The organism is Klebsiella sp. S69 (assembly GCF_016516145.1).
Classification (GTDB): Bacteria; Pseudomonadota; Gammaproteobacteria; order Enterobacterales; family Enterobacteriaceae; genus Klebsiella; species Klebsiella oxytoca.
The window spans coordinates 1-57,671 of record NZ_JACVUU010000015.1; the positions used below are offsets into that span (position 1 = coordinate 1).

The 57,671-nt window shown below is 54.2% G+C and carries 45 protein-coding genes (1 of these 45 running past the window's edge); 16 read left to right on the top strand and 29 right to left on the bottom strand.

The window, feature by feature from the left end:
• The 3 genes from IAE27_RS15415 to IAE27_RS15425 all read right to left on the bottom strand — a co-directional run.
• Positions 1-2,192 (bottom strand): Ig-like domain-containing protein (locus tag IAE27_RS15415; protein ID WP_200092639.1); only part of this gene is annotated, 2,192 nt, incomplete at its 3' end.
• A 615-nt stretch (positions 2,193-2,807) separates the two neighbouring features.
• Positions 2,808-4,001, bottom strand: a complete 1,194-nt coding sequence (locus tag IAE27_RS15420) for an IS4 family transposase (protein ID WP_200092642.1) — start codon at positions 3,999-4,001, stop codon at positions 2,808-2,810.
• Between the two features lie 113 nt (positions 4,002-4,114).
• Positions 4,115-4,528 carry a CoA-binding protein gene (locus IAE27_RS15425; protein ID WP_004100789.1) on the bottom strand — a complete coding sequence of 138 codons (414 nt, stop codon included), beginning with the start codon at positions 4,526-4,528 and terminating at the stop codon, positions 4,115-4,117.
• Positions 4,529-4,682: 154 nt separating this feature from the next.
• Between IAE27_RS15425 and mgsA the strand changes: the two genes are divergently transcribed.
• Positions 4,683-5,141, top strand: a complete 459-nt coding sequence (gene mgsA / locus IAE27_RS15430) for a methylglyoxal synthase (RefSeq protein ID WP_017146187.1) — start codon at positions 4,683-4,685, stop codon at positions 5,139-5,141.
• A 28-nt stretch (positions 5,142-5,169) separates the two neighbouring features.
• Here the strand turns inward: mgsA and helD are convergent, their stop codons facing one another.
• Positions 5,170-7,224: a DNA helicase IV gene (helD, locus tag IAE27_RS15435; RefSeq protein ID WP_016808043.1), complete on the bottom strand. Its 2,055-nt coding sequence runs from the start codon at positions 7,222-7,224 to the stop codon at positions 5,170-5,172.
• 122 nt (positions 7,225-7,346) lie between these two features.
• Here helD and IAE27_RS15440 point away from each other — a divergent pair, with 122 nt between their 5' ends.
• Together IAE27_RS15440 and yccS are read left to right on the top strand one after the other, a co-directional pair.
• Positions 7,347-7,793, top strand: a complete 447-nt coding sequence (locus IAE27_RS15440; RefSeq protein ID WP_004100782.1) for a YccF domain-containing protein — start codon at positions 7,347-7,349, stop codon at positions 7,791-7,793.
• A gap of 17 nt (positions 7,794-7,810) precedes the next feature.
• Positions 7,811-9,946 (top strand): YccS family putative transporter, encoded by a 2,136-nt coding sequence (gene yccS, locus IAE27_RS15445; RefSeq protein ID WP_105890006.1) that lies wholly within the window; start codon positions 7,811-7,813, stop codon positions 9,944-9,946.
• On the opposite strand, the gene IAE27_RS15450 is transcribed toward yccS, so the two are convergent.
• Positions 9,934-10,557, bottom strand: coding sequence for a TfoX/Sxy family DNA transformation protein (locus IAE27_RS15450; protein ID WP_070557448.1), 624 nt, complete (start codon positions 10,555-10,557; stop codon positions 9,934-9,936). The genes yccS and IAE27_RS15450 overlap by 13 nt on opposite strands.
• 461 nt (positions 10,558-11,018) lie before the next feature.
• Here IAE27_RS15450 and sulA point away from each other — a divergent pair, with 461 nt between their 5' ends.
• Both sulA and ompA read left to right on the top strand, forming a co-directional pair.
• Positions 11,019-11,528: an SOS-induced cell division inhibitor SulA gene (gene sulA / locus IAE27_RS15455; protein WP_026055887.1), complete on the top strand. Its 510-nt coding sequence runs from the start codon at positions 11,019-11,021 to the stop codon at positions 11,526-11,528.
• 353 nt (positions 11,529-11,881) lie between these two features.
• The gene (gene ompA, locus IAE27_RS15460; RefSeq protein WP_004100770.1) at positions 11,882-12,952 is read left to right on the top strand and encodes a porin OmpA; all 1,071 of its coding nucleotides are present in this window, start codon (positions 11,882-11,884) and stop codon (positions 12,950-12,952) included.
• A gap of 110 nt (positions 12,953-13,062) precedes the next feature.
• Here the strand turns inward: ompA and matP are convergent, their stop codons facing one another.
• A complete protein-coding gene (gene matP / locus IAE27_RS15465) occupies positions 13,063-13,515 on the bottom strand; it encodes a macrodomain Ter protein MatP (RefSeq protein ID WP_004100768.1) in 453 nt (150 codons plus the stop codon).
• 185 nt (positions 13,516-13,700) lie between these two features.
• Here matP and IAE27_RS15470 point away from each other — a divergent pair, with 185 nt between their 5' ends.
• Together IAE27_RS15470 and fabA are read left to right on the top strand one after the other, a co-directional pair.
• Positions 13,701-15,458 carry an AAA family ATPase gene (locus tag IAE27_RS15470; protein WP_070557427.1) on the top strand — a complete coding sequence of 586 codons (1,758 nt, stop codon included), beginning with the start codon at positions 13,701-13,703 and terminating at the stop codon, positions 15,456-15,458.
• Positions 15,459-15,527: 69 nt separating this feature from the next.
• Positions 15,528-16,046, top strand: a complete 519-nt coding sequence (gene fabA / locus IAE27_RS15475; protein ID WP_004100765.1) for a bifunctional 3-hydroxydecanoyl-ACP dehydratase/trans-2-decenoyl-ACP isomerase — start codon at positions 15,528-15,530, stop codon at positions 16,044-16,046.
• Between the two features lie 66 nt (positions 16,047-16,112).
• On the opposite strand, the gene rmf is transcribed toward fabA, so the two are convergent.
• The 6 genes from rmf to rlmKL form a co-directional block, all read right to left on the bottom strand.
• Positions 16,113-16,280 carry a ribosome modulation factor gene (rmf, locus tag IAE27_RS15480; protein ID WP_004100764.1) on the bottom strand — a complete coding sequence of 56 codons (168 nt, stop codon included), beginning with the start codon at positions 16,278-16,280 and terminating at the stop codon, positions 16,113-16,115.
• Between the two features lie 255 nt (positions 16,281-16,535).
• Positions 16,536-17,099 carry a membrane integrity-associated transporter subunit PqiC gene (gene pqiC, locus IAE27_RS15485; RefSeq protein WP_004100758.1) on the bottom strand — a complete coding sequence of 188 codons (564 nt, stop codon included), beginning with the start codon at positions 17,097-17,099 and terminating at the stop codon, positions 16,536-16,538.
• Entirely contained in the window at positions 17,099-18,736 is a 1,638-nt protein-coding gene (gene pqiB, locus IAE27_RS15490; protein WP_105890003.1) for an intermembrane transport protein PqiB, read from the bottom strand. The genes pqiC and pqiB overlap by 1 nt, the downstream gene beginning before the upstream one ends.
• Entirely contained in the window at positions 18,726-19,994 is a 1,269-nt protein-coding gene (gene pqiA / locus IAE27_RS15495; RefSeq protein ID WP_004100751.1) for a membrane integrity-associated transporter subunit PqiA, read from the bottom strand. The genes pqiB and pqiA overlap by 11 nt, the downstream gene beginning before the upstream one ends.
• Before the next feature lie 14 nt (positions 19,995-20,008).
• Positions 20,009-21,916 (bottom strand): ABC transporter ATP-binding protein, encoded by a 1,908-nt coding sequence (locus IAE27_RS15500; RefSeq protein ID WP_004100750.1) that lies wholly within the window; start codon positions 21,914-21,916, stop codon positions 20,009-20,011.
• 12 nt (positions 21,917-21,928) lie between these two features.
• The gene (rlmKL, locus tag IAE27_RS15505) at positions 21,929-24,034 is read right to left on the bottom strand and encodes a bifunctional 23S rRNA (guanine(2069)-N(7))-methyltransferase RlmK/23S rRNA (guanine(2445)-N(2))-methyltransferase RlmL (protein WP_070557431.1); all 2,106 of its coding nucleotides are present in this window, start codon (positions 24,032-24,034) and stop codon (positions 21,929-21,931) included.
• A gap of 98 nt (positions 24,035-24,132) precedes the next feature.
• Here rlmKL and IAE27_RS15510 point away from each other — a divergent pair, with 98 nt between their 5' ends.
• Entirely contained in the window at positions 24,133-25,242 is a 1,110-nt protein-coding gene (locus IAE27_RS15510; RefSeq protein ID WP_016808052.1) for a YcbX family protein, read from the top strand.
• On the opposite strand, the gene zapC is transcribed toward IAE27_RS15510, so the two are convergent.
• Together zapC and pyrD are read right to left on the bottom strand one after the other, a co-directional pair.
• Positions 25,239-25,781 (bottom strand): cell division protein ZapC, encoded by a 543-nt coding sequence (zapC, locus tag IAE27_RS15515; protein WP_004100747.1) that lies wholly within the window; start codon positions 25,779-25,781, stop codon positions 25,239-25,241. The two genes, IAE27_RS15510 and zapC, sit on opposite strands and share 4 nt — an antisense overlap.
• 168 nt (positions 25,782-25,949) lie before the next feature.
• Complete coding sequence (gene pyrD / locus IAE27_RS15520; RefSeq protein WP_004100745.1) at positions 25,950-26,960, bottom strand: quinone-dependent dihydroorotate dehydrogenase; 1,011 nt, start codon at positions 26,958-26,960, stop codon at positions 25,950-25,952.
• A 247-nt stretch (positions 26,961-27,207) separates the two neighbouring features.
• Here pyrD and ssuE point away from each other — a divergent pair, with 247 nt between their 5' ends.
• The 3 genes from ssuE to ssuB are packed head-to-tail and all read left to right on the top strand — an operon-like array spanning position 27,208 to position 29,399.
• Positions 27,208-27,783 (top strand): NADPH-dependent FMN reductase, encoded by a 576-nt coding sequence (gene ssuE / locus IAE27_RS15525; RefSeq protein WP_004100743.1) that lies wholly within the window; start codon positions 27,208-27,210, stop codon positions 27,781-27,783.
• A gap of 54 nt (positions 27,784-27,837) precedes the next feature.
• Positions 27,838-28,629 carry an aliphatic sulfonate ABC transporter permease SsuC gene (gene ssuC, locus IAE27_RS15530; protein ID WP_004100742.1) on the top strand — a complete coding sequence of 264 codons (792 nt, stop codon included), beginning with the start codon at positions 27,838-27,840 and terminating at the stop codon, positions 28,627-28,629.
• Entirely contained in the window at positions 28,626-29,399 is a 774-nt protein-coding gene (gene ssuB / locus IAE27_RS15535; protein ID WP_070557432.1) for an aliphatic sulfonates ABC transporter ATP-binding protein, read from the top strand. The genes ssuC and ssuB overlap by 4 nt, the downstream gene beginning before the upstream one ends.
• Before the next feature lie 64 nt (positions 29,400-29,463).
• Here ssuB and pepN read toward each other — a convergent pair whose 3' ends face one another.
• Positions 29,464-32,079 carry an aminopeptidase N gene (gene pepN / locus IAE27_RS15540; RefSeq protein ID WP_070557433.1) on the bottom strand — a complete coding sequence of 872 codons (2,616 nt, stop codon included), beginning with the start codon at positions 32,077-32,079 and terminating at the stop codon, positions 29,464-29,466.
• Between the two features lie 327 nt (positions 32,080-32,406).
• Between pepN and pncB the strand changes: the two genes are divergently transcribed.
• The 4 genes from pncB (at position 32,407) to IAE27_RS15560 (ending at position 38,370) form a co-directional block, all read left to right on the top strand.
• Positions 32,407-33,609 (top strand): nicotinate phosphoribosyltransferase, encoded by a 1,203-nt coding sequence (gene pncB, locus IAE27_RS15545; RefSeq protein WP_004100738.1) that lies wholly within the window; start codon positions 32,407-32,409, stop codon positions 33,607-33,609.
• Positions 33,610-33,921: 312 nt separating this feature from the next.
• Positions 33,922-35,322 (top strand): asparagine--tRNA ligase, encoded by a 1,401-nt coding sequence (gene asnS / locus IAE27_RS15550; RefSeq protein WP_004100736.1) that lies wholly within the window; start codon positions 33,922-33,924, stop codon positions 35,320-35,322.
• A gap of 590 nt (positions 35,323-35,912) precedes the next feature.
• Positions 35,913-36,992 carry a porin gene (locus IAE27_RS15555; RefSeq protein ID WP_004100735.1) on the top strand — a complete coding sequence of 360 codons (1,080 nt, stop codon included), beginning with the start codon at positions 35,913-35,915 and terminating at the stop codon, positions 36,990-36,992.
• 187 nt (positions 36,993-37,179) lie between these two features.
• The gene (locus tag IAE27_RS15560; protein ID WP_004100734.1) at positions 37,180-38,370 is read left to right on the top strand and encodes an amino acid aminotransferase; all 1,191 of its coding nucleotides are present in this window, start codon (positions 37,180-37,182) and stop codon (positions 38,368-38,370) included.
• 66 nt (positions 38,371-38,436) lie between these two features.
• On the opposite strand, the gene IAE27_RS15565 is transcribed toward IAE27_RS15560, so the two are convergent.
• The 7 genes from IAE27_RS15565 to cmoM all read right to left on the bottom strand — a co-directional run bounded on the left by IAE27_RS15565 (position 38,437) and on the right by cmoM (position 49,166).
• The gene (locus tag IAE27_RS15565; protein ID WP_070557434.1) at positions 38,437-39,084 is read right to left on the bottom strand and encodes an MBL fold metallo-hydrolase; all 648 of its coding nucleotides are present in this window, start codon (positions 39,082-39,084) and stop codon (positions 38,437-38,439) included.
• 13 nt (positions 39,085-39,097) lie between these two features.
• Positions 39,098-39,649 (bottom strand): YcbK family protein, encoded by a 552-nt coding sequence (locus IAE27_RS15570; RefSeq protein ID WP_064345263.1) that lies wholly within the window; start codon positions 39,647-39,649, stop codon positions 39,098-39,100.
• A 301-nt stretch (positions 39,650-39,950) separates the two neighbouring features.
• Positions 39,951-41,744, bottom strand: a complete 1,794-nt coding sequence (gene ldtD / locus IAE27_RS15575; RefSeq protein ID WP_154022544.1) for a L,D-transpeptidase — start codon at positions 41,742-41,744, stop codon at positions 39,951-39,953.
• A 183-nt stretch (positions 41,745-41,927) separates the two neighbouring features.
• Positions 41,928-46,376, bottom strand: coding sequence for a chromosome partition protein MukB (gene mukB, locus IAE27_RS15580; protein ID WP_154022545.1), 4,449 nt, complete (start codon positions 46,374-46,376; stop codon positions 41,928-41,930).
• A complete protein-coding gene (gene mukE / locus IAE27_RS15585) occupies positions 46,376-47,080 on the bottom strand; it encodes a chromosome partition protein MukE (protein ID WP_200092645.1) in 705 nt (234 codons plus the stop codon). Before mukE ends, mukB begins: the two co-directional genes overlap by 1 nt.
• Entirely contained in the window at positions 47,061-48,383 is a 1,323-nt protein-coding gene (gene mukF, locus IAE27_RS15590; protein ID WP_004111885.1) for a chromosome partition protein MukF, read from the bottom strand. Before mukF ends, mukE begins: the two co-directional genes overlap by 20 nt.
• Positions 48,384-48,386: 3 nt before the next feature.
• Positions 48,387-49,166 carry a tRNA uridine 5-oxyacetic acid(34) methyltransferase CmoM gene (cmoM, locus tag IAE27_RS15595; protein ID WP_004100721.1) on the bottom strand — a complete coding sequence of 260 codons (780 nt, stop codon included), beginning with the start codon at positions 49,164-49,166 and terminating at the stop codon, positions 48,387-48,389.
• Between the two features lie 121 nt (positions 49,167-49,287).
• Here cmoM and elyC point away from each other — a divergent pair, with 121 nt between their 5' ends.
• Positions 49,288-50,067 carry an envelope biogenesis factor ElyC gene (gene elyC, locus IAE27_RS15600; RefSeq protein WP_154022546.1) on the top strand — a complete coding sequence of 260 codons (780 nt, stop codon included), beginning with the start codon at positions 49,288-49,290 and terminating at the stop codon, positions 50,065-50,067.
• Here elyC and IAE27_RS15605 read toward each other — a convergent pair.
• From IAE27_RS15605 to IAE27_RS15635, 7 genes are all read right to left on the bottom strand, one after another.
• Positions 50,044-50,937 carry a YcbJ family phosphotransferase gene (locus IAE27_RS15605; protein ID WP_154022547.1) on the bottom strand — a complete coding sequence of 298 codons (894 nt, stop codon included), beginning with the start codon at positions 50,935-50,937 and terminating at the stop codon, positions 50,044-50,046. The genes elyC and IAE27_RS15605 overlap by 24 nt on opposite strands.
• Positions 50,938-51,080: 143 nt before the next feature.
• Positions 51,081-51,827: a 3-deoxy-manno-octulosonate cytidylyltransferase gene (gene kdsB, locus IAE27_RS15610; protein WP_004100715.1), complete on the bottom strand. Its 747-nt coding sequence runs from the start codon at positions 51,825-51,827 to the stop codon at positions 51,081-51,083.
• The gene (ycaR, locus tag IAE27_RS15615; protein ID WP_004100713.1) at positions 51,824-52,006 is read right to left on the bottom strand and encodes a protein YcaR; all 183 of its coding nucleotides are present in this window, start codon (positions 52,004-52,006) and stop codon (positions 51,824-51,826) included. The genes kdsB and ycaR overlap by 4 nt, the downstream gene beginning before the upstream one ends.
• Positions 52,007-52,058: 52 nt before the next feature.
• Positions 52,059-53,288 carry a winged helix-turn-helix domain-containing protein gene (locus IAE27_RS15620; RefSeq protein WP_016808061.1) on the bottom strand — a complete coding sequence of 410 codons (1,230 nt, stop codon included), beginning with the start codon at positions 53,286-53,288 and terminating at the stop codon, positions 52,059-52,061.
• Positions 53,289-53,334: 46 nt separating this feature from the next.
• Positions 53,335-54,315 carry a tetraacyldisaccharide 4'-kinase gene (gene lpxK, locus IAE27_RS15625; RefSeq protein WP_108704000.1) on the bottom strand — a complete coding sequence of 327 codons (981 nt, stop codon included), beginning with the start codon at positions 54,313-54,315 and terminating at the stop codon, positions 53,335-53,337.
• The gene (msbA, locus tag IAE27_RS15630; protein WP_154022548.1) at positions 54,312-56,060 is read right to left on the bottom strand and encodes a lipid A ABC transporter ATP-binding protein/permease MsbA; all 1,749 of its coding nucleotides are present in this window, start codon (positions 56,058-56,060) and stop codon (positions 54,312-54,314) included. The genes lpxK and msbA overlap by 4 nt, the downstream gene beginning before the upstream one ends.
• A 36-nt stretch (positions 56,061-56,096) precedes the next feature.
• Positions 56,097-57,671 carry the 3' portion of a ComEC family protein gene (locus IAE27_RS15635; protein WP_070557439.1) on the bottom strand. 690 nt of this gene lie beyond the right edge of the window, so only the last 1,575 of its 2,265 coding nucleotides appear in the window; its start codon lies beyond the right edge, outside the window — the gene reads right to left on this strand; it ends in the stop codon at positions 56,097-56,099.

Sequence of the window (57,671 nt, forward strand, 5' to 3'; positions counted from 1 at the left end):
AGCTCAAACGCCGGGGAACGCTCGCTGACGTTCCCGGCCTTGTCGGTTACGGTGGTGCTCAGGCTGTGGCTGCCTTCATCCAGTGCATCAGGGGTGTAGCTCCAGCGTCCGTCCTCACCTGCAACCATCGTACCCAGTACCGTGTCGCCGTTATAGATCGTGACCGTGGCCCCCGCCTCGGCGGTACCGCTCAGGGTCGGTGTGGCGTCGTTGGTCAGATCGCCGCTGGTCAGCGGGCCGGTATGCCCGGCCACGTCGTCGGTCACCTCCGGCGCACTGGCAGACGGCGCGGTGGTATCAATCGTTAGCTCAAACGCCGGGGAACGCTCGCTGACGTTTCCGGCCTTGTCCGTCACCGTAGCGCTCAGGCTATGAGGACCTTCGCTAAGCTCCGGTAAAGTAAAGCTCCAGTTGCCATCCTGATCCACAACCACTGAACCCAGTACGGTATCGCCGTCATAAATCGTTATCGTGGCGCCCGCTTCTGCCGTCCCTTTGATCTCCGGCGTTGTATCATCGGTCACATCACCGGAATGAAGCACACCAGTGATGGAACCAACATTGTCATTAACCGTGATGTTCTGTGCTGCAGTGGGTGCTTCAGTATCAGAATCGCTGTCGGAATCCGAGTCACTGTCGGAATCCGAGTCGCTGTCAGAGTCAGAATCGCTGTCGGAATCCGAGTCACTGTCTGAATCCGAGTCGCTGTCAGAGTCAGAATCGCTGTCGGAATCCGAATCGCTGTCGGAATCCGAATCGCTGTCGGAATCCGAGTCACTGTCGGAGTCAGAATCGCTGTCGGAGTCAGAATCGCTGTCAGAGTCAGAATCGCTGTCGGAGTCCGAGTCACTGTCGGAATCCGAATCGCTGTCTGAATCGGAGTCGCTGTCAGAATCCGAATCGCTGTCAGAGTCAGAATCGCTGTCTGAATCTGAATCGCTGTCCGAGTCCGAATCGCTGTCTGAATCAGAATCGCTGTCGCTATCCGAGTCACTGTCAGAATCCGAGTCGCTGTCCGAATCCGAGTCACTGTCAGAATCTGAGTCGCTGTCCGAATCGGAATCGCTGTCTGAATCTGAATCGCTGTCCGAATCCGAATCGCTGTCAGAGTCAGAATCGCTGTCGCTATCCGAGTCACTGTCCGAATCGGAATCGCTGTCGGAATCCGAGTCGCTGTCAGAGTCGCTGTCCGAATCCGAGTCACTATCAGAATCGGAATCGCTGTCAGAGTCAGAATCACTGTCAGAATCCGAATCGCTGTCTGAATCCGAATCGCTGTCTGAATCCGAATCGCTGTCGCTATCCGAGTCACTGTCTGAATCGGAGTCACTGTCAGAATCCGAGTCACTGTCGGAATCCGAATCACTATCGGAGTCCGAATCGCTGTCTGAATCGGAATCGCTGTCGGAATCCGAGTCGCTGTCGGAATCCGAGTCGCTGTCGGAATCCGAATCGCTGTCGGAATCCGAATCGCTGTCAGAGTCAGAGTCGCTGTCCGAATCGGAATCGCTGTCCGAATCCGAGTCGCTGTCAGAATCCGAGTTGCTGTCAGAATCCGAGTCACTATCAGAATCCGAGTCACTATCAGAATCCGAGTCACTATCAGAATCGGAATCGCTGTCAGAGTCCGAGTCACTGTCTGAATCGGAATCGCTGTCGGAATCAGAATCGCTGTCGCTATCCGAGTCGCTATCAGCATCCGAGTCACTATCGGAGTCCGAATCACTGTCCGCATCTGAGTCAGTTTCTGAAATCGAAGAGTGGTGATCTTTATTTGAGGTACCAGCAAACATTGCCGCAATACCCAGCAAAGCCGCGCCCGCCATTACCCATCCGGCAATACTTTGCCCTGCGCCTCCGGAGGCGATGACTTCTGAGAGATCGCTAATCAGCGAATAGTGGGCCCCATCGGTACCCGCACCTTCCAGCCACCATAGTGCGCCGGTTTCATCATCCATGAGCACCAAATCACTGTGCTGTCCATGCTCATCCACAACGAAAAAGTTTTTAATAGTAACGGTATCGCCGTTGTGGAGTTTTAGAACCAGATCATTACCTTGCCGGGTATACGAACTAATATCTTCACGCTTAACGTGCAGGAGAACCACTGACTGCGTATTGAGATTAATTAGATTGCCATCAACGGTGTATTCAACACCCGTTTCTTTCACTGTCACATTTATATTTTTCATCAGGTTACACCCTTGAAATGAAGACGCAGTCTGAGGTATGAGATAATTCTTAATTAGGCATCTTATTAGATATACCAGAACTTGCAGTCCCGCAAGGAGAGGGAAAACATTCCATTCACATCCTGAAATAACACAAACCCCATATATTACATAATGTTAAAATAATGAGCTTACATTTTGAGATGTTAATAAGAGAGATAATTAAAACGGTTACTCACGGTTATTACAATAAAGATAAAGTCATGGATAATACTTTTCTAATAGCGTTAAACCGCCATTTTTATGATAATAGAAAAATATCCGTGATATCTCTCAAAAAAATCATGCAAGAAAAAGCAAAAAATAATTTAAAGTTTAAAATAAATTTTAAGCAATATCCATTATATTTATAATGGTTTACTTATAAAAATAAATTGTTTGTGAATGGGGAAATTTATAAATAAGCAAGAGGGAATTCAGAGAGAGTCTTTTAAACCCACAAAGTTAATGTGAGTTATCGGAAATTAAAGAAACGTTTCGATGTAGTTTTAATTAAAATACTACCCACAAATAATTTAATGCATATGCATAATAAAAAACCCCGGCCTGCCGCTGAGGGATCCCCATAAAACAGCGCTAATAAACCAGCACCATACTTCGGTAGGCTCTGGCGAGGTGGTTAAGAACGGTGCTCAGCACCGTTCGCCTTAATATTAGCGGGGAGTGTCGCAGGACATTCTCCGCTAACGTCAGATAAGAGATTACCCGCCGCGATTTAACACTGTTGGCCTGATACCTTACATGTAATCCTTTACTTTCTGCATGATAACCAATAAGCCACAGGACTATTGTGCTCAGCGTTGCCAGCAGGCTCAGCACCAGCATTCTTCCCGCTGAACGGCTGTAACTGGCCCGCAGACCGAACCCGAACCGTTCGCTTTTCTCATCGCGGAAGTTCTGCTCTATCTGCATTCGGCGACTGTATAACTTCATGATTTCACGTGGCTTAAAGTCGTCTGTGCTGCTGAAGATGAGCCACGGCTTTTTTGCTGAAGAGCGCCCGTCGCAAACCTGAGATTTGCGTTTTATACGACACCTTGAGTGCCGGTGTTTCCGGCCTTTTGGTTCTTTCCTGTGCAGATAAAAATGTCCCTCACACCGGGCATACTCCGCCCGTGCAAGCGTGCCTGGCCCCGGATATTCTGGTTTACTGCTGGCCTGTAATTCCTGACGTCTGAACCAGTATTCACCTTTGCTGTTCAGGCGCATCTGGATATTACCCCTGACACGGCCAATAAAATCCCATCCGAGCGACCGGATATGCCGGAACCAGGCATTCTGGAAGCCCGCATCGGTAACGATGATGACTCTGGCCGTCGGGTTCACCGCCCCGGCAAGGGCATCAAGGAAGGCCTTTTGTATCTGTCCATTCTGCTGCTTTTCTGACGGGACTATCCAGCTTAACAGCGGAAGCGAACGCCCATCGCAAAGCAGACTGGCGCGGAGCACATGATATTCCTGAGACGGATAGCCACTCCAGTCAACCGCAATAACACACAGCGATAATTTCCGTGTCAGCATGGTGATAATGCCATTGAAAATCAGAGGAATATCCTGATGGAGTGATTTATTGCCCAGTAGACGATCAACTCGTTTGATTTTGTTTTTGACCTGAGCAGCGCCGGGTAAATAACGTCCGATACTGGTCAGCGTCAGTGACGCGCCGTTGATTAAGGCAAGCGTGGCGTCAAGGAGGGCATTTTGTCGGTATTTGTGAAACGGAGCTAAAGCATCCCGGAAGAAATTCTGACATACTCGGCAGGCAGGCATAGAGGTGATCTCATTGAATTGATAGCACAATCAGTAGATCACAAAACTCTATGCCTGTCTTTTTTCACCCGCCCATTACTGGGGATTCCTCAGCGTCAAGCGGGGTTTTAGGTTTAGCGGGCTAATCCTAATCGCGGAATTTCTATCGCCGGACAGCGATCCATCACCACGTTTAGACCGGCGTCTCGGGCGAGCACTGCCGCTTGTTCATTGATGACCCCTAGCTGTAGCCACAAAGTTTTAGCACCGATAGCCACCGCTTCCTGGGCAACGCCCCAGGCTGCTTCTGAGTTGCGGAAGACATCAACCATGTCCACTTTTTCCGGCACCTCGGCCAGCGTGGCATATCCTTTTTGCCCCAGCAGCGTAGTACCCGCAACCTTAGGAGAAACCGGAATGACGTGATATCCCTGCTCCAGAAGGTACTTCATCACCCGATAGCTTGGGCGATCGGGTTTGTCGCTTGCCCCCACCAGGGCGATAGTCCGGGTCGAGGTCAGAATACCTGCGATATCGTTCTCTTTCATCATCATCCTCCTGCTATTTAGCCCAAGTGTATGCTAATCCGAATAAACCAGCATTAGTGCTAACCCGCAGATGCGTCAAATTTTTTCATCCCGATGCTTGCAGCAGCAGACACTTCCAGTAATCTGTCTGCAGGTCAAAATGTGGAATGAAATGATGGAACTAACAACACGTACACTGCCAGCACGTAAACATATTGCGCTGGTTGCTCACGATCACTGTAAAGATATGCTGATGAAATGGGTAGAGCGCCACCAGCAGCTTCTGGCACAACATACGCTATCGGCAACAGGTACAACCGGTAATCTGGTATCACGCGCAACCGGGCTGGAGGTGCACGCTATGCTGAGCGGCCCAATGGGCGGCGACCAGCAGGTAGGAGCCCTGATATCAGAAGGTAAAATTGATGTTTTGATTTTTTTCTGGGACCCGCTGAATGCGGTGCCGCATGACCCTGATGTTAAAGCGTTACTCCGTCTGGCAACCGTGTGGAATATTCCCGTTGCAACGAATGTCTCGACCGCCGACTTTATCATCCAGTCTCCCCACTTTAGCGATCCGGTCGATATTTTGATTCCTGATTACCAGCGTTATCTCGCTGAGCGTCTGAAATAAACCACGCTGGCGGCCTCGCCGCCAGTCATTACGGCTTTCTCGCAACCGGCACGTCCAGCGCCTTCAACATATCAACAAACGGTGACGGCTGCTCTTTATTAAACAACAACCAGACCCGCAGACGCGCGCGCGTAAGTGCGACATACAGCAAACGTCTCTCTTCAGCATCGGCAAAATCCTCCGGTTGTGGTAGCAGTGCCTGCTCCATAATCGACTCACGCGCCGAAGCCGGAAATGCATCATCACCGTCCTGAAGACCAAGGATAATGACGTAATCTGCTTGCTGCCCTTTGCTGGCATGAATAGTCATGAAATCGAGCTGAAGATGGGGCCAGCGTGTTGCAGCCTTTTCCAGCGCCGCTGGCTTCAAATGATGGTAACGCGCTAACAGCAAGATCCGCTGTTCCCGCTTGACGTAACCGCTCATTTTATCGAGCAGATCGTCGAGTTTATCCTCCGCTAACAACGTCACCGCTTTTTTGTCGCCTGCAATCAGACTGTTGAGTGGTTTCGTCAACTGATGCGGGTTTTGCTGGATAAATCCGTTTGCGACCTCGCCTATCCGGCTATTAAATCGGTAGGTCGTATCCAGCGCGCAACAATCCCCTTCGCCAAAATAGTGATTAAAAGCCGTCGTCAAAGAGAGTTGAGCACCGCTAAAACGATAGATAGCCTGCCAGTCATCGCCAACGGCAAACAGCGTGGTCTGCGTATTTTGTCGACGTAACGCGGCGAGTAGTGACGCCCGCTGCGGAGAGATATCCTGAAATTCATCCACCAGAATATGCTTCCACGGACTGACAAAGCGGCCTTTATCGAGAATATTTATCGCCTGATGAATCAGACCGGAGAAGTCGACGGCATTTTCATCTTTTAACGCCGTTTTCCAGGCTTTTAGTAAAGGGGCCATCAGCTTGACGCGTTTACTAAAAAGATCGCGTACCTCCTCAGGCGCCCCGGCAATCATCTCAGCCTGCGAGCCGCCATGCATGCGCATCAGGCTTACCCAGCGATCGAGGCGGCTGGCGATGCGGCGCTGCAGCTTTTTATCCTGCCAGAAATCCCCTTCAGGGATCGGCCAGCCCATTTCTTCCTCCAGCCACAGTCGCCAGCCTTTCGCCTGCGCTTTTTTCTCCTGACACTGCTGCTGCCAGCTTTCGAGCAGAAGTTTTTGCCGCGCAGCGCTGTCGTTTTCCAGCTTGCTAATCATCGGCGCTTTTTTACTGCCCTGCTGAATAATATGCAAAGCCAGAGCATGAAAAGTGCGCGCGGAGATCTCGTCGGTTCCGAGGCGTTCGCGAATGCGCTCATCCATCTCCTGCGCGGCCTGTCGACCAAAAGCCAGCAGCAAAATTTGCTCAGCTGCCGCTTCGCCCCGGGTCAATAGCCAACCTGCTCGCGCCACTAAAACAGAGGTTTTACCGCTTCCGGCCCCTGCCAGTACCAGCAATGAACGCTCGCCGTTCACCACGGCGCGCGCCTGAGCCGGATTCAGCGGCGATGATTCAACTGCAGCAAAAAATCCCCGATATTGTTCCAGCATTGATTCAGTAAATTTTTGGTTATGCTCAAGCCTGGCCTTTTCCGTATCCCCCAACCAACTCTGGCACTGCCGCCATAATTCACGGCAGTTTTCAAATCCCTCAAGGCGGCTTGTCGGCACGGGGAGCCCGCTAAGGGCATGGCGAATTTTCTGCTGAATATCGGACACCTGCTGACGCGTCAACCATTTACCCTCGGCGCTTGAACGCGCCACATCAGCCAACTGCTGGCGCAGCAGATCGGCGGAAATCTCGCTCATTTCCGCGCTCCACTGCTGCCAGAGAGCATTCAGATGATGGTAAAAACGCTGAGTTTCGGTCCATTCGGTACCATGCAATCGCACAACTTTCTCGCCCGGGAGGATAAATTCCAGCTCTCCCCACACTAGCCCACGCTTGCAATGAATAGATAATAACTGATTGAAAGGTATAAGATATTCATGGCTATCACCGGAAACCTTTACTCCGGCATTAAGAAGTTGCACCCTGTCATAAGGGTGTTGAGCCATGCGTTTGCCCAATGTTGTCGCTCTGAGTTCCATATAATGTCGAATTTCAATCAGGTTGGATGTTTTTAAGTTTAACCGCCAGCGACCGGGTGCTCCAGCGTAAAAAACGCTACAATGGCCGGACCTTATTATCTACAGAATTAAACCGAGGGTTTATGCGTACCGTTCTGAATATTTTAAACTTTATCCTTGGCGGATTCGCCACCACGCTCGGCTGGCTTCTGGCGACGCTGGTCAGCATAGTACTGATTTTTACGCTGCCTCTCACCCGCTCCTGCTGGGAGATAACAAAACTCTCTCTCCTTCCCTATGGTAATGAAGCCATTCATGTTGATGAACTCGACCCTCAGGGAAAGAATAGCCTGCTTAACGCGGGCGGAACGTTGTTGAATATTTTATGGTTTATTTTCTTCGGCTGGTGGTTGTGCCTGATGCATATCTTTTGTGGGATCGCCCAGTGTCTGACCATCATCGGCATTCCGGTAGGCATCGCCAATTTTAAAATCGCCGCGATTGCTTTGTGGCCGGTAGGCCGGCGAGTCGTTTCCGTTGAGACCGCTCGTGCTGCGCGTGAAGCCAACGCGCGTCGCCGCTTTCAGTAATTGAATGGAACAGAGAAATGCTCAGCCCCCTGCTACGCCGCTATACCTGGAACAGTGCCTGGTTATATTACATCAGGATATTCATCGCACTCTGCGGTACGACCGCATTTCCCTGGTGGCTCGGCGAAGTAAAACTCACCATCCCCTTAACGCTTGGCGTCGTGGCCGCGGCGCTGACTGACCTGGACGATCGTCTGGCAGGACGTCTGCGTAATCTGGCCATTACCCTTGTATGCTTCTTTATCGCTTCGGCCTCGGTGGAGCTTCTCTTCCCCTGGCCCTGGTTATTCGCGGCAGGATTAACCGTTTCCACTATCGGCTTTATTTTGCTTGGTGGTCTGGGACAACGCTACGCCACCATCGCGTTTGGCGCGCTATTAATTGCCATCTACACCATGTTGGGGGTAACGCTTTACAGCCAATGGTATCTCCAGCCGCTGTTTTTGCTGGCTGGCGCGGTGTGGTACAACCTGCTCACCCTCGCCGGGCATCTGATTTTCCCTATCCGTCCCCTTCAGGACAATCTGGCACGTAGCTATGAGCAGCTCGCCCGCTATCTGGAGCTTAAATCCCGGCTATTCGATCCGGATATAGAAGATGAAAGCCAGGCCCCGCTCTATGACCTGGCAATAGCCAACGGCCAGCTGGTGACTACGCTGAACCAGACCAAAGTTTCCCTGCTGACTCGTCTGCGCGGAGATCGCGGCCAGCGCGGTACTCGCCGCACGTTACAGTACTATTTCGTGGCGCAGGATATCCATGAACGTGCGAGTTCATCACATATTCAGTACCAAACGCTACGCGACCATTTTCGTTATAGCGATGTGATGTTCCGCTTTCAGCGTATGCTATCAATGCAGGCGCAGGCCTGCCAGAAACTGTCGCGTGCCATTCTGCTGCGCGAGCCCTACCTGCACGACACTCATTTTGAGCGCGCTTTTATGCATCTTGACGCAGCGCTCGATCGCGTTAAGGCCAGCGGCGCGCCAGCGGAACAGATTAAAGCGCTGGGTTTTTTGCTGAATAACTTACGGGCTATTGACGCCCAGCTGGCGACAATTGAATCGGTCCAGACCACCGAACAGTCCATTCACAGTACGGAAAACCTGTTAGCCGACGACCAGCCTAACGGATTTAGCGATATCTGGCTGCGCTTGCGCAGTAATATGTCTCCTGAGTCAGCCCTGTTTCGTCATGCGGTTCGAATGTCGATAGTCCTGTGCGCAGGTTATGCCTTTATCCAATTGACCGGGCTGAACCATGGCTACTGGATATTACTGACCAGCCTGTTTGTTTGTCAGCCAAACTATAACGCCACTCGCCATCGGCTGGCGTTAAGGATAATCGGGACCTTGATCGGTGTGGCCATCGGCCTGCCGGTACTGCTCCTCGTCCCGTCCGTTGAAGGCCAGCTGCTTTTGATTGTCCTGACCGGCGTGCTGTTCTTCGCTTTCCGTAATGTGCAGTACGCCCACGCGACAATGTTCATTACGCTCCTTGTCTTGCTCTGTTTTAACCTCCTGGGAGAAGGTTTCGAAGTTGCCCTACCGCGCATATTCGACACTCTGATTGGCTGCGCTATCGCCTGGGCCGCAGTGAGTTTTATTTGGCCGGACTGGAAATTCCGCAATCTCCCTCGAGTGCTCGAGCAAGCAATCAATGCCAACTGCCGATATTTAGATGCCATTCTTGAGCAATATCACCAGGGGCGCGACAACCGCCTGGCCTATCGTGTTGCACGCAGAGCCGCGCATAACCGGGATAGCGAACTGGCCTCTGTCGTATCGAACTTATCAACAGAACCCAAAGCGGGCTCACAAACGCGGGAAACTGCTTTTCGTTTGCTCTGCCTGAACCATACCTTTACCAGCTATATCTCTGCTCTGGGAGCCCACAGGGAAAAGCTGACAACGCCAGATATTCTGGCGCTGCTGGATGATGCCGTGTGCTATGTGGATGACGCGCTGCACCATTCGCCAGCCGATGAACTACGGGTACAGCAGGCTTTAGCAAGCCTGCAGACCCGGATCCAACATCTTGACCCTCGCGCCGACAGCAAAGAGCCTTTAGTTCTGCAGCAAATTGGACTGCTGCTGGCGCTACTGCCAGAAATTTGTCGGCTACAGCGACAGGTTGAGATTCAACCTGAGTAGGCCTCCATCTCCTGTACCTGTACCGCCGCCCACTCCTCAAGCTCCTGACGCTGTTGCGTCGGGAGCGTGGCCGCATGCACGCCCGCAATAGCTCCCTCTAATGAATAAAGGACGTTTACCGTTAGCGCTTTATTCATTTTTCGTAGTCTGAGCCAGGCTTCTTTCGCGCCAATTTTTCGCAGCGTTAATTCATCTTTGATACCTGAATTAATCAACTGGAGCTCCATGTGAAAACTAATATTTGGAAGATTCTTTAATCTTCCGGAATGTCGCTGCCGATGTTTTTCATTGCGAGCGGTCTGTAATGATAGTACTGATAAATGAAAAAGCATTTTGCTGTCACGCCAAAGCCCTTCATCTATATGATAGTACTTAAGCGCAACCAGACGACCATTCTTCTGCATCTTCAACAGCGGGTTTTTATGCGCCACGCGATACTGCGCACTCTGCTCACAAACCCGAAGATAGATCTCCCCCTCAGCCATCATGGCAAACACGGTATTATCTATCGCCAGGCTATAGCCACCAAATAAGGGCCGACAGCTTATTTTTCCTAATGGAGACAAACATGCCCGAAACTGATGGATCCTAAGACATACGAGTTTCTTCATGATTATTCCTTTGTTAATCATGTAAATAAGACATAAATTTGCTAACGGATCCGCTAATAAGAAAATAAGGGAGTTCCCTTTATGCAGCAACATGAATTATCTCTTTATTTTACTCAGCTTGTTTTTTTGCGAGCAGCTTTCCGAAAATAGCCTTTTGATGAAGTAAAAAGCAGGAAAGGTAAAATGCTTAATTAATATTAATCAACCCGGCGAACATAAAGCATGGCGTCACCCGCGATTTATAAATGGTTAACGTCATAATTTGTGGGAGGAATTTTTTAAAGAAGAAATGACCACAACGATGAATTCACATTCTGTACACCCCATCACTCAACGCTGTCAGATTGTCTTCATTGCCAAAGATGTACAAATTTCATCCAGAAAACGAGAAAATAGAGTTGATCTTTCATCCTGTCGCATATACTGTATATGCATACAGTAACCTACAGGCGGGATAGACTATGTTTACATCAGCTCACGCAAATCGTTCACCACTGACTTCTACTTCAGTACGTCGTCGCTCTCATGACGCTACCGAACAGCCAGCTAACGGGCTGATCAGTGAAATAGTCTATCGAGAAGATCAGCCCATGATGACGCAACTGCTACTGCTTCCTTTATTACAACAGCTTGGTCAGCAGTCGCGCTGGCAGCTCTGGCTGACACCACAGCAGAAGCTGAGTCGCGAATGGGTACAGTCATCCGGTTTGCCGCTATCCAAGGTGATGCAAATCAGTCAGCTCTCCCCTGCTAATACGCTCGAATCAATGGTTCGCTCACTGCGCACGGGAAACTATAGCGTGGTCATTGGCTGGCTGTCGGAAGAACTCACCGTTGAGGAACATGAACGACTGGTTGCCGCTGCAGAAGAAGGTCACGCGATGGGCTTTATCATGCGTCCGGTAAGAAATACCGCTCAGCCTGGCAGACAACATTCCGGGCTAAAAATTCACTCAAACCTGTATCATTAACTGAGTTTAGGATTAATCCTGGAATTTTTTTTGCCCGCGACTGAGATTGGCTTTCATCGCGGGCGTTTTTGTTAAAATGCTTGTCTGATGCGGGTTCGCGACTTTTTTTGCCTCGATTGAAGCCAACCCTATTTGTTAAACATAGCGTACACAACCCTTTTTTTTCATATGCCTGACGGAGTTCACACTTGTAAGTTTCTAACTAAGTTGTAGACTTTACATCGCCAGGGGTGATCGGCTTACGCTGCATGTATCAGCACAGTTAACAACAAGTCACGCCCCGGGTGAAGGATTTAACCGTGAGGTCTTCTGAACCTTCATGGCGAATTTTGGATGATAATGAGGCGCAAAAAATGAAAAAGACAGCTATCGCGATTGCAGTGGCACTGGCTGGCTTCGCTACCGTAGCGCAGGCCGCTCCGAAAGATAACACCTGGTATGCAGGTGGTAAGCTGGGCTGGTCCCAGTATCACGATACCGGTTTCTACGGTAACGGTTTCAAAGGTAACAATGGTCCAGTTCGTAACGATCAGCTGGGTGCTGGTGCGTTCGGTGGTTACCAGGTTAACCCGTACCTCGGTTTCGAAATGGGTTACGACTGGCTGGGCCGCATGGCTTATAAAGGCAGCGTAGACAACGGCGCTTTCAAAGCTCAGGGCGTTCAGCTGACTGCTAAACTGGGTTACCCAATCACTGACGATCTGGACATCTATACCCGTCTGGGCGGCATGGTTTGGCGCGCTGACTCCAAAGGTAACTACGCTTCTACCGGTGTTTCCCGTAGCGAACACGACACTGGCGTATCCCCGGTATTCGCGGGTGGCTTAGAGTGGGCTGTTACTCGTGACATCGCAACCCGTCTGGAATACCAGTGGGTTAACAACATCGGCGACGCAGGCACCGTTGGTACCCGTCCTGATAACGGCATGCTGAGTCTGGGTGTTTCCTACCGTTTCGGTCAGGAAGATGTTGCTCCGGTTGTAGCTCCGGCTCCGGCTCCGGCTCCGGAAGTGACTACCAAGCACTTCACCCTGAAGTCTGACGTTCTGTTCAACTTCAACAAATCTACTCTGAAACCAGAAGGTCAGCAGGCTCTGGATCAGCTGTACACCCAGCTGAGCAACATGGATCCGAAAGACGGTTCCGCAGTTGTTCTGGGCTACACCGACCGTATCGGTTCCGATGCCTACAACCAGCAGCTGTCTGAGAAACGTGCTCAGTCCGTTGTTGATTACCTGGTATCTAAAGGTATCCCGGCCAGCAAAATCTCCGCTCGCGGTATGGGTGAATCCAACCCGGTTACTGGCAACACCTGTGACAACGTGAAAGCACGCGCAGCTCTGATCGACTGCCTGGCGCCGGACCGTCGCGTAGAAATCGAAGTTAAAGGCTACAAAGACGTTGTAACTCAGCCGCAGGCTTAAGTTATCTCGTTAATAAAAAACCCCGCGATGCGGGGTTTTTTTTGCTTCAACTGCTGTCATCAAAGTCAAAGCTGCAGAACGTTGAGGCGCTTATACCCTCGCCCCAATTGCTATTCTTTACCTAGCAGAACCTGCAAATCATGCTTCAGGCTCGACATCTTGCTGGCATACTTCTCTTTATGCTCAGCATCCTCAATCAACTGCACAATGGTTTCCGACAGCGTTTTACCCCGTCTTTGAGCCAGACCGGCGAGGCGTTGCCAGACCATAAACTCCAGATCGATAGACTTTTTACGCGTATGCTGATGCTCCGCGTTAAAATGACGTTTGCGTCGCGCGCGGATCGTCTGCTTCATGCGGTTAACCAGCTCTGGGTTGATATGATGCTCAATCCAGGTATTCACCAGCACGGGTTCATTTTCAAGCGTCAGTAATAGATCGACCGCCGCTTGCGCAGCGCTGGCTTCAATGTAGCGGGTAATAAGCTCACCTTCCCGATGCTTTTTTACCAGATATGTCCATTTCCAGCCGCTTTCGAGATTTTCCAGTTGTTGATATTTCATTGCGATCTCAATGTGACCGTGTAACTCATTTCAGGATATCAGTTTTTTCTCGATGTGCTGAGAATAAATCATCTTTCGTGATGTTGGTAGATGGCCGATCGCCGTGACAATCGCAATCCCCCGTGTGCTCAGACGCCGCATAATGTATAATCGCGCGTTTTACATCTGACTAAAAAACAGCGACTTTGACCATTACGAAACTTACCCGAAACGACCTCGCTCCTGATACGGAAAGTTATCAGGCGCTGTTTGCACAAGCCGACTTAGCTCACGCAGAGGCATCCCTCTCAGGCGAACTGCAACCCCGTTTATTCTATGCCCTGGAGCAGCTTCTGGTCACTCCAGCCATTTCGCCATTTATGCTGGTTAAAATTCCGGAAGAGCCGGAGTACCTGCAATGGCTCGCTAACGAAACTCGTACTTTACATCAACCGCCGGAATCCCTCTGCGGAGTAAGCTATCAGATTGATGGCGGAAAAATCTCGCTCTCGCCGGCGCAAACCGCTGAAGATAATTTCGCAAGCGTCGCGCCGGTCGAAGCGGCAGATTGGGTCGAAGCGGAGCAGCTATTTGGCTGCGTGCGCCAGTTTAACGGCGAGATCGCTTTACAACCGGGTCTTGTCCATCGGGCTAATGGCGGCGTACTGATCCTCTCCTTGCGGGCCTTACTGGCTCAGCCTCTGCTATGGATGCGGCTAAAAAATATGGTGGCTCGCCAGCGTTTTGACTGGCTGTCATTTGATGAGTCTCGCCCTCTTCCGGTGAGCATTCCCTCTATGCCTTTGAGCCTGAAAGTGATCCTGGTCGGCGAGCGGGAATCTCTTGCTGATTTTCAGGAGATGGAGCCCGAGCTTTCTGCTCAGGCTATCTACAGCGAATATGAAGATAACCTGCAAATCGCTGATGCAGAGACGCTTAAGCAGTGGTGTCAATGGGTCTGGCAAAATGCCCAGCGGCTCGAACTTCCGGGGCTGTCCGCTACCGCCTGGCCGCTGTTGATTCAGGAAGGCGCTCGCTATACCGGTGACCAGGAAACCTTGCCCCTGTGCATACTGTGGATCGCCCGCCAGCTTCGCGAAGCCACCGCCTTCTGTGAAGGTGACGAGATTAGCGCCGAAGAGATGCAAACCATGCTTGAGCGTCGTCTGTGGCGCGAAGGCTATCTTGCCGAACGCATCCAGGATGAAATCCTGCAGGAGCAAATCCTGATCGAGACGGAAGGCGAATGCGTAGGGCAGATCAACGCCCTCTCAGTCATCGAGTTTCCGGGCCATCCGCGCGCGTTTGGCGAGCCTTCTCGTATCAGCTGCGTCGTGCATATTGGCGACGGTGAATTTATTGATGTTGAGCGCAAGGCGGAACTGGGTGGCAATATTCATGCGAAAGGCATGATGATTATGCAGGCATTCCTGATGTCCGAGCTGGAGCTTGAACAACAGCTCCCCTTCACCGCATCTTTGACCTTCGAGCAGTCATACAGTGAAGTGGATGGCGACAGTGCATCCATGGCCGAACTGTGCGCGCTGATCAGTTCTCTGGCCAATGTGCCGATTAATCAAAGTATCGCCATTACCGGCTCAGTCGATCAGTTTGGTCGCGTACAGCCGGTAGGCGGGCTCAATGAGAAAATTGAAGGCTTCTTTGCTATTTGTCAGCAGCGTGGGCTAACCGGTAAACAAGGCGTCATTATTCCTTCCGCCAACGTTCGTCATCTGAGCCTGGCGCAGGAGCTGCAACAGGCGGTTGCGGATGAACAGTTCTTTATCTGGGCGGTCGATGACGTAACCGAAGCGCTGCCCATTCTGACCCAGTTACTCTGGGACGGCGAAGGACAAACTTTACGGCAAACCATACAGGAGCGGATTGCGCAGGCGACACAGCAAGAGAGTCGTCATCGCTTTCCGTGGCCGCTACGCTGGTTAGGCGGTTCAGGTTCGAACTGATCGGACTTGTTCAGCTTACACGTGTTAGCTATCCTGCGTCCCGAACTCAAAATAAGGCTTACTGAAAACATGGTAGATAAACGCGAATCCTATACAAAAGAAGACCTTCTTGCCTCCGGTCGTGGTGAACTATTTGGCGCGAAAGGCCCTCAACTGCCGGCGCCAAATATGCTGATGATGGACCGCGTCATCAAAATGACCGAAACCGGTGGTAACTATGACAAAGGTTATGTCGAGGCAGAACTCGATATTAACCCGGATCTGTGGTTCTTCGGTTGCCACTTCATTGGTGACCCGGTAATGCCGGGCTGTCTGGGTCTGGATGCCATGTGGCAGCTGGTGGGCTTCTACCTGGGCTGGTTAGGTGGCGAGGGTAAAGGTCGTGCGTTAGGCGTAGGTGAAGTCAAGCTCACCGGCCAGGTACTGCCAACGGCGAAGAAAGTAACCTACCGCATTCATTTCAAACGCGTGATAAATCGTCGTTTGATTATGGGCCTGGCGGATGGTGAAGTGCTGGTTGACGATCGTCTGATCTACACCGCAACCGATCTGAAAGTGGGCCTGTTCCAGGACACTTCCTCATTCTGATATAAGCAGTCACGCTTATAGACGGCGAAGCCCCCGCGCAGCGGAGGCTTCTTTTTAAAGAGACAGTCAGGCAATTTGTACCCTGTCCTCCATGGCCTCTCGCCAGCCTCCCAGCCAATAAGACCTCTGGTTTAAGGTCTGGTAAGGACACATTTCCTTCGACCTTCCGGTAATACCGGCCTGGTACCCACGCTGATGTGCCCGTTCCAGGCGATCTCGTTTTTGTCTCTTCATGCCTCGTTTCCCTCATTCTTTGATCTGGTGGAAAAGAAAACAATGGTCACTAAATACGCAACCACGGTTAACGAATACCGCGAATCGGGGATAGCGTCAATGCGCAAAATTCACGCCATTGTCATATTTGTGAGCTACATGAAACTTCATTTGTACAAAAACTGTGAACCAGCACAAGTAACAATCTGATGAGACAAATAAAAAAGCCGCTGCGATTTTCATTTTCGCTGCGGCTTTTTTTCTTATTAATTTTACTTATGGCAAGCGGTTAATCTCGCTGGCAATCGCCGCCGCTTCCTGAGTCCAGGCCTGAGCTAGCGTTTTCACCATCGCATCGTAGCCATCTTCTTGTTGCTTGAGCTCGATATGGAATGGCCGCTTAATCAGCTGTCCCTGATGCTTCAGTAACCACTCACCGCTAACGATAACCCGACCATCGTAACGACCGTGAAAACCGCTGACGGATACGTTTAGGGTATCCTGCTCGCTACCCAGCGGTTGAGAAGCCACGACCCAGCCGGGAAGCTGATTGCTAAGGTTCGCCACCAGCGTCGTTCTTAGCTGCTGATCGAGCGGACTCGCCCACAGATTGTTATTTGCAATCACATACTGAACATCGGTGGTCTGATAGACCACCCCGTTACCGGCAAGATAATCCGGAATACTGACCTGCTCGACCCAAAGCAAATTTTTGCTCTGGTGTGCGGCGCTTTGCGCGCCGCCCTGAGCCACGGGAAGCTGGTAGTAAGTTTTACTCTCACCGCCGCTGCTGCATGCCGTCAACGCGCATACCGCCGCCGCTATTAGCCATTTCTTCATTATTTCGCTCCTTTCGGCTGCGGATCTTTTTTATCCTTCGCCTCAAATACCAGCGCATTGCTCTTATCATTAAGCGTTTTCAGTACCGGCTGCAGTTCGCGCAGCACCTGGTCAAGACGCTGCATATCCGCAACCATCTTATTGTAAGCCGCGGAGCCAGGCTGGAAGCCCTGCATACTACGATTAAGTTCACGTAGCGTACTCTGCATATCACCCGGCAGCTGCTGCATAGACTGACTTGAGGTGATCTTATTCAGACTGTCGAGCGTCGCCTGTACGTGCTGCATGGTTTTTTCACTTTGCGCCAGCGTACTGGTTGCCTGCTCCAGCAGTGGATTAATTGGCAGATTATTAATCTTATCCAGCGCATCCATCAGGCGCTGCTGGATCTGCGCCAGACCACCGCTTACGGTCGGAATAATCGGATAACCGCCAAATTCCTGGATCTTGCCGCGCGCAGGAGCTTTCGGATAGAAGTCGAGATCGATATACAGCGCGCCGGTCACCAGATTGCCGGTTTTAAGCGAACCGCGCAGCCCGCGATTCATTAGATCATCGATATGCTTACGAATGTCAGGATCGGCGCCTAACTGATTGATCAGACGTTCCGGCTCAATTCGCACTTCTACCGGGATACGGTAATCGTCGTTTATGTTCTGCTTCAGGCCTGGAATAAAGAACGGTACCTTGCCTACGGTCCCAAGACGGATACCGCGGAATTCAACCGGCGCGCCGGGCTGCAGACCGCGAATAGAATCTTTAAAGAACATCACGTAGTCAATGTGTTGAGTGAACACAGAGTCCTGAATGCTGCGTTGATCGTCAAACAGATGATATTCGGTTTTATTCGCCACCGGTTCCCCTAGCGGGAGTCCTTCAGGGATATCAAAGCTGACGCCGCCGCCAAACAGCGTCGACAGCGATCCCATCTCAACGCGCATGCCGGCCGCGGTCAGATCCACCGCAATACCGCTGTCCTTCCAGAAACGCACGTTATTAGTGACCAGCCGATCGTTAGGCGCGCTAATAAACAGCTGATAGGTGATATTGCGTTTTTGCGCATCGAAGGTGCTGGTTTCCACCGAACCTACACGATAGCCGCGGAAAAGCACCGGGTCGCCGGGTGACAGCTGACCCGCTTTGCTACTTTCCAGTAGAATACGAATGCCTTTCGCATCGGGTGAGGCCAGCGGCGGTGAATCCAGCAGCGGATACTGCGCAGGGACAGAGCCTTTGGTCCCCGGTTGCAGTTCGATATAGGCGCCGGATAATAGCGTGCCGAGGCCGCTGATACCTTCACGACCAACCTGCGGCTTAACCACCCAAAAAACCGAATCCTGATGAAGCAGTTTTTCCATGCCAGAATTCAGTCGGGCTTTAACCTCCACGTGAGTCAGGTCGTCCGTCAGCGTTGCGCTTTCAATCACGCCGACGTCAACGCTGCGGCTTTTAATGCGGGTCTTTCCCCCTTCAATGCCTTCGGCATTGGTTGTGATCAGGGTCACTTCCGGCCCCTGGTGGCTATAGTGATAAAAAAGAATCCAGGCGCCAATTAGCGCCGTCACTATCGGGAAGATCCACACCGGTGACCAGTTCTTCACCTTTTGCACCTTCGCTTCTCCGCTCTTATTTTCCATGCTGCAGTCTTTCCTCATGGCTTGAATCTGGCTCACGATCCCACAACAAACGCGGGTCAAAGGTCATGGCCGAAAACATTGTCATCACTACCACCAGCGCAAACATCACCGCCCCTATCGCCGGATAGATATTCATTAACCCACCTATGCGCACCAGAGCGGAGAGGACTGCGATGACAAACACATCAATCATTGACCAACGGCCAACAAACTCGACGACTTCATAAATCAGATGCATGCGCTCTGAGTCGCGATCTCCCCTGCCGCTGGCGTTCCAGCAGAGCCAGCCAATGGCGATCATTTTTAAGGTTGGCACCATAATACTGGCGATGAATATCACCATCGCCACTGGATAGGATCCTTCGCTCCACAGCAGGATCACCCCCGCCATAATGGTGGAAGGCATTTTATCGCCAAGCAGATCGGTAATCATGATCGGCAGAATATTGGCGGGCATATAAAGGATTAGCGAAGTCATTAACAGCGCCAGCGTCCACTGCAGGCTGTTTTTACGCCGGGCAGTCCCCTTTGTATGACAGCGCGGACAGACGGCCTCATCAATCGGCAACACCGCTGTACAGCATGAGCATGAACGCAGCCCCTGACGCAGTCCGGACACGCCAACTTTCAGCGGCTGCTTGATAGCCGGCATTGGCGCAATATCATCCCACAGCCAGCGGCGATCCACGCACTGGAACGTCCGCAGCTGTAATACGCAGAACATACACCACGGGACAAAGCTCAGGCCAACGCCAATATCGCCATAGGCCATCAGCTTAACGAAGCTGACCAGTACCCCGGCGAGAAAGATTTCCGCCATTCCCCAGGTTTTAAGATGAAACAGAATACGCGCCAGAAACGCTTTCAGCCCGGATGGCATGCGCACCCGGTTGACCAGCAGGAGTATAGTGACCAGACAAAAAGCCGGCACCAGCTGGACGAAAAGCAAAAAGAACGTGCCGAGGCTGGCATAGTCCTCGGTGAAGAGGACGTTCGGGATTTCCAGCAATTCAATTTCGCTGCTAATCCCCCCGACCTTCATATAGATGAAGGGAAACAAATTGGCCAGCAGCAACATGAACAACGCGACCAGCGCATACGCGGTAGGACGCTGCCGTGGCGCGTCCCATGACGTTGTCAATGTCGTTCCGCAGCGCGGACATGCAGCTTTCTGGCGATGCTCCAGCTGCGGCAAAGCCACCAGCAGATCACATTGTCGGCACAGAATATGCCGCGCAGCATGATGATGATCGCACATGAAAACTCCTCAGCTTATGCGCCGTTTTTTAGCCCTTCAAGATATTCCCAGCGTTCGAAGGCGGCTTCCAGCGCCTGCTCCGCTTCACTCAGCTGCGCCAGTACCTGCTGCGTATGGTCATGCGACTGACCAAAGAAAGAAGGGTCGGCAACCTGCTCCTGCAAATTCTGCAGCTGGGCTTCCAGTTCTTCCAGCTTCTGCGGCAGCTGTTCCAGCTCGCGCTGCAGGTTATAGCTTAGTTTGCTGGCAGCACGTTTGACACTTTCTGCTTTCGGTTGAGCAACTTCAACACTCTTTTTGGAAACCGGCTGCTTACGCGCGAGGTACTGCGCTTGCTGACCGCGGGCGTCATGATAGCCGCCAACGTATTGGCCAATTTGCCCTGCGCCTTCAAAGATCCAACACTCTGTTACCGTATTATCGACAAACTGACGGTCGTGGCTAACCAGCATCACGGTTCCCTGATAGCCGTCGACGAGTTCTTCCAGCAGTTCGAGGGTTTCGACATCCAGATCGTTTGTCGGTTCGTCGAGAATCAACAGGTTACTGGGCTTAAGGAACAGACGCGCCAATAGCAGACGGTTGCGCTCGCCGCCCGATAGCGCACGCACCGGCGTCATCGCGCGTTTCGGATGGAACATAAAATCCTGCAGATAGCCCAGGACGTGGCGCGGCTTGCCGTTCACCATCACTTCCTGTTTACCTTCCGCAAGGTTGTCCATCACCGTTTTATCCGGATCAAGTTCCGCGCGGTGCTGGTCGAAGTAGGCCACTTCCAGCTTGGTGCCTACATGAATACGCCCGCTATCCGCCTGCAGCTGACCGAGCATTAGCTTCAGCAGCGTAGTTTTGCCGCAGCCGTTCGGGCCAATCAGCGCAATTTTGTCGCCGCGCTGGATTTGGGCGGTGAAGTCTTTAACCAGCACCTTGCCATCAACCTGGTAGTTAACATTCTCCATTTCGAACACAATCTTGCCCGAACGCGCGGCCTCTTCAACCTGCATCTTCGCGCTGCCCATCACTTCACGACGCTCGCCGCGTTCGCGACGCATGGCCTTTAACGCCCGCACGCGTCCTTCGTTACGGGTTCGGCGCGCTTTGATCCCCTGACGGATCCACACTTCTTCCTGCGCCAGCTTGCGATCGAACTCCGCGTTCTGTAGCTCTTCTACGCGCAGCGCTTCTTCTTTATCCAGCAGATACTGATCGTAGTTACCCGGATAGGTCACCAGCTTGCCTCGATCGAGATCGACAATGCGCGTCGCCATATTGCGAATAAAAGAACGGTCATGCGAAATAAAGATGATGGTGCCTTTAAACATCTTCAGGAAACCTTCCAGCCAGTCGATGGTTTCAATATCGAGGTGGTTGGTCGGTTCATCGAGCAGCAGCACCCGCGGCCCGCTGACCAGCGCGCGACCGAGGGCCGCTTTACGCAGCCAGCCGCCGGAGAGCGATGATAGCTCGGCGTTAGGATCCAGATTCAGCTGTTCCAGCACTTCATTAATACGACTGTCGAGCTGCCACAGCCCTAAATTGTCCAACTGTTCCTGCAGACGCGCCAGCTCATTGAGATTCTTGTCGCTCGGATCGGTCATCACCAGCTGCGAAACATCGTGATAACCCTTGAGGTATGCTGCTTGCTCAGCAATCCCTTCCGCCACAAAGTCATACACGGTTCCGGTGACGTCACGCGGCGGATCTTGCTGCAAACGCGCCACAACCAGATCCAGCTCATAGATAATGCGCCCATCATCAAGACCCTGTTCGCGGTTGAGGATCTTCATCAGGGTCGATTTACCCGCGCCGTTGCGCCCCACCAGGCAGACACGTTCGTTATCTTCGATATGCAGTTCAGCATTATCCAGCAGCGGCGCATCGCTGAAAGAGAGCCAGGCGCCGTGCATACTAATTAAAGACATTCTTTATTCCTTTCAGGCTGCGGTAATCAGCCAGCAGTTGTGAATCTGACGGTTGCGGGCAAAGTCCTGAGACAGCGTTTTTTGCGTAATCTCCTGCGCCTTCAGGCCCAGCTGCGCCAGCCCGTCATGATCCATACGGAAACCGCGTTTGTTGTTTGAGAACATAATCGTGCCGCCTTTACGCAGCAGACGTTTTAAATCGGTCATCAGACGCAAATGGTCGCGCTGAACGTCAAAGGCGTCATCCATACGCTTCGAGTTGGAGAAGGTGGGCGGATCGATAAAGATCAGGTCGAATTGTTCGGTCGTCTCCCGCAGCCAGCCCAGCACATCGGCCTGCATCAGGCGATGCGCGCGACCGGTTAAACCATTGAGGCGCAGGTTACGCTCAGCCCATTCGAGGTAGGTACGCGACATATCAACCGTGGTCGTGGATCGCGCGCCGCCAAGGCCGGCGTGAACGCTGGCGCTGCCGGTATAGGAGAACAGATTGAGGAAGTCTTTACCTTTACTCATCTGCCCCAACATGCGGCGAGCGATACGGTGGTCGAGGAACAGCCCGGTATCCAGATAGTCGGTCAGATTAACCCACAGACGCGCGTTATACTCCTGCACCTCAATGAATTCACCTTTTTCGCCCATTTTCTGGTACTGATTTTTACCTTTCTGCCGCTCGCGGGTTTTCAACACCAGCTTATTCGGCGCAATCCCAAGCACGGCAATGGTGGCAGCAATAATATCGAACAGACGCTGACGGGCTTTATGCGCGTCAACGGTTTTCGGCGGCGCATACTCCTGCACCACAACCCAATCGGCGTAACGGTCAATAGCGACGTTGTATTCCGGGAGGTCGGCATCATACAGGCGATAGCATTCAATACCTTCCTGGCGCGCCCACTTCTCATGTTTTTTCAGGTTTTTACGCAGGCGGTTGGCGAAATCTTCCGCCAGCATCGCGGTTTTGCCGCCTTCGTTTTCCGCAAGGTGGTAATTCTTCTGTACACAGTCGAGCGGGCCGTTTTTCGCTTTGAACTGCTTATCGGCGCGCAGCTGCAGGCAGCTCAGCAGATCCGGCGAGGCGCTAAACAGCGACAGGTTCCAGCCGCCAAACTGGTTTTTCATAATCCGCCCCAGCAGGCTATGCAGGGCAATCAGCGCCGGCTCGCTCTCCAGACGCTCGCCGTATGGAGGGTTGCTAATCACTGTCCCGTAAGGGCCCTTCGGCAACGGGTTGCTCAGCTGGGCGACATCTTTCACTTCGAAGGTAACCAGCTCGCCAATACCGGCACGGCGGGCGTTACGCTGCGCGCGTTCGATAACCCGGGCGTCAACGTCGGAACCGTAAAAGCGCGACTCATACGCCGCCAGCCCCTGACGGGCGCGGGTTTGCGCTTCGGACTTCACCTCTTTCCAGATAGCATCATCATGCTGCGCCCAGCCGCCGAAACCCCAATGGCCGCGGTGTAAACCCGGCGCCCGATCGGTCGCCAGCATCGCCGCTTCAATCAACAGCGTACCGGAACCGCACATGGGATCGAGCAGCGGCGTACCGGTAGCCCAGCCGGAACGCATCACTATCGCCGCGGCCAGGTTTTCTTTGATTGGCGCCATACCGGTACCGTCGCGGTAGCCGCGCAGGTGCAGGCCCTCGCCGCTGAGATCCAGAGAGATATGCGCGGTCTCTTTATTCAGCCAGACGTTAATGCGCAGATCGGGGTTTTCGCGATCGACGTTGGGACGCGGCAAATTCTTACGCGTAAAGCTGTCGACGATGGCATCTTTAACCTTCAGCGCCCCATACTGGCTGTTGCGGATCTCTTCGTTCAGCCCGCTAAAATGCACGGCAAAAGTGGCATCCTGGCTGAAAATCTCCGTCCATGGAATGGCCTGCACGCCAAGATACAGATCCAGGTCGCTGTATACGCTGCACTGCCCCAGCGGCAGCATAATCCGCGAAGCCAGTCGGCTCCACATCAGGCTTTGATACAGCAGCCGCGTATCTCCCTGAAAATGGACCCCGCCCTGGACCAACTGGCAGTCCACCGCGCCCAGCCCTTCCAGTTCAGTTTTTAACAGCTCTTCCAGCCCACGAGCCGTACTGGCAAACAGAGAATTCATATCGTCACTTTTACTAAAAGAAAATTGGTGCGCATTATAGCCAATATGCGCCCCATGTCATAAAGTTAAAGGCTTATTTTTAAAGCCAGGGGCAGCGTATGGTAACCCTTTCGCGACTTTTTATTCATCCCGTCAAATCGATGCGGGGAATTGGCCTGAGCCACGCTTATGCAGACATCAGCGGGCTGGCCTTCGATCGTATATTTATGGTGACGGAAACCGATGGCACCTTTATCACCGCTCGTCAGTTCCCGCAAATGGTCAAGTTTACTCCCGCGCCGCTCCATGATGGTCTGCATCTGACCGCTCCGGACGGTAGTAGCGCGATCGTGCGCTTCAGCGATTTCTCCGTGCAGCAGGAGCCGACCGAAGTCTGGGGCAACCATTTTACCGCCCTGATTGCCCCGGCCGGGGTGAACCAGTGGCTAAGCGGTTTTTTCAACCGCAGCGTTCAGCTGCGCTGGCTGGGGCCAGAGCTTAGCCGTCGGGTAAAACGTCACGATGCCGTCCCCCTCTCCTTTGCCGACGGTTTTCCCTATCTGCTGGCCAATGAAGCTTCGCTGCGAGACCTGCAAAATCGCTGTCCGGCCAGCGTAAGCATAGAACAATTTCGCCCGAATCTGCTGGTGACCGGCGCGGCCGCTTGGGAGGAAGATACCTGGAAAGTGGTGCGTATTGGCGAGGTCGTTTTTGATGTCGCGAAACCCTGCAGCCGCTGCGTGTTGACAACCGTCAGCGCAGAACGTGGGCAAAAGCACCCTGGCGGTGAGCCATTAACCACCCTACAGGGATTCCGCACGGCGCTGGATAACGGCGATGTCGATTTTGGCCAGAACCTTATCGCGCGAAATAGCGGCACGATCCGCGTCGGCGATGAGTTAGAAGTGCTGGCCCGCGGCCCGGCGAAGGCCTACGGCGCCGGGGAAAGCGACAATTCGCTGGCGCCTGAGACTCAGCAGAACGCAACGGTGGAAATTGAGTGGCAGGGACTGAGCTTTACCGGTAATAATCAGCAGATCTTGCTGGAGCAGCTGGAACAGCAGGGAATTCGCATTCCTTACTCCTGCCGGGCAGGGATTTGCGGCAGCTGTCGCATCCGTCTGGAAGAAGGGGAAGTCAGCGCGCTGAAGAAAAATGCGGTCGCCGCCGATGGCACCATTTTGTGCTGCAGCTGCGTACCGAAAACCGCGGTAAGGCTGGCGCCTTAAACCGCCTGGCCCAGGCTGTAGCTGGCGACGGCGGTCGCTGGCTGCAGTCGGTCGTTCATAATTTTAATCACGTCCCCCAACTGCATCACTCGCCCGGCAAGCGTCAGTCCCGGCTGCGCTAGCAGGCACAGCGCAGCGTTTTCGCCGGGCTCAACCACCAGCAGATTAACCTGCTGACCGGTATCGCTCAGCCATGCGCTAGCGGCATCACCGGTACCGGGCTGCCAGCTCTGTTGATGAGTAGTGAAATGCCAGCTTTTCGGCATCTGCGGCTTAAGGAAACGAATGGCGACCAGCGCATTGAGCACTAATTCAGCGCGCTGTTCTTTGGATAATTCAAGGTCGCGGCATTTTTCTTCAAATGAAAAATAGAGTGCGGCGTCATCAACACAAAATCCGGAAGGGGCGAAGGCATCTGGCGTCAGCATCCGGCGGGGAAAACGGGATCGGAATAACATACCATTAGCCAGATCGAGCATCATGCGGTCATGCTCTTCATCGTAATACCAGCGCCAGTTATCGTCAGGTTTAATCCGCATTTCTACCCCCGTCCTCTTTCACATCCATCTGCAATAAACAGCAAAACTGCTACAGAATATTTCAAAAATTAAGAAAAGACTAAAATGTCTAAATAAGCAACAATGAAGGAATATAAAACAACCAGGGCTATAAATAAAGCCCTGGTGGAGTATCAGAAGGGGAAAAGATTAGATATGGGTAACAATTTCTTTAATCAGCGGCGGACCTTTAAAAATAAATCCGGAATAAATCTGCACCAGAGTCGCACCGGCGGCTATCTTTTCACGAGCGGCAATCACTGAGTCAATACCGCCGACGCCGATAATTGGCAGACGGCCATTTAATTCCTCAGATAGCATACGGATGATTTCGGTACTTTTCAGCTGCAGCGGACGCCCGCTAAGCCCACCGGTTTCATCGCAATGTTTCATTCCCTGCACCAGTGAACGATCCAAAGTGGTATTGGTGGCAATGACCCCATCGATATTATGTCGGACTAAACTGTCCGCAACCTGGATCAATTCCTCGACGGAAAGATCCGGAGCGATCTTTACTGCCAGCGGAACATATTTTTGATGTTTTTCCTGGAGTTCACGCTGCTTATTTTTAATACCAGAGAGCAGATCGTCGAGAGCTTCTCCGTATTGTAACGTACGCAAGCCCGGAGTATTCGGCGAGGAGATATTAATGGCGATATATCCGGCGTAAGCGTAGATTTTTTCCATACAAATCAGGTAATCATCTTTGCCTTGCTCTACCGGGGTATCTTTATTCTTACCAATATTAATCCCCAGAATGCCGTCAAAATGCGCTTTTTTTACGTTCTCTACCAGGTTATCCACGCCATGGTTATTAAAGCCCATGCGGTTGATCAAACCTTCGGCATCAACCAGGCGGAAGATCCTTGGCTTATCGTTGCCCGGCTGCGGACGAGGCGTTACGGTACCAATTTCAATGGAACCAAAGCCCATTGCGCCAAGGGCATCGATGCATTCGCCGTTTTTGTCCAGCCCGGCGGCCAGGCCCAGCGGGTTCTTGAATGTGAGTCCCATGCAGGTCACCGGCTTAGCCGGCACCTTCTGGCGAACCAACATTTCCAGCGGGGTACCCGAAACACGGCGTAATTGTTGAAAAGTGACTTCATGAGCGCGCTCAGGATCGAGCTGAAAAAGGGCTTTACGAACGAAGGGGTAGTACATGAACTCTCCTGGATTCCCGGTGTGCAAACCGGGGGCGTATTATGTGCGATCCACCCCGGAAAGGGAATTGACCTACGACAAAAAATCTTATCTCCGACGCAAACGTTTACTTTTCCCCCTTCGTTATGCGCTTTCTGACAATCCAACGCCGGATAAATCATTTAGGGAAAGATAAGCGCTCTGTCACACTGCGGCTAAATGTTATCAATTATAGATAAATGAAAATATTTGGTTATAAGGAGAGAATATGCGAGTCATAACACTTGCGGGTAGCCCGCGTTACCCTTCCCGCTCCAGCGCGCTCCTGGAATACGCCAGAGAGACCCTCTCCGCGGCGGATATCGAGGTTTGCCACTGGCACCTGCAGAATTTTGCCCCGGAAGACCTGCTCTATGCTCGCTTCGATAACCCCGCTCTTCACGCGCTTAATGAACAGCTTGCCGGCGCGGACGGGCTGATTATTGCCACGCCGGTCTATAAGGCTTCTTTTTCAGGCGCACTCAAGACGCTGCTTGATCTGCTGCCGGAACGCGCGCTGGAAGGCAAAATCGTTCTGCCGCTGGCTACCGGCGGGACCATCGCGCATATGCTGGCGGTGGATTACGCCTTAAAACCGGTACTCAATGCGCTGAAAGCTCAGGAGATCCTCCACGGCGTTTTTGCTGACGATAGCCAGGTCACGGATTATCAGCATAAACCGCAGTTTACGCCGAATCTGCAGGGTCGCCTCGACCTGGCGCTGGAAACTTTCTGGCAGGCGCTGCATCGCCCCAGCAGCCGCGCGCCGGCGCTGAAAACCTTACAGCGGGTTGAGCACGTTTAACGACCAGCGCATTGCCCTTAACAGGGCAATACGCTAGCGAATAAGGAATACTCCATGGCGACGCTTTCGCAAAAATTTCTCATCCGCATAGCTCCCTGGCTTTTACCGGTGGGCAGCGTGATTATTTGGCAATTCGCCTCCTCCATCGGCTGGCTTTCCACCCGGATTTTACCGTCGCCGGAAGGCGTGCTCAAAGCCTTCTGGACGCTCTCCGCCAGCGGCGAACTATGGCAGCATCTGGCCATTAGCTCGTGGCGGGCACTTATTGGTTTCAGTATCGGCGGCTCCATTGGTCTGGTTCTCGGGCTTATCAGCGGCCTCTCGCGCTGGGGAGAACGCCTGCTGGATACCTCTATTCAGATGCTACGTAACGTGCCGCACCTCGCCCTGATTCCACTGGTCATTTTATGGTTTGGCATTGATGAAAGCGCCAAAATTTTCCTCGTGGCGCTGGGGACGATGTTCCCGATTTATATCAACACCTGGCACGGCATCCGCAACATTGACCGAGGGCTGGTAGAGATGGCTCGCAGCTATGGCTTATCGGGCTTTGCGCTGTTCCGTCACGTGATCCTGCCCGGCGCCCTGCCCTCAATTATGGTCGGTATCCGCTTTGCGCTCGGCCTGATGTGGTTAACGCTGATTGTTGCGGAAACCATTTCTGCTAACGCCGGTATTGGCTATCTGGCAATGAACGCTCGCGAATTTCTGCAGACCGATGTCGTAGTCGTCGCCATTATTCTTTACGCTATTCTCGGCAAACTGGCCGACTTCAGCGCACAGCTCCTTGAACGCGTCTGGTTGCGCTGGAATCCGGCTTATCACCTTCAGGAGGCCAGCGCATGACAACCGCGCGTCTTAATCCCGGAATTCCGCTGCTGTTAAACGGCGTAAGCAAGCGTTACGGCAGCAAGACGATTCTGAATGAACTCGATCTGCATGTCCCCACCGGGCAATTCGTCGCGGTGGTCGGTCGCAGCGGCGGCGGTAAAAGTACGCTGCTGCGGCTGCTGGCAGGGCTGGAAAAGCCCAACGGCGGCCAGCTGCTGGCGGGCTCGACGCCGCTGGCACAAATTCAGGACGATACCCGGATGATGTTCCAGGATTCCCGCCTGCTGCCGTGGAAAACGGTGATCGACAACGTCGGACTGGGGCTGAAAGGCCAGTGGCGTGAGGCGGCGCTTAAGGCCCTGGCGAGCGTTGGCCTTGAAGACCGCGCCGGTGAATGGCCTGCAGCGCTTTCCGGCGGGCAAAAGCAGCGCGTAGCGCTGGCGCGTGCGTTAATTCATCGTCCTGGATTATTGCTGCTTGATGAGCCGCTCGGCGCACTCGACGCGCTGACTCGTCTGGAAATGCAGGATCTGATCGTTTCTCTGTGGCAGGATCATGGCTTTACCGTCCTGCTGGTCACCCACGACGTCAGCGAGGCGGTGGCGATGGCCGATCGCGTATTGCTGATAGAAGAGGGAAAAATAGGTCTGGATCTGCTGGTGGATATCCCCCGTCCGCGGCGCACCGGCTCGGCGAAGCTGGCCGAACTGGAAGCGGAAGTGCTGCATCGGGTGATGCAGCGCGGCAAGAATGAATCCTCGCCACGCTTAGTGAGTCACGGTTAACGACTGCGACGTTTCCCCGCTCGCGCAGCGCGAGCGGGGCGACAGGTTTGGACTCGTGCGGGCGTTATGCCAGCGCTTTACTGATTTTCTCGAACAGATCCCCGGAAAGATTCTCCAGACCTTTCAGCTGCTCAAGCGCCCCGCGCATCAGCGCCTGACGCTTGTTATCATAGCGTTTCAGACGAATCAGCGGTTCAATCAGACGCGACGCAACCTGTGGATTACGGCTGTTCAGTTCAGTGAGCATTTCCACCAGGAACTGATAGCCGCTGCCGTCTTCGGCATGGAACGCCGCCGGGTTGCTGCCGGCAAAAGCGCCGATTAGAGAACGGACGCGGTTCGGGTTACTCATGCTGAACGAACGATGATTCAGCAGGCCGCGAACCGTCTGCAGGACGTTATCGGCCGGGCTGGTTGACTGCAGGATAAACCATTTATCCATCACCAGTCCGTCCTGATGCCATTTATCATCATACTCCTGCATCAATGCATCACGGCACGGCAACTGGGCAGCGACTGCCGCCGCCAGCGCCGCCAGCGCGTCGGTCATGTTGTCCGCATGGTGATACTGCGCGCTAACCAGTTTATCCGCCAGCTCCGCGTCGCCAAACGCCAGATAGCGCAGGCAGGTGTTACGCAGAGAACGCTTGCCGATATCGGCATGCTCAACGCGGTAGCTGTCAAGCTTGTTGGCGTTGTAAATCACCAGGAACTCGTCTGCCAGCTCTTTCGCCAGCGTACGGGTCAGCGCTTCACGCACCGCGGCGATAGCAAGCGGATCGATAATCGCAAACAGCTCAGCAATTTCATTCGCCGAAGGCAGCGTCAGGATCTCCGCCGCCAGCGCCGGATCGATCTTCTCATCCAGCAGGATGGCGCGGAAAGCATCGGCTACGTGGATCGGCAGCGACAGCGGTTGCCCCTGCTGGTGGCGGTTAACGTTGAGTTTGATATAGGTTGCCAGCAGGCTCTGCGCCGCGTCCCAGCGGGAAAAATCATTACGCGCGTGGCGCATCAGGAAAGTCAGCTGCTGATCGCTCCATTTGTACTCCAGCTTCACCGGGGCAGAGAACTCGCATAGCAGCGCCGGTACCGGCTGGAAGTAGACATTATCGAAAACAAAAGTCTGCTCCGCCTGGGTCACGTTCAGCACGTGATGCACCGGGTGACCGCCCTTCTGCAGCGGGATGACTTTGCCTTCGTTGTCGTAGAGTTCGATATCGAACGGAATATGCAGCGGTAGCTTCTCAGCCTGCTCAGCGGTCGGCGGCGTGCGCTGGCTGATGGTCAGCGTGTACTGCTCCGTTTCTGGATTGTAGTCATCATGGACGGTAACGATCGGCGTCCCGGACTGACTATACCAGCGGCGGAAGTGGGATAGATCAACGTTCGAAGCGTCTTCCATCGCCTGGACAAAATCATCGCAGGTCGCGGCGCTGCCGTCATGGCGTTCAAAGTACAGCTGCATTCCTTTCTGGAAATTCTCTTCGCCCAGCAGCGTATGCAGCATGCGGATCACTTCAGCGCCCTTCTCATACACCGTCAGGGTGTAGAAGTTGTTCATCTCGATAACCATATCCGGACGAATCGGATGCGCCATCGGGCTGGCATCTTCGGCGAACTGCAGACCGCGCATAGTACGCACGTTATTGATGCGGTTGACCGCACGTGAGCCGAGATCGGAACTGAACTCCTGATCGCGGAAAACGGTCAGGCCTTCTTTCAGGCTGAGCTGGAACCAGTCGCGACAGGTTACGCGGTTACCGGTCCAGTTATGGAAATATTCGTGGCCAATGACGCGCTCGATATCCAGATAGTCTTTATCGGTCGCGGTATCGGTGCGCGCCAGCACGTATTTAGAGTTAAAGACGTTAAGCCCTTTGTTCTCCATGGCGCCCATGTTGAAGAAGTCAACGGCGACAATCATATAGATATCAAGATCGTACTCGAGGCCAAAGCGGGTTTCGTCCCACTTCATTGAGTTTTGCAGCGAAGTCATCGCCCATGGAGCGCGATCGAGGTTGCCGCGGTCTACATACAGCTCCAGCGCAACCTCACGTCCCGAACGAGTTTTGAAAGTATCGCGCAGGACGTCGAAATCACCGGCCACCAGCGCAAACAGGTAGCACGGTTTGGGGAACGGATCCTGCCACTGAACCCAGTGGCGACCATTCTCCAGCTCCCCCTGGGCTACGCGGTTACCGTTGGAGAGCAGGAACGGGTATTTGGCTTTGTCGGCGATAATTTTGGTGGTGAAGCGCGCCAGCACGTCCGGACGGTCAAGGTACCAGGTAATATGGCGAAAACCTTCCGCTTCGCATTGGGTACACAGCGCTTCGCCGGACTGATACAGCCCTTCCAGCGCGGTATTGGCCGCCGGGCTGATTTCGTTGACGATAGTAAGGGTGAAATGTTCCGGCAATCCGCCGATCGCCAGCTGGTTATTTTCTTCCTTATAGTCGCTCCACGGCTGACCATTAACCAGCAGAGAAACCAACGTCAGGTCTTCGCCATCCAGACGCAATGGCACATCAGACGCAGCCGCGTGGCGGGAGACCTTACTCTCAGCCGTAACAACGGTTTTCGCGGCATCCAGGTCAAAGGTCAAATCGATATCGCTAATCAGATACTCCGGCGCACGATAGTCGTGGCGGTATTTGGCTTGGGGCTGTTGTGTCATAAAAAACCTTTAGCATGTCCTGTAAAGTGTCGACTCAGTCTATTCCTGTTGCGCAAATCTCGCTATGCAGAATCTTCATCTTTTCAATGCTAAACATGAAAATTGCTACATTCTGATAACACCAGAGGCACGAAATGCGCTCGACCAGGCGCAAAGCTTGTGGTGTGATGCGTGTTCAATATATTAAACTAGGCCTCGCAAATGACCGTTAGCGTCGTCATCAACCGTCGCCGCGGGACAGAGTCGGGTATTACAGGTATACTCCGCCTCCTTTTACCGCTTTGGTTTTGATGGAAACGCTCCAGTGAGAGGATGCTACTGCGCACCATGACCCAATTCACTTCTCCTGTACTGCATTCGCTGCTTGATACGGATGCCTACAAGCTGCATATGCAGCAGGCTGTCTTCCACCGCTACAATGATGTGCAGGTTGCGGCGGAGTTCCGCTGCCGCGGGGACGATCTGCTCGGCATCTACGCCGATGCGATTCGCGAGCAGGTTGAGACGATGCGCGACCTGAGGCTGCAGGACGATGAATATCACTGGTTGTCGAGCCTGCCCTTCTTTGCGCCAGATTATCTCGACTGGCTACGCGGCTTCCGCTACGATCCGCGCCAGGTTACCGTCACTAATGACAACGGTAAGCTGAATATTCGCCTGTCCGGGCCATGGCTTGAAGTCATCATGTGGGAAGTTCCGCTGCTGGCGGTGATAAGCGAGCTGGTGCACCACTACCGCTCGCCGGAAATCACCGTGACGACAGCGCTGAATACCCTTGAACATAAGCTGTCCGACTTTAACCGCCTCACCGCTGATGTCGATATGTCCGGCTTCCGCCTGATGGATTTCGGTACTCGCCGCCGCTTCTCCCGCGAGGTGCAGCAGGCCATTGTTCAGCGTCTGCAGCAGGAGCCGTGGTTCACCGGCACCAGCAACTACGATCTGGCGCGTCGGCTTAACCTGACGCCAATGGGAACCCAGGCGCACGAGTGGTTCCAGGCGCACCAGCAGATCAGCCCGAACCTGGCCAGCAGCCAGCGCGCGGCCCTCGCGGCCTGGCTGGAAGAGTATCCCGATCGGTTAGGTATCGCACTGACTGACTGCATCACGATGGACGCTTTCCTGCGCGATTTCGGGCCGGAATTTGCAACCCGCTATCAGGGGCTACGCCACGACTCCGGCGATCCGGTAGAATGGGGCGAGAAGGCTATTGCCCATTACAAGAAGCTGGGCATCGATCCGCTGAGCAAAGTGCTGGTATTTTCTGATAATCTCGACCTGGCGAAAGCGGTCGATCTTTATCGCCACTTCTCCTCACGGGTCAATCTGAGCTTCGGTATCGGCACACGTTTAACCTGCGATATTCCCCAGGTTAAGCCGCTGAATATTGTTATTAAGCTGGTGGAGTGCAACGGTAAGCCGGTAGCGAAACTTTCCGATAGCCCGGGTAAAACGATTTGCCACGATAAAGCCTTCGTGCGTGCCCTGCGTAAAGCCTTCGATCTGCCGCCGGTCAAAAAAGCCAGCTAACGCTGTGCGAAAAAATGCGTCCGTAAAACCGGACGCATTTTTATTATCGTCCCCTTTCCGCTCAGAAAAGTGTTTCATATTCACCGCCCTGTTTTCATTGCGAAATGCCCTGCGCGGGATAAAGGCAATGCTTAAAACTCTCTTAATATCAGGCTCTCCCGTCGTAAAGGAGACAATCTCCTTATTTATTTCCTAAAACACCCCTTTCTTGCGCGAAATCTACTTGTCTGATGGAAGATGACAGGTAACATAGATATCCCCCTGTCGAAGGGGAATACAGATTTTTCTATTGGACTAACAAGAGAGACTATTATGAGCGTTGTGCCTGTAGCCGACGTACTCCAGGGCCGCGTTGCCGTTGACAGCGAAGTCACCGTGCGCGGATGGGTGCGTACCCGCCGAGATTCTAAAGCTGGCTTTTCTTTCCTCGCCGTCTATGACGGTTCCTGCTTTGATCCTGTACAGGCCGTTATTAGTAATTCTCTTCCCAATTACAATCAGGAAGTGCTGCGCCTGACCACCGGCTGTTCAGTCATCGTGACCGGTAAAGTCGTGGAATCCCAGGGTCAGGGCCAGAGCTTTGAGATTCAGGCCAGTCATGTTGAAGTAAGCGGCTGGGTAGACGATCCGGAAACTTATCCGATGGCGGCTAAACGCCATAGCATTGAATACCTGCGTGAAGTTGCCCACCTGCGCCCGCGCACCAACCTGATTGGCGCCGTGGCGCGCGTTCGCCATACCCTGGCGCAGGCGCTGCACCGCTTCTTTGACGAACAGGGTTTCTTCTGGGTTTCTACCCCGCTGATTACCGCTTCTGATACCGAAGGCGCGGGCGAGATGTTCCGCGTTTCCACGTTGGATCTGGAAAACCTGCCGCGCAACGATCAGGGCAAAGTCGATTTCGATAAGGACTTCTTTGGTAAAGAGTCATTCCTGACGGTTTCTGGCCAGCTGAACGGCGAAACCTACGCCTGCGCGCTATCCAAAATCTACACCTTCGGCCCAACCTTCCGTGCGGAAAACTCCAACACCACCCGCCACCTGGCAGAGTTCTGGATGCTGGAGCCGGAAGTCGCCTTTGCTAATCTGAACGATGTGGCAGGCCTGGCGGAAGCGATGCTGAAGTACGTTTTCAAAGCCGTTCTGGAAGAGCGGGCAGATGACATGCAGTTCTTTGCCGAACGCGTTGATAAAGATGCGATCGATCGTCTGCAACGTTTCGTTTCCGCGGATTTCGCTCAGGTGGATTACACTGACGCGGTCACCATTCTGGAAAATTGCGGTAAGCAGTTCGAAAACCCGGTGTACTGGGGCGTGGATCTCTCCTCCGAGCACGAACGCTATCTGGCGGAAGAGCATTTTAAAGCGCCGGTAGTCGTAAAAAACTACCCGAAAGAGATCAAGGCGTTCTATATGCGCCTTAACGAAGACGGGAAGACCGTCGCCGCAATGGACGTTCTGGCGCCGGGTATCGGTGAAATTATCGGCGGCTCCCAGCGTGAAGAACGCCTGGACGTACTTGACGCGCGCATGGCGGAAATGGGTCTTAATAAAGAAGACTACTGGTGGTACCGCGACCTGCGCCGTTACGGCACCGTGCCGCACTCCGGTTTTGGTCTGGGCTTCGAGCGTCTGATTGCCTATGTGACCGGCGTACAGAACGTTCGTGACGTGATTCCGTTCCCGCGCACTCCACGTAACGCCACATTCTGATTTTTTCGGTCATCTCACGCAAAGGTCGGCGCAAGCCGGCCTTTTTTTGTGTCAATTTACGTTAACGAATATCAGGAAATTTAAACATCAACCCGCGATATTCATAAATATGTTACGCACTATTTCGCTCATACCTGAAGTTACAAACCGCACTTAATGTCCAAGAATCGTCAAACCTGCTGATTATATTGCTCACTATTTAACCAACCACCGCACATCTTGCAACGACAAGATCTGAATAAAAAAAAAGCAAAAAGCAGCTGTAAAATGCGCAACCCCTCTGTTATCTAAATTAATCATAATTAATTCATATAGATATATAAAGAGAGCTGATTTTGTCAGCGAACAGGGACGGAATGTTGATAGAGTTCACAAAGTTCCCAAAAATACACATTTAGTTACATAGAATTTCCTTTTGTTACTCATATGCGATATTGGTAGCATTTTCAGGCTAGCGAAACGTTGTTCTGAATGGAAAGATGCCTCCAGACACCAAACTATCATCAATAGTTCCGTAAATTTTTATTGACGAAACGTATTGGCGGCAGTGGCAAGTGTTCATAAAAAAATATAAATGAGGGTAATAAATAATGATGAAGCGCAAAATTCTGGCAGCGGTAATTCCTGCCCTGCTGGTAGCCGGTGCAGCTAACGCTGCAGAAATCTATAACAAAAACGGCAATAAACTCGACTTTTACGGAAAAATGGTTGGCGAGCACGTCTGGACCACTAACGGTGACACCAGCAGCGACGACACCACCTACGCCCGTATCGGCCTGAAAGGCGAAACCCAGATCAACGATCAGCTGACCGGTTACGGCCAGTGGGAATACAACATGGATGCGTCCAACGTTGAAGGCTCCCAGACCACGAAAACCCGTCTGGCTTTCGCTGGCTTAAAAGCCGGTGAATACGGTTCATTCGACTACGGTCGTAACTACGGCGCCATCTACGACGTTGAAGCGGCGACCGATATGCTGGTTGAATGGGGCGGCGACGGCTGGACCAACACCGACAACTTCATGACCGCGCGTACCAACGGCGTTGCGACCTACCGTAACTCTGATTTCTTCGGTCTGGTTGATGGCCTGAGCTTTGCGCTGCAGTACCAGGGTAAAAACAAAGAACGCGCTGTGAAGAAACAAAACGGCGACGGCTTCAGCACCGCGGCTACCTACGCGTTTGACAACGGTGTAGCGCTGTCCGCTGGTTATGCTAACTCCAGCCGCAGCGGCGACCAGAAAGCAGACCGTCAGGGCGAAAAAGCTGAAGCATGGGCAACCTCCGCTAAGTATGATGCGAACAACATCTACGCTGCAGTCATGTACTCTCAGACCTACAACATGACTCCGGAAAACGAAGGCAACTATTTCGCTAACAAAACTCAGAACTTTGAAGCCGTTGTTCAGTATCAGTTCGACTTCGGCCTGCGTCCGTCCATCGGCTACGTACAGACTAAAGGTAAAGACCTGCGCTCCCGTGCTGGCTTCTCCGGCGGCGATGCTGACCTGGTTAAATACGTCGAAGTGGGTACCTGGTACTACTTCAACAAAAACATGAACGTCTACGCTGCGTATAAATTCAACCAGCTGGACGACAACGACTACACCCGTGCTGCGAAAGTCGCGACCGATGATCAGGCAGCGGTTGGTATCGTTTACCAGTTCTAATTTGCAGTACACCCCTTCGTGATATGCCTAAAAAGCAGGACTTCGGTCCTGCTTTTCTGCGTTCCTGAGAGGAAGATCGTAACTTTTAAAAACCTTCTCGCTTTTTGTCGCAAACGGTTGGCAATTAACATAACTCCCGTTAACCTGATAGCGGATTTCCCTTCAGTAATCACAATGGAACCTCGTCATGTTTGAGAACATTACCGCCGCCCCTGCCGACCCAATTCTGGGCCTGGCCGATCTGTTTCGTGCCGATGACCGCCCAACAAAAATTAATCTTGGAATTGGTGTTTATAAAGATGAAACGGGTAAAACACCGGTCCTGACTAGCGTGAAGAAAGCAGAACAGTATCTGCTGGAAAATGAAACCACCAAAAATTACCTGGGTATTGATGGTATTCCAGAGTTTGGTCGCTGCACTCAGGAGCTGCTGTTTGGGAAAGGCAGCGCGATTATCAATGATAAACGCGCTCGTACCGCCCAGACTCCCGGTGGTACAGGCGGCCTGCGCGTCGCCGCTGATTTTCTGGCGAAGAATACCGACGTTAAACGTATTTGGGTGAGCAACCCAAGCTGGCCGAACCATAAAAGCGTATTCAATTCAGCCGGACTCGACGTTCGCGAATATACCTACTACGATGCCGCAAACCACAAACTCGACTTCGATGGACTGCTGGCCAGCCTGAACGAAGCGCAGGCCGGTGACGTGGTTCTGTTCCACGGCTGCTGCCACAACCCAACCGGTATCGATCCAACGCTGGAACAGTGGCAACAGCTGGCGCAGCTCTCCGTAGAGAAAGGCTGGCTGCCGCTGTTTGACTTTGCCTACCAGGGCTTTGCCCGGGGCCTGGAAGAGGACGCTGAAGGCCTGCGCGCTTTCGCCGCGCTGCATAAAGAGCTGCTGGTAGCCAGCTCCTACTCGAAAAACTTCGGCCTGTATAACGAACGCGTAGGCGCCTGCACGCTGGTTGCCGCGGACCAGGAAACGGTAGACCGCGCCTTCAGCCAGATGAAGTCCGTTATCCGCGCAAACTACTCTAACCCGCCGGCTCACGGCGCCTCGGTAGTGGCGACCATTCTCAGCAATGACGCACTGCGCGCCATCTGGGAACAAGAGTTAACCGACATGCGCCAACGCATCCAGCGCATGCGTCTGCTGTTCGTTAATACCCTGCAGGAAAAAGGCGCCAGCCGCGATTTCTCTTTCATCATTCAGCAAAACGGGATGTTCTCGTTTAGCGGCCTGACCAAAGAGCAGGTCCTGCGGTTACGCGAAGAGTTTGCGATTTACGCCGTGGCATCCGGGCGTATTAACGTCGCGGGCATGACGCCAGACAATATGGCGCCGCTATGCGAAGCGATTGTTGCCGTACTGTAAGCCCGCTCTCTAGCAAAAGCAAAAGGCCGCATTCGCGGCCTTTTCATCTATTTTCTTCCGGCAAATTTACCAGACAGGCATCTCATCCTGCAGGAATGGGTTATGCAGACGCTCATACCCAAGCGTCGACATAGGGCCATGGCCAGGAATAAACGATACGTCATCGCCCAACGGCAAGAGTTTGCGTTTAATCGCATCGATCAGCTGGCTATGGTCGCCACGAGGGAAATCGCTACGCCCCACCCCACCTTTGAATATGACATCGCCAGAAATCAGCAGTCGGGAAGCGGCATCGAAGAAGACCACGTGCCCTGGAGTATGACCGGGACAGTGCAACACCTGCAGAGAGGCGTTCCCCACGCTGACTACATCGCCTTCGTTCAACCAGCGATCCGGCTGCAGCGGCTGGCAATCTTCCAGACCAAACATCCGGCTCTGCGCCGGTAATCCTTCCAGCCAGAACTCATCTTCTTTTTCCGGCCCGATAATCGGCACGCCATAATGTTGCGCCAGCTCCGCCGCCGCACCAACGTGATCGAGATGGCCATGCGTCAGCAGAATTTGCATCAGGCTGACGCCTGCCGCGGTAACTTCCTGTTTAATTCGCTCAGCATCACCGCCGGGATCCACCAGCGCCGCCAGCCTGGTTTGTTCGCACCAGATTAAAGAACAGTTCTGCGCGAACGCGGTAACCGGAATAATACGATAGTTCATGAGGCTCCTTTCGTTACCAGTGCCGTACCGGCCCGGTATCAATATGCACAAAGTTGCTACGTGGGTAGTATCCTACACCACCTGTACGCATAGATAACGCGGCTTTGCGAACATTGCTTAACGAAACGCCTTCAATATGGAAATCCATGGCCTGGCCTTTGGTGTGGTAGCTGTGTTTCGCTACTCCCCGGCTGCGCGCGCGAAGCTCATTATTGGTATCAACAGAGCGATAACCGGAAATAAGCTGGACAGGCTTGTTCGTACCAAGTAATCCCTGCAGACGATAGAGTTGATCGAACAAACCGGGATCGATGGACTTAATCTTATTCGCGCGATAGTCGCGGAAAAAATGATTAAGTCTTGCTAATTCATCCTGAATATAGCCTCTGCCATCGAAAAACTCCGCCTTGAGTGATTCACCAGTATGCAGGTTGTTCAGCGTCAAAATACGCGGTCGTGGGGTCGAGAGGGTGGCAAATGCCGGCGCAGGCAGAATGGCAGCAGCACCGAGCGCGGCTCCACCTAACGCCAGCAGTTTGCGGCGATTAGCGTCAAATTTGTCCATGATAATCAGGTCTACAGGTAAATGAATCGTAATATACTTTTCCCGCAATCCGCCCGTTAGCCGCCAGCATACGCTCGTTCTTCGGCGGCTAATCGATATCAGCGACGAAGACCTGGCTTGCTCACCACCATTACGCTTTTGCAGGATTATATGTATATGCACTTCTGGCGCACGAAAGGCACCTTACCGGGCATTATTGCCAACGTCAAGGCAGCCTCCCCCCAGTAAACTCGGGCCTTGCAGACTGCAAGACCCGTTTTCACACACAGACAGGACAACCGAATCCGTTGAACTACTTCATTTATCTGATTAATTGTTCAGCTTTAGGCAGGATTTGTGCGCTGGATCGCGCGGTGAGATCGTAATTGTAAATATCTGTTCGATATTGTGTACGTCCATCAGCCCCGACAAAGGCGGTCAAATAATAGAGATTAACCGGGATATTCTGACGAATATTCACATAGCGGGTATTTCCCTGCTTGAGGGCATCCGAAATACGCGCGTCGTTCCAGCCCGCGTCCTGCAACAGCATATTCGCCAGCTCTGAAGCTTTATTCACCCGCACACATCCAGAGCTCAGCGCTCGCCCATCCCGTTGGAACAGAGTGTGATTTGGCGTGTCGTGCAAATATATGGCATCTGAGCTTGGCATATTAAATTTATAGCGCCCCAGCGAATTACGCGCGCCGGGAGCCTGCTGGAAGCGGAACGGCAGATTCGATGCGGTTATCGTCTCCCAGTCCACCTGATAAGGATCGATGGCCTCTTTGCTGTTCCAGCCGCGCATCATCGTATAGCCGTGTTGTTCAAGATAGCCGGGGTTATTGCGCACCTTCGGCAGGATATCTTTGCGCGCCAGCGTCGGCGGCACGTTCCACGGCGGGTTGACCACCACATTGTTTAGGGCACTGCTCATCATCGGCGTTTTGCGGTCCGGGCGGCCAACAATAACTCGTGATGCCAGCACCTCGCTGCCATCCTGGTAATAAACCAGCGAAAAGGCTGGAATATTAACCATAATACCGGTCGCAAGATTACCCGGCAGCAGACGTAAACGCTGGATATTTAAGGCCAGCACGCCGGCGCGCTGCGCGGGAGAGACGTTGAGCCAGTCGCGGGTCGCCTGACCGATCACGCCATCAGCGCCCAGCCCCTGCCACGCCTGAAAGCGCTTAACGCCTTCAACCAACTGGCGATCGTAAACGCCGCGGCTGCTGTTTTTAGCCTTTTTCCCGGCGGATGGGCTCACCACGTCATCGCCCGGCAGGGCAATTTTCGCCGAGTCATCGAGCATACCGGTGCGCTGTAAAATTTCCCTGAGCGCACCGGCATCATTGCTCCACTCCCCGGGACGTAGCGAGGTCTTACCGGTGAGCTGCGGCCACGGACGCGAATCGGCAACCTGCGCCAGTAGCGCCTGATGCATTGCAGCATACTGAGGATGCTGCGGCGCCAGGCCCGCAATGAACTGCGGCAGCGAACCGCTATCCAGCGCCACCTGCCACTGATTAACCACCGATAGCGGCGGTGTCGACATGGCATACGGTTTGGTGCCATACAGCCAGCGGTTGCCCTGAGTGGGAATACCACTAATAAAATGCAGATAGCCCATCATGGCGTCAGACAAAACAACATCCCGCGCCAGACCGTTCACCGCCGGGTCGGTTAACAGCTCAACCCAGGTGGTGAACTGCGGCTGAAAACCGGCAATAGCGACTTCAGCCAGCTGCTGCTGAAACGCCTGCACCGCCTCACGGTTATCCCACATCGGCTTCATATCCCTGGCCGCATACAGCGAGACCAGCGGATTCATAAAGACGGGTTGATAACCGGACGGCAGTACCGCCTGAATATCGGCACGGCTTTTCGCCGCCGCATCGGCAGGAAGGGCCTGCTCGCCAGCCATTTTGGCAACCGCCGCAGACTGGTTTGCGCTTTGGCTGAGCGCAGAAGAGAGCTCGCTGATGGTGGCTGAGCTATCCGATGGTACAATTTCAGGCTCTTCGGCCTGGACATTGAACAGTGGAGCGAATGCAAAAGCCAGGCCCAGACTGAGCGCTGACAATTGACGACCATACCGTTTCTTAAGCAACATCCCTTGCCCCCTGTTAACACATTGCTGCCCGCTAAAATGGGGCTTACTTTCAGTATATGAAGACGAAAACGCTTTTGCCTTCCCAAATGTAAAGAAGTTAAAAGATTATACAATCCTAAAATACAGGTACGGATAACAAAAAGGGCGACATCATGTCGCCCTTTGGCTGCTTATTGTACAACCTTATGAAGCATTAGCCGTTCCCGGCAGCGTTTCAGGCAGCTGCGGCGCGAAGCCACGCAGACCTACTACATGCACATGCTCGTGATTGTTCACCACTTTACGCACCAGTTTGTAGGTGGTGCCTTTTTCCGGGCTGATATTTTCCGGCGCTGCGATAATCAGCTGCATCTCCAGTCGATCGCACAGTTCGAACAGCGTGGCGATAGAACGGGCATCCAGACGCGCGGCTTCATCGAGGAACAGCAGGCGGCACGGCGAAATATCCTTGCCGCGCAGGCGCATGGATTCATCTTCCCAGCTCTGCACCACCATAACCAGAATCGACATCCCGGTACCGATAGCCTCACCGGTCGATAGCGCACCGGATTCAGCGCGCAGCCAGCCGTCGGAACCGCGGTTAACTTCCACTTCCATCTCCAGATAGTTGCGGTAGTCCAGCAGTTCTTCACCAATGGTCTGCGGCGTACGCTGCCCCATATCAATTTGCGGATTCAGGCGCTGATACAGCTTCGCCAGCGCTTCCGAGAAGGTCAGACGATTGCTGTTGAACAAATCCTGATGCTGTTCATGCTGCTCGGACAGCACGTCCAGCAGCATCGAGTGGGTTTCCCGCACGTTGACGTTCAGCCGCACGCTGTTGACCTGGCCGAAGGAGACGCTCTGCAGTCCCTGGTTGAGCATGCGAATACGGTTCTGCTCGCGCTGGATTGTCTTGCGGATGATGTTGGCCACGCTGCGGGAGCTGATGGCCAGCTTCTGCTCGCGGTTGGTGAGCTCTTCCGTCAGTCGACTGAGTTCAATCTCCATCTGCTCAATCGCTTCCACCGGATCGTCGGTACGGATAATATCCTGGCGGATACGCTCGCGCAGATGCTGATAAACGGCGACAAAGAACTGGATTTTGCGTTCCGGGCGTTTCGGATCTTCCGAAATACGCAGCACATCGCGCAGGTGTTCGTTATCAGAGACCGCCAGACGCAGCGCCCCGAGCGCTTTATCCGACATTGAGCGCAGCTCATCAGCCGAAAGGTAGGCCAGCTCGCGGCGATGCAGACGACGCTCCACGCCGTTGTCTTTCACCAGGCGCATGACCGCGCACCAGCCGGCTTTGGCGCTGACCACCTGTTCGCGCATTTCGCAGTAATCACGCTCCAGCTTGCGCAGCCTGCGTGTCAGGTTATCCATTTCCGCTTCGCAGAAGGTCAAGGCTTTTTCAAGCTGGTTACGCCGCGCGCGGTTGTTGCTGAGCTGAGCATGAAGCTCATCGCGACGCACACGGGCGCGCTCTTCGGCGCCGGCGTCGGCGCGTACGCCAATATCCTGCAGCTCTTTATGCAGATCGTTGAGCAGCTCTTTTTTGGTGTCGTAGGAGCTTTTCAGCGATGCCAGCACCTGGTTGTACTGATTGAGCTGCGCGGCGTGGGTACGCAGCGCTTCGCGGGCGCGGGCGCGCTCCGCTTCCGCCTGCTCCAGGCGCTGGCGCAGCTTCTCGTTCAGATCGCTATTACCGCTGAGCATCTCTGCGGAATCAGAGTAGCTAAAGTGGGCGCGGCGCTGCACGACTTCGGTCAGCGCAAACGCCTGCTGACGCGCATCGCGCTGAGTCTGCTGCGAGTACGCGTAATCTTCTTTTAGCTGTTCAAACTGCTCCGGATCGCTCTGCAGAACGGAAACGATCGGTTCCAGCTTAGCCAGCTGGTTACCATACTGCTGCACAAAGCGCGCGGCTTCCTGCGCTTCGTCGAGCCGCTCCTGGATTTCATCGACGCGATCGGCCAGCGAGTCGTCGGCCAGCAGATTCAGACGTGGCAACAAGCGGTTGAGCGCGGATACACCCTCTTTCGCCTGCTCATACTGCACCCGGTTCTGCTGGTTATCGCTCTCATGGGCGGTCAGCGCCCGCTCCAGCTCGCCGCGACGAGTATTCAGTTTGCGGATTTCTTCTTCCGGGTCGTCCTCAAAGGCCACCGCCAGATGGTTACCGATAAAGCGGCTGAACGCCTGATGGAGGCGCTGGGTTTTCTGCACATCAAACGACAGGGTCGCAAAACGCTCGGAGAGGCTTTCACGCTCGGCGTGCAGCGTTTCAACGCGGCTTTCACGCGCGGCGCGGCCAAACAGCGGCAGCGTCGGGAAGCGTGAATAGCGCCACTGACGATCGGCAATCTTAACGACAACGGCTTTTTCCAGCTCATCGACGCTAAATACGCTGTCATCAAACGACTGCGGATCGCCCTCGATCAGGTAGAGATCTTCGGGGCAATCTTCAAGGCCTTCCAGCTGCTCGGCAATCAGCGACAGATCCGGTACCACAATGGCGTGGCGGGAAGGGCCGTACAGCGCCGAGTAATACGGCGCATCATCGAGGCTAACGTCATCATAGATTTCCGACAGCAGTACGCCGCCAAAGCGTTCCGCCAGCGCGTTCAGGCGCTGATCTTCTGAACCGCCCGGCTGGCTAAGGCGCTCGATTTCATCATCGATTGCGCGCTTACGGGCGCCAACTTCGTCGCGCTCTACGATAGCTTCGCGTTCACGCTCCAGCAGTTGCTGGAGATATTCGGTAACTTCCTGGCTCGACTCAAACTGCTCGCCGCTCTGTTCGCACAGCTGATTGAGGCTGTTCTGCGCCGCCAGCCAGATGGGCGCGCGGCGCATCAGCGTTTGCGTCCGCGTTTGCAGCTGTTCCAGCTCCTGACGCAGGGTCATTCGCCGTTCGCTGGCGGAGGAAACGCTGTCGGAAAGCGAGGCTATGCGGGCTTCCAGCTCCTGATGCAGGGCTTCCAGTTCGTCGATATCGTAACGTTTGCCCTGACGCTTACAGAATTCGTTCAGCTGGCGTTCAGCATCCTGCTGTTCACGCAGACGCTGTTCAAGTTCCGTCAGGCGACTGCGCAACCCGTGCGCCTGCTCTGCCTGGTGGCGTTGATTAACGCCTTCGCGCAGCAGCTCGCGCGCCACGTCCCAGGCTTCATTACGCGCCAGCGGACCGTTGATCTCCACCACCAGCTGGTATGCCTGTTCAAACTGGCTATGCGCAGTTTGTGCCACGCTCATTTTCTGTTCCAGCGACAGCATTTTCTCCGTCGCTTCCTGCTCTTTCGCCTGGAAAGTTTCCAGCCACTCGTCGGCGCTCTCCGGGGTTAAATCCGGCAGATGGCAAAGCGCTTTTGCTCTTTCCAGCGCCTGCAGCGCCTGGTTGTACTGAATCGCACGGGTCTGCTGCACGTCCAGCGCCTGCTGGTAGTCGGCAAGCTGGTTTTTCAGCTCATCCACTTCCAGCTCGGCGGCTTCGGCGCGGGCTTCGTTCTCTTCCTGCTGGTCAACCGCTTCCGCAACGACTTCATTTTGCTCTTCGAGGCGAATCTGCAGTTCATCAAGATCCGCCTCATAGCGCTCGATTTTTTCCTGCTGGCGCAGAGCGGTCTGCACCAGGTTCAGATGGTCGCTGGCGGCCTGATAATCGGCTTCCAGATCGCCTTCCGCGCCGTTATGTTCCTGCAGCTCGCGGGCCATATCGACGTGCTTATACTGTTCAGCCGCGAGCTGAGCGCGGGAGGTGAACAGATCGCGGCGATACTCCAGCGCTTTGTCGAGATGAATGCGTCGCTCGTTCGCGTGGCGCATATAGTCGGCGGCAACGTAGTTGGTGGCTTCGCTGATCAGATGTTTGAACAGGTCGCGATCCGACTGCGTTACGCGGATCGCTTCCAGGGTCATGCGGTTTTCACGCAGCGCCGCTTCCATATCCTGGAATGCTTTACGCACGCCGCTGTTTTCCGGCAGCAGGTAGTCGCGCAGCGAGCGGGTAATGGTGCTTGAAATGCCGCCGTACAGCGACGCTTCGATCAGGCGATAGTACTTGCTACGGTCGGAAGCTGAACGCAGGCGGCGAGCCACCACGCCCAGATCGAACATCAGCGAGTGATACTCGGTAATAGAGTTAAACTGCTTGAACTGTACCCCTTCCATCGCTTCGAGCTTATCTTTCAGCTCGTTGAGCGTCACCACGCGTGCCTGGCGCTCGTTAAGGGTTTCGGTCAGCAGCTGAGTCGGCTGGATGGAGGTAGGCAACCCCTGAATCGCAAAAGGCTTGATATCAACTTTACGATCGCGACCGGCGACCTGCTGTAGGCGAACGCCAACCACCACGCGCTGGTGGCGAGAGTTAATGACGTCCAGCACCGAGTAACAGACGCCTGCGCGCAGCTTACCGTGAAGCCCTTTATCTCGCGAGCCGCTGGTGGCCCCGGCTTCCGTAGTATTACGGAAATGCAGCAGCGTCAGGTCGGGGATCAGCGCGGTGACGAAGGCCGCCATGGTCGTGGATTTACCGGCGCCGTTACCGCCGGAAAGCGTGGTCACTAATTCATCAAGATCAAAGGTGCGGGCAAAAAAGCCGTTCCAGTTAACCAGCGTCAGCGAGCGAAATTTACCGCGTTCAATCATTACTCTTCCTCCCCGCTATCCGGCTGATTCTCTTCATTCTCATCATTAAGCTGCAGACGATTTTCCAGCGCCATGGCTTCACCGTCACGGATCATACGCAGCTGCGCTTCGCGCGGTTCGTCACCGGCGCGCACGTCGGCGCCGAAGCGAAACACCGATTCGGTGATGCGGAATTTGCTGCTGTCGTGGCCCATAAACCACACCATGCCGAGGCGGCGCAGCCGGTTGAGCGAAGCGCGCATTTTTTCCTGCAGCTTCTGGCGGTCAAGGTCGGAGCCGGTCGAACGGTTATTGACCAGCTTCAGCAGCTTGGCTTCGTCCGCCAGGGTCAGCAGCTCGTCGTAAAGCTCCTGCTGGGTGAAGATGCCTTCATTCGCCAGGCGCTCCGGACTGAGGTAGAGATAGCAAAGAATTTTGCCCACCATCATATCCAGCTCGGAGAGCACCGAGCGCGGGATCAGCGTGGTCGAGCGCGGGCGTAGATAGAAAAACCCCTCCGGCGCGCGAATCAGCTCGACGTTGTAGCGAGCATAAAACTCTTCCAGGTAATCCTGAAAATCCATTAAAAATGCGTGATTATCCAGCTCGTCAAGGCCGATATGACGGCCCGCGCGCAGGGCGCTATCCAGCGCCGGAAATAACGGATTAGCCAACGCTTGCGCCAGTTTAACCGGCATCACTTGTTCAATATTTGTCGATGACATGCGCCTGTACCTTGGCTCCGTAATCATTAATCGGCTGCCATTTTGCCGGCAGTCCGGTGAAATCTGCTTGCGCTACGCCCAAACGTACCGCCTGGTCGACAACAATGCGCGCGACATCAAAGTGGCGAGCGCGAGGATACTGCGACAGATATTCGCGTACCACCAGACCAAGATCCAGCGGCAGTCCCTTCTCTTTATAGACCGCCAGCTGACCTTCAATCAGCGCTGCCAGCTGTTCGCGAATTTCGTTAAACTCTTCATACTCCAAATCCGCCGGAAGTTCTCCGGTAACCTCTTCATCATGCAGCGCCATCTCTTCATCGCGCATATCAAGCAGACGATCGGCATTCGCATGGGTGAGCGCCCAGGGAGCGTCGAAGTAAGTCTGGACCGACTGGCGTAAACGCTGCGCGAAGACGCGGTTTTTATCCATATCGATAGCGGTACGGATAAATTTATGCACGTGGCGATCGTAACCGATCCACAGGTCTATCGCCTGCTGACCCCAGCTGACGATGCGGTCCAGCTTGCTTTGCAGGTCGAACACCAGACGATCGATAAAATTCAGATCGTCGCGCGCCATGGTCGAGTCCTGGATACGCAGCAGGTTTGCCTGCAGCTTATCGCCCGCCGCATCCAGAGTATCCTGCAGCTCGCGCAGGGTGCCGGACGTTTCCGACAGCAGCAGCTCGCAGCTGGAAATCGCCGCCCGCCAGTCTTTATTCAGCAGTTGGGCAATATCATCTTTCACCAGTTGCTGCTGCTCATCCATGATCCGCTGGGTCAGATCGATACTGTCGAAAATTTCCGCAACCGAGTACTTCAGGGGAGCGAAAACGTTACGATGCCAGTGGAACTCATCGCCGCCCTCTTCTGCCGAGTCGGCGGCGCGCTTGAGTTCGCCGGCAACGATAGAGAGCTGCATCGACAGGCGCAGGGTGGAGAACTCGCGCTGACGGATATAGTAATCGGTGATCCCGATGCCCAGCGGCGTCAGGCGATAAATAGCGTTACCCTCGGTGATTTCGCTGGTAAAGCGGTTCAGCAGACGCTGGCGCACCATATCGTTAATGGCATTATTGGCGCGCTGGCTGATGGTTTCGCTGGTCTGCTCAAACGCATCACTGACGTGGCGGAACGCGTCCACCAGTTCTCCCTCGGTCATTTCCCCTTCCATCCGCTCGCCGTTCAGCGTGGCAATCGCCAGCAGAAAAGAGAGTCTGTCGACCGGCAGCGAAATAGAAAAATCATTTTTCCTGGCCCAGGCAACCAGTTCGGGGACTGTCTGGGAAAATTCACTCATAGTTTATCCTTGCATCTGCGGCTTAAGCGCGGTGACGTGAATATAACGGCCTAAGCTAATATACGGCTCCTGGCGACAGTAGCGCGTTTCCAGCTCCAGCAGCGCCGCAAATTTGTCGTGCTGTTGGTGTTTTTCACGCAGATAATCATGAAACACCCGCACGCCGGTCTTGCCGGTAATCTGCCAGCCAATCTCTTCCAGCCAGCCGTAAACCTGCTGCGGATCGCGCGGATAGTCCGGCGACAGCGTGCGTTTTTTCTTTTTCGGCATGCCGATTTGCACATAGTCCAGATTGCCGGCGACCATATTGTGCATCAACAGGCCGTTAGCATTGTAGAACATCAGCGATAACGCGCCGCCGGGGCGCAGCATCGACCACAGCGTACGCAACATCGCCTGTGGTTCGGCTACCCATTCCAGCACCGCATGAAACAGTATCAGATCGACCGGACTTTCCAAATGCTGCTCAATATCCTGAGCCGCGCATTGTACAAAATGCATGTTGTCGATCACACCTTTATCGGCAGCCGCCTGCCTGGCGCGAGCCACCATTTCACCAGAGAGATCGCATAACGTGACGTGATGGCCCATTTCCGCCACTTTGATCGCCGTTTGCCCTTCGCCGCCGCCCGCGTCAAGAACTCGCAATGGCCCAGGCCCCATCTGGTTCAGCAGCGGTTGTAGATCCTGCCAGAGGATCGCCTGCCGCAGCTGGCCTTTGGTGGTGCCGTATATATTGCGCGAAAACTTTTCAGCAATATCATCGAAATTACGATCCTGCACGGGTGACTCCACAAGCCAACACAAAGCCGCTATTTTGTCATACCCGCGCGGAGAATGAAGCGATCTGTTGTAAGATCCGGGTATATCTTTGGTTATATGGTTAAAAAAGGAACCATTGGGCATGCTTTTTACGCTGAAAAAGGTTTTAGGCGGCATGATGCTGCCGCTTCCCCTGCTGCTGTTGCTTATGGCGGTCGGCATCGCCTTGCTGTGGTTTAGCCGTTTCCAGCGCACCGGCAAGCTCTGCGTCAGCTTCGGCTGGCTGCTGTTGCTGCTATTAAGCCTGCAACCGGTGGCCGATAGTTTGCTCAAACCGATTGAAGATAAATACCCGACGTGGCGGGGAGAAGAGCGCGTACAGTACGTCGTCGTACTGGGCGGAGGATACACCTGGAATCCAGCCTGGGCGCCCAGCTCAAATCTCATTAATAACAGCCTGCCGCGGCTGACGGAGGGCATCCGCCTGTGGCAGGAAAATCCGGGAGCCAAAATGATCTTTACCGGCGGAAGAGCGAAGACCAACCCGGTAAGTTCTGCGGAAACCAGTGCCCGGGTAGCCGAGACCCTGGGCGTACCGCGCAGCGAAATTATCGTTCTCGATAAACCCAAAGATACCGAAGAGGAAGCCGCCGCGGTGAAAGAGGCGATTGGCGGTGCGCCTTTCCTGCTGGTCACTTCCGCTTCACATCTGCCGCGGGCGATGATTTTCTTTCGCCGCGCCGGGCTGAGGCCCTTGCCTGCCCCGGCCAACCAGCTGGCAATTGAGTCACCGCTCAACCCATGGGAGCGGGCAATCCCCTCGCCGGTCTGGCTAATGCATAGCGATCGGGTTGGCTACGAAACGTTAGGTCGCATCTGGCAGCGACTGAAAGGATCTTCAGGCGAGCCAGGGCAGGATTGATTTAGCCGCCAGATCAAACCGGACGCGGTCAAAGCGTCCGGTATTGACCAGATTATCCACTTCATCCCACAGCAGATACAGCCAGCGCCGCCAGAGAAACGCTTCCGCTACCGGCGCCCGGCGGAGATAGTGCCACAGCAACTGCTCTTCCTGGCCGCTCTCAACCAGACGGAATAGCTCATATTCACGCGGCGCCCAGAGCATCATGCCCGGACCTACCATCGCCAGCAGCTGATCGCTGCGCGGATCTTTAAGCATGCTGCGCAGCGTGAAGCTGCCGTGGACCAGCACGCAGTTATCATTGAAATCCTTAAACAAATCCATAAGGCATTCGCGAGTGCGGAACAGAATGCGTTTGTCCTGCATCGTCAGGCCGGTATCCTGATAAAGGTTCAGCGTGCTCCATAGCACCTCTACACGCTGGCGGTACCAGTATGGCCAGAGATTTTCCTGAGTGCTGTCGACCATCCCGACGCAGCCGCCGCTATCCTGACGGTGCCAGGCCAGCAGCGCTTCAACAATCTGCTCCTGTAGCTGTTCCCAACGCTCCGGCGTACGGGCGGGGGCTTCTACCGAAACGCCGCGCAGTCGTTCGATCAGCAGTACATCTGGGCCCGGATGCTCTTCGTGCGTCATTACGCCGTAGACCACCGGCATACGGACAGTACCGCTTCGCGCGAGGGTTGATATCTTCCACGCCAGCTGACGCGCCACGCCCGGCGTCGTAAAGCTGCGCGCCAGCAGCGGCATTGGGTTTCCCTGCGCATCATATAGCGACCACAGCGCCGACGAGGGTTTCTCGCTGACGCACTCCACGCGGCTTAGTTTTTCACCCAGCAGGTGGCTCAGCTCGGTACGCAACTGTTCCATTTCTGATTACCCCTATGAACACTACTGGTTTCATAATGAGCGCCTGCGCCGGGATTGTCATCGGGTGAGATCAAAATTGACGTAAAAAAGTATGGAAAAACGGCCTGAAGATATCCCCTCCTGGCGGAGGGGATGGAGGGAGATTAACGTAGCTCCGCGCGGACGCGTTCCAGATCTTCCGGCGTATCGACGCCTGTACCGGGAACCACTTCCGCCACCGCGACATGGATTTTCTCGCCGTACCACAGCACGCGTAGCTGCTCGAGCATCTCGATCTGTTCAAGCGGGCTTGGCGCCCAGCTAACATAGCGACGAATAAAACCGGCGCGATAGCCATAGATCCCGATATGACGCAGCAGCGAATCGCCGATAGCCTCGCGGGATTTAGCGAAACGATCGCGATCCCACGGGATGGTGGCGCGAGAAAAATAGAGGGCGTAGCCAGCTGCGTCCATGACAACCTTGACCGCATTCGGATTAAACGCCTCTTCCGCATCGTGGATTGGCACCGCTAAGGTTGCCATACCGCTCGTGCTGGCAGCCAGATTCTCGGCTACCTGGCGCACGATGGCGGGCGGGATCATCGGCTCATCGCCCTGGATATTCACAATGATGGTGTCATCGCTGAAAGCGCATTTTTCAACCACCTCGGCCAGGCGCTCGGTGCCAGACTGATGATCTTCACGCGTCATGCAGACTTCACCGCCGGCGGCTTCAACCGCTCGGGCTACGTCTGCATGATCGGTGGCAACGATAATACGCTCGGCCCCGGATTCACGGGCTCGCTCAAGGACGTGGACAATCATCGGCTTGCCGTTGATATCCTGGAGCGGTTTGCCTGGCAGACGAGTAGAAGCGAAGCGCGCGGGGATGATAACCACGAAACTCATGACTGGCTCTCTTCTACAGCAAGCGCGCGGGCTTCGGTTTCCAGCAGTACGGGGATACCTTCACGCAGCGGAAAAGCCAGGCTATCGAGTTTGCAGATCAGTTCTTGCTTATCCTGGCTGTAATAGAGCTTACCGTTACAAACCGGACAGGCGATAATTTCAAGTAAACGGTGATCCATGATTCCTCCAGATGGACCGAATAGATTCTTTAGCAGCATATCATACGCTGACTCAGGCGGCGTCAATTTCCCAACCCTGTTGCCGCCCGGCAAAAAGTTCCGCCGGCAGCTTCCCGCAGCTCACCCGTGTCGCCTCCTGCCAGAGGGCAAAATCATCAATGGCGCGTTTTAGCCCGCTCTCGAGTCCCGAGGTCACCTTGACCCCCTCCTCCAGCCACAGAGCGATAATTTCCAGAACGCCGGTTTTACGATGCATTTTGCTATCCATTCTGCCCACCAGCTTCCCCTGATGCAGCAGCGGTAATACGAAATAGCCATACTGACGTTTCGGCGCGGGCGTATAGCACTCCAGGCGATAGGTGAAGTTAAATAGCTGCTCAGCCCGCTTGCGATCCCACACCACCGGATCGAAAGGCGAGAGCACCGCGCTGTGGCTGGCGGCGAGCCTGCCGCCGGGTGAGGACTCCAGCAGCTTCAGCGCATCACGGTGAAGCCACATTTCCCCCAGGGTTTCAACGTTTACCGGTTTCACCAGCCCCTCATCCTGCCAGCTCGCCAGCAGCGGGGGTAGCGAGGGTCGACGTAGACGATAATAATCCGCCAGCCACTGCGCGCGGAAGATCCCGAGGCTGCGTGCGCTATTGCGTAACATAATGGCTTCGGCCTGCTCCTGAGAGAGGCCATCCCGCTCATCCTCCCAGTCCGGCATGACCCGCTGCGTGAGATCGTAAACGCGCTGAAAGTTGCGCCGCTCGATAACCATCAGCTCTCCAGCGGTAAATAAACCTTCAAGATGGCGCTTATGCGGTTTCCACTCCCACCATCCGCTGGCGCCCTTACGCGGATGTTCAAAGTCTGCCGAGCGAACCGGGCCATTTTCGGCAATATGGGCCAGCAGTTCCTGAATGGCCGGAGCGTGCTCGGTCATCCATGCGGTATGGTATTTCCAGCCCATTTTATCCGGCGTCAGCATACGGTGACGCACCAGTGAAAAGTCGCTGCGCGGTAAGAAACAGGCCTCATGCGCCCAGTATTCCATCAGTTCACCGGCGCGAAGCGCCTCATCCAGCCAGCGCTGCGGATAGTGGCCAAGGCGGCTGAAAAGCACCAGATAAGGGCTGCGGGCAACAACGTTGATGGTATCGATTTGCAGCAGGGACATCTGCTTAATGGTTTGCAGAACATCCTCGGGTTTGGCGCGACGGCGGGGCTTTTTCAGCAGCCCCTGCGCGGCCAGGTGAAGATGGCGAGCTTCTTTAAGCGAGAGGGACAATACCGGCATGCAGCTTCTCCGTAAAAGGTTCCGGCGCAGGCGGTGATAAGCGAAATTAGCGCTGCGCCAGCGTCACTAAATCCGTGAGCAGGCGCTGTGCGCGCTGGTCAGTCATTATCGCGTCGACCGGTAGATACCACCAGTTTGCCTGCGCAAAGTCGCGGCACTTCACCGCATCTTTTTCGGTCATCAGCAGAGTTTGCTGCGGCGCCGCCAGCGCGGCGACATCGCTCTGCGACAGAGCCTGATGATCGGCCAGGGAGATGGTTTTCACCGGACGTACGCCGCAGCTCTCGAGGGTGGCGAAGAAACGCGGCGGATGGCCGATTCCTGCCATCGCCACCACGTTGTTCAACGCCGCCGCATCCCGGCGTTCACCGGTCAGCAGATTCACCGCCAGCCCGGGACGAAGCTGCATAGGTATCTCTCCCGGGCGGGCGAGACCGCCGTTAACGATAACCGCATCCACGCTGCGCAAACGCGAAGCGCGCTCGCGCATAGGACCCGCAGGCAACCACCAGCCGTTACCAAAACGACGTACGCCGTCAATCACCACAATCTCTTTGTCACGCGCCAGCTTATAGTGCTGCAGACCATCATCCGTGACGATAAGCTGAAGATCGTTGGCGGCGAGCAGCGCCTGAACCGCATCGCTGCGTACCGGCGAGACGGCAACCGGCGCGCCGGTACGCTGATAAATCAGCACCGGCTCATCGCCCGCTTCCCCGGTATGCGTATCCACATTAAGCAGCAGCGGATAGTTCACGGCTTTTCCGCCGTAGCCGCGTGACACCACGCCGACGCGAATACCGCGCTGCTGAAGCTGTTCCACCAGCCAGACAACAACCGGCGTTTTGCCATTGCCGCCGGCGGTCAGATTGCCAACCACCACTACCGGCACCGGCGCTCGCCACACTTTTCGCCATCCCAGTTTATAGCTTAGCCGTATTAATCCGCTCACCAGGCCATAGAGCCAGGAGAGCGGAAGCAGTAGCCGCCATAAAGGCGATTCGCCGGACCAGATGCGCGCAATCATGCGCCGAACTGCATCTTATGCAGCTGAGCGTAAACGCCCTTATGTTCAAGCAGATCGGCATGGCTGCCGCGTTCAACGATCTGGCCATCTTCCACTACCACAATTTCGTCAGCCTGCTCAATCGTCGAGAGACGGTGAGCAATAACCAGCGAGGTGCGGTTTTTCTGCAGTTCGTCCAGCGCCGCCTGAATGGCGCGCTCTGATTCGGTATCCAGCGCCGAAGTTGCTTCATCAAGGATCAGAATCGGGCTGTTGCGCAGCAGGGCGCGAGCGATAGCGATGCGCTGGCGCTGGCCGCCGGAAAGCATAACACCGTTTTCACCGATAATCGTATCCAGGCCATTGTCCATTTTATTGATAAAGTCCATGGCATAAGCCATGCGGGCCGCTTCTTCAATCTGCTTGCGGCTGTACTCTTCGGTTCGGGCATAGGCGATATTATTCGCCACGGTGTCGTTAAAGAGATGGACGTTTTGCGACACCAGCGCAACCTGATCGCGCAGAGAACTCAGCGTGTATTCACGCAGGTCGTGGCCGTCCAGCAAGATCTGCCCCTCATCAACATCATAAAAACGCGTAATCAGGCTGGCGATAGTCGATTTACCCGACCCCGAGCGCCCTACCAGCGCCACGGTTTTCCCTTCCGGAATATTGAGGTCAATATTGCGCAGCGCAGCGACTTCACGCCCCGGATATCTGAAGGTAACGTTTTTAAATTCGAGGTTGCCCTTCGCACGTTCGATAACCCGCGTGCCTTCATCTTTCTCCTGCTCGGAGTCAAGAATAGCGAAAAGCGTCTGACAAGCGGCCATCCCGCGCTGGAACTGCGCGTTGACGTTAGTCAGCGATTTTAGCGGACGCATCAGCGCGATCATTGAGGAGAAGACAACGGTAATTGTACCAGCCGTTAACGTCTCCATTACGCTCGGGAAGCTTGCCGCATAAAGTACGAAAGCCAGAGCCAGGGAGGCGATTAGCTGGATAATAGGGTCAGAAATTGAGGACGCGGAGACCATTTTCATCCCCTGCAGACGCATCTTGTTGCTGACTTTATCAAAGCGCTTGGTTTCGACGGCCTGACCGCCAAACATCAGCACTTCTTTATGCCCTTTCAGCATCTGCTCTGCACTGGTCGTCACCTGGCCCATGGTGTTCTGCATATTCTTGCTGATATTACGAAAACGCTTCGAGACCACGCGAATAGCAATAGACACGATCGGCGCCAGAACGATCAGAATCAATGACAGCTGCCAGCTGTAATAAAACATCATCGCAAACAGGCCAATAATCGACGCGCCTTCACGCACGACGGTAATCAACGCGCTGGAGGAGGAAGAGGCCACCTGCTCCGAATCATAGGTAATACGTGATAGCAGCGTCCCGGTGGACTGCTTGTCAAAGAATGCAACCGGCATTCCCATCATGTGGCTGAATAAACGACGGCGCATCGTCATCACGACTTTGCCGGACACCCAAGAGATGCAGTAGCTCGAAACGTAGCTGGTGATGCCGCGCAGAACCATCAATCCGATCACCACCAGCGGCATCCATATCAGCACCGAGCGATCCGTTTTACCAAAACCATCATCCAGTAACGGTTTAAGAAGCGATAGCATGAAGGTATCACTAGCCGCGTTAAGCACTAACGCTACCGCTGCAACGATTAGCCCGGGTTTAAACGGCGCTATAATCGGCCAGAGTCGGCGGAAGGTCTGCCACGTGGAAAGATCTTTATCGTTCTGCATTCAATAAACCAGCTTGTGTTGAAATAGCCGCATATTCTACCCGTTCTGAACGTTCCCGCCAAACCACTGATGATACCATCGCGGTAAAACTTGATCCCGTAAGCTATGGATTTGCCAGCCATCCGCGGAAAAAATAACCGTAATTTGCCCCTGATGCGGCGTGTCGAACCACTGATAGTTCTGGTTTCGATAGCGCTGTTTCACCTTGGTTGAAGGCATACGCCATGCGTTATAGCGGGAAGCAGAAGCTAGCGCAGCCTCCCCACCAACGCTGCGCAACAGGGCGGTCCCGGACGACGTATTACTGCCGTGATGGGGAACCTGGATAAGTGTAGACGCAAGATGTTGCCAGTAGTGGCTAATCATCGTTTGCTCCGCGGGCGTTTCGATATCCCCGGTGAGCAGGATACTGTGCTTGCCGTCATCAACACGCACCACGCATGAGCGATTATTCCCCTGCTTTGTCGCGCCGGGCAGCGGCCAGAACGCACGAAAGGTTAAACCTCGCCACTGCCAGATCTCTCCGCGCTGGCATGCTAAATGGCCCGCCCAGCCTAAAGGGCTTCGTATCCATATTTGAGGCCATGCTTTTAACACCGAGTTGAGTCCCCCGCGGTGATCGAGATGCTCATGGCTGAGTACGACGCCTTCCAGATGCAAGTGATGCCAGCGTAGCCAGGGGATGATAATCTGCTCACCGCTGTCACCCTCAGGCCAGGCGAGTCCGGTATCGTAGAGAAGGGCCGCGCCCTGGCGTTCAATCACCATAGCCAGCCCCTGCCCGACATCCAGCATGGTGACTCGCCATTCGTTGGCAGCCGTACTCCGCCAGAATGGCCAGCTTAATAGCCCGAGACATGCTAAACAAAACGCCGGCAACGTGCGCCACGCATGAAAACGCCAGAGAATTAACGCCGGCCACGGCAGCAGGCTTATCCCAAGCCAGCGAGCATCCAGCTCGAGCCAGCCAGGCGGCAGCTGCCGCAGGAACCCGAATAGCGCCGCCAGGATACGGTCTGCTGATTGCCATATCACCATCTCAATGGTGAGCGGAGCACAGAGGTGTAAAAACATGGCGGTCAGAATCAGCGGAACAACGATAAAAGTCACCAGAGGCACGGCAATCAAATTCGCCAGCACCGACGTTAAGCTGATGCCGTGGAAGAGAGCAATCTGTAAAGGTGCAAGTAAAAACATCAAGCCGATCTGCAGATGACATAACGCGAGGCTTTGGCGCAGCAGCCAGCACCTTTTACCGCCAGGCATCGGGGCCAGCTGATACCAGAAGATAAGCGCCGCAACGGCAAACGCCGATAGCCAGAGACTTTCTGACAACGCTGCCAGCGGATCGGCAAACAGTATTGCACCAATGCAGCAGAGCCATATCTGCCATGGCGACCAGCGTTTCCCGGATAGCCGCAGCGCGCAGCCAACGATCAGGGCAACACAGGTGCGCAGCGCGGGCGGCTGCATTCCGGTTAGCCAGGCGTAAAAAATAGCGCTCGCCAGGCCAGTAAGCAGCGGCGCCCGCCAGCCCAGCCAGCGGCACGGAAGAAAGAACTGCAAACCCCTTAGCAGCAACCAGCCCAGAGTGGCTCCTAACGCGATATG

Coding starts and splice junctions, on each gene's coding strand:
- IAE27_RS15420 (WP_200092642.1), bottom strand. CDS start 4,001: ATGCCTGCCTGCCGAGTATGTCAGAATTTCTTCCGGGATGCTTTAGCT.
- IAE27_RS15425 (WP_004100789.1), bottom strand. CDS start 4,528: ATGAAAGAGAACGATATCGCAGGTATTCTGACCTCGACCCGGACTATC.
- mgsA (WP_017146187.1), top strand. CDS start 4,683: ATGGAACTAACAACACGTACACTGCCAGCACGTAAACATATTGCGCTG.
- helD (WP_016808043.1), bottom strand. CDS start 7,224: ATGGAACTCAGAGCGACAACATTGGGCAAACGCATGGCTCAACACCCT.
- IAE27_RS15440 (WP_004100782.1), top strand. CDS start 7,347: ATGCGTACCGTTCTGAATATTTTAAACTTTATCCTTGGCGGATTCGCC.
- yccS (WP_105890006.1), top strand. CDS start 7,811: ATGCTCAGCCCCCTGCTACGCCGCTATACCTGGAACAGTGCCTGGTTA.
- IAE27_RS15450 (WP_070557448.1), bottom strand. CDS start 10,557: ATGAAGAAACTCGTATGTCTTAGGATCCATCAGTTTCGGGCATGTTTG.
- sulA (WP_026055887.1), top strand. CDS start 11,019: ATGTTTACATCAGCTCACGCAAATCGTTCACCACTGACTTCTACTTCA.
- ompA (WP_004100770.1), top strand. CDS start 11,882: ATGAAAAAGACAGCTATCGCGATTGCAGTGGCACTGGCTGGCTTCGCT.
- matP (WP_004100768.1), bottom strand. CDS start 13,515: ATGAAATATCAACAACTGGAAAATCTCGAAAGCGGCTGGAAATGGACA.
- fabA (WP_004100765.1), top strand. CDS start 15,528: ATGGTAGATAAACGCGAATCCTATACAAAAGAAGACCTTCTTGCCTCC.
- rmf (WP_004100764.1), bottom strand. CDS start 16,280: ATGAAGAGACAAAAACGAGATCGCCTGGAACGGGCACATCAGCGTGGG.
- pqiC (WP_004100758.1), bottom strand. CDS start 17,099: ATGAAGAAATGGCTAATAGCGGCGGCGGTATGCGCGTTGACGGCATGC.
- pqiB (WP_105890003.1), bottom strand. CDS start 18,736: ATGGAAAATAAGAGCGGAGAAGCGAAGGTGCAAAAGGTGAAGAACTGG.
- pqiA (WP_004100751.1), bottom strand. CDS start 19,994: ATGTGCGATCATCATCATGCTGCGCGGCATATTCTGTGCCGACAATGT.
- IAE27_RS15500 (WP_004100750.1), bottom strand. CDS start 21,916: ATGTCTTTAATTAGTATGCACGGCGCCTGGCTCTCTTTCAGCGATGCG.
- rlmKL (WP_070557431.1), bottom strand. CDS start 24,034: ATGAATTCTCTGTTTGCCAGTACGGCTCGTGGGCTGGAAGAGCTGTTA.
- IAE27_RS15510 (WP_016808052.1), top strand. CDS start 24,133: ATGGTAACCCTTTCGCGACTTTTTATTCATCCCGTCAAATCGATGCGG.
- zapC (WP_004100747.1), bottom strand. CDS start 25,781: ATGCGGATTAAACCTGACGATAACTGGCGCTGGTATTACGATGAAGAG.
- pyrD (WP_004100745.1), bottom strand. CDS start 26,960: ATGTACTACCCCTTCGTTCGTAAAGCCCTTTTTCAGCTCGATCCTGAG.
- ssuE (WP_004100743.1), top strand. CDS start 27,208: ATGCGAGTCATAACACTTGCGGGTAGCCCGCGTTACCCTTCCCGCTCC.
- ssuC (WP_004100742.1), top strand. CDS start 27,838: ATGGCGACGCTTTCGCAAAAATTTCTCATCCGCATAGCTCCCTGGCTT.
- ssuB (WP_070557432.1), top strand. CDS start 28,626: ATGACAACCGCGCGTCTTAATCCCGGAATTCCGCTGCTGTTAAACGGC.
- pepN (WP_070557433.1), bottom strand. CDS start 32,079: ATGACACAACAGCCCCAAGCCAAATACCGCCACGACTATCGTGCGCCG.
- pncB (WP_004100738.1), top strand. CDS start 32,407: ATGACCCAATTCACTTCTCCTGTACTGCATTCGCTGCTTGATACGGAT.
- asnS (WP_004100736.1), top strand. CDS start 33,922: ATGAGCGTTGTGCCTGTAGCCGACGTACTCCAGGGCCGCGTTGCCGTT.
- IAE27_RS15555 (WP_004100735.1), top strand. CDS start 35,913: ATGATGAAGCGCAAAATTCTGGCAGCGGTAATTCCTGCCCTGCTGGTA.
- IAE27_RS15560 (WP_004100734.1), top strand. CDS start 37,180: ATGTTTGAGAACATTACCGCCGCCCCTGCCGACCCAATTCTGGGCCTG.
- IAE27_RS15565 (WP_070557434.1), bottom strand. CDS start 39,084: ATGAACTATCGTATTATTCCGGTTACCGCGTTCGCGCAGAACTGTTCT.
- IAE27_RS15570 (WP_064345263.1), bottom strand. CDS start 39,649: ATGGACAAATTTGACGCTAATCGCCGCAAACTGCTGGCGTTAGGTGGA.
- ldtD (WP_154022544.1), bottom strand. CDS start 41,744: ATGTTGCTTAAGAAACGGTATGGTCGTCAATTGTCAGCGCTCAGTCTG.
- mukB (WP_154022545.1), bottom strand. CDS start 46,376: ATGATTGAACGCGGTAAATTTCGCTCGCTGACGCTGGTTAACTGGAAC.
- mukE (WP_200092645.1), bottom strand. CDS start 47,080: ATGTCATCGACAAATATTGAACAAGTGATGCCGGTTAAACTGGCGCAA.
- mukF (WP_004111885.1), bottom strand. CDS start 48,383: ATGAGTGAATTTTCCCAGACAGTCCCCGAACTGGTTGCCTGGGCCAGG.
- elyC (WP_154022546.1), top strand. CDS start 49,288: ATGCTTTTTACGCTGAAAAAGGTTTTAGGCGGCATGATGCTGCCGCTT.
- IAE27_RS15605 (WP_154022547.1), bottom strand. CDS start 50,937: ATGGAACAGTTGCGTACCGAGCTGAGCCACCTGCTGGGTGAAAAACTA.
- kdsB (WP_004100715.1), bottom strand. CDS start 51,827: ATGAGTTTCGTGGTTATCATCCCCGCGCGCTTCGCTTCTACTCGTCTG.
- ycaR (WP_004100713.1), bottom strand. CDS start 52,006: ATGGATCACCGTTTACTTGAAATTATCGCCTGTCCGGTTTGTAACGGT.
- IAE27_RS15620 (WP_016808061.1), bottom strand. CDS start 53,288: ATGCCGGTATTGTCCCTCTCGCTTAAAGAAGCTCGCCATCTTCACCTG.
- lpxK (WP_108704000.1), bottom strand. CDS start 54,315: ATGATTGCGCGCATCTGGTCCGGCGAATCGCCTTTATGGCGGCTACTG.
- msbA (WP_154022548.1), bottom strand. CDS start 56,060: ATGCAGAACGATAAAGATCTTTCCACGTGGCAGACCTTCCGCCGACTC.